General features: G+C 42.1%; 53 protein-coding genes (2 of these 53 running past the window's edge). 33 read left to right on the top strand and 20 right to left on the bottom strand.

The window, feature by feature from the left end:
- Both AC07NA_RS01315 and AC07NA_RS01320 read left to right on the top strand, forming a co-directional pair.
- On the top strand, positions 1 to 1,000 hold the end of the coding sequence (locus AC07NA_RS01315; protein WP_494894995.1) for an endonuclease MutS2. It extends 1,361 nt beyond the left edge of the window; only the last 1,000 of its 2,361 coding nucleotides appear in the window; the start codon falls outside the window, past its left edge; it ends in the stop codon at positions 998 to 1,000.
- Between the two features lie 17 nt (positions 1,001 to 1,017).
- The gene (locus AC07NA_RS01320) at positions 1,018 to 2,100 is read left to right on the top strand and encodes an SGNH/GDSL hydrolase family protein (RefSeq protein ID WP_494894997.1); all 1,083 of its coding nucleotides are present in this window, start codon (positions 1,018 to 1,020) and stop codon (positions 2,098 to 2,100) included.
- Between the two features lie 170 nt (positions 2,101 to 2,270).
- Here AC07NA_RS01320 and AC07NA_RS01325 read toward each other — a convergent pair whose 3' ends face one another.
- From AC07NA_RS01325 to AC07NA_RS01340, 4 genes are all read right to left on the bottom strand, one after another.
- Entirely contained in the window at positions 2,271 to 2,651 is a 381-nt protein-coding gene (locus tag AC07NA_RS01325) for a hypothetical protein (RefSeq protein ID WP_494894998.1), read from the bottom strand.
- 124 nt (positions 2,652 to 2,775) lie between these two features.
- Positions 2,776 to 3,408: a uridine kinase family protein gene (locus AC07NA_RS01330; RefSeq protein ID WP_345209007.1), complete on the bottom strand. Its 633-nt coding sequence runs from the start codon at positions 3,406 to 3,408 to the stop codon at positions 2,776 to 2,778.
- On the bottom strand, positions 3,401 to 4,402 hold the full coding sequence (locus AC07NA_RS01335; protein ID WP_494895000.1) for a LysM peptidoglycan-binding domain-containing protein: 1,002 nt from the start codon (positions 4,400 to 4,402) through the stop codon (positions 3,401 to 3,403). The genes AC07NA_RS01330 and AC07NA_RS01335 overlap by 8 nt, the downstream gene beginning before the upstream one ends.
- Before the next feature lie 21 nt (positions 4,403 to 4,423).
- Entirely contained in the window at positions 4,424 to 5,176 is a 753-nt protein-coding gene (locus AC07NA_RS01340; protein WP_494895002.1) for a DUF4905 domain-containing protein, read from the bottom strand.
- Positions 5,177 to 5,292: 116 nt separating this feature from the next.
- Between AC07NA_RS01340 and AC07NA_RS01345 the strand changes: the two genes are divergently transcribed.
- Positions 5,293 to 5,772, top strand: coding sequence for a Dps family protein (locus tag AC07NA_RS01345; protein ID WP_494895004.1), 480 nt, complete (start codon positions 5,293 to 5,295; stop codon positions 5,770 to 5,772).
- Between the two features lie 58 nt (positions 5,773 to 5,830).
- Here AC07NA_RS01345 and AC07NA_RS01350 read toward each other — a convergent pair whose 3' ends face one another.
- From AC07NA_RS01350 to AC07NA_RS01365, 4 genes are all read right to left on the bottom strand, one after another.
- Positions 5,831 to 6,556 (bottom strand): hypothetical protein, encoded by a 726-nt coding sequence (locus tag AC07NA_RS01350; protein ID WP_494895006.1) that lies wholly within the window; start codon positions 6,554 to 6,556, stop codon positions 5,831 to 5,833.
- Positions 6,528 to 7,676 carry a hypothetical protein gene (locus tag AC07NA_RS01355; protein WP_494895008.1) on the bottom strand — a complete coding sequence of 383 codons (1,149 nt, stop codon included), beginning with the start codon at positions 7,674 to 7,676 and terminating at the stop codon, positions 6,528 to 6,530. The genes AC07NA_RS01350 and AC07NA_RS01355 overlap by 29 nt, the downstream gene beginning before the upstream one ends.
- Positions 7,677 to 7,717: 41 nt before the next feature.
- Positions 7,718 to 9,010 carry an OmpA family protein gene (locus AC07NA_RS01360; RefSeq protein ID WP_494895010.1) on the bottom strand — a complete coding sequence of 431 codons (1,293 nt, stop codon included), beginning with the start codon at positions 9,008 to 9,010 and terminating at the stop codon, positions 7,718 to 7,720.
- A gap of 96 nt (positions 9,011 to 9,106) precedes the next feature.
- A complete protein-coding gene (locus AC07NA_RS01365; protein WP_494895012.1) occupies positions 9,107 to 9,514 on the bottom strand; it encodes a winged helix-turn-helix transcriptional regulator in 408 nt (135 codons plus the stop codon).
- Between the two features lie 93 nt (positions 9,515 to 9,607).
- Between AC07NA_RS01365 and AC07NA_RS01370 the strand changes: the two genes are divergently transcribed.
- The 3 genes from AC07NA_RS01370 to AC07NA_RS01380 all read left to right on the top strand — a co-directional run bounded on the left by AC07NA_RS01370 (position 9,608) and on the right by AC07NA_RS01380 (position 13,715).
- Positions 9,608 to 10,348 (top strand): SDR family NAD(P)-dependent oxidoreductase, encoded by a 741-nt coding sequence (locus AC07NA_RS01370; protein ID WP_494895014.1) that lies wholly within the window; start codon positions 9,608 to 9,610, stop codon positions 10,346 to 10,348.
- 109 nt (positions 10,349 to 10,457) lie between these two features.
- Positions 10,458 to 13,280, top strand: a complete 2,823-nt coding sequence (locus tag AC07NA_RS01375) for an FAD-binding and (Fe-S)-binding domain-containing protein (protein WP_494895016.1) — start codon at positions 10,458 to 10,460, stop codon at positions 13,278 to 13,280.
- Between the two features lie 51 nt (positions 13,281 to 13,331).
- The gene (locus tag AC07NA_RS01380; RefSeq protein WP_494895018.1) at positions 13,332 to 13,715 is read left to right on the top strand and encodes a DUF4890 domain-containing protein; all 384 of its coding nucleotides are present in this window, start codon (positions 13,332 to 13,334) and stop codon (positions 13,713 to 13,715) included.
- A gap of 209 nt (positions 13,716 to 13,924) precedes the next feature.
- Here AC07NA_RS01380 and AC07NA_RS01385 read toward each other — a convergent pair whose 3' ends face one another.
- Together AC07NA_RS01385 and AC07NA_RS01390 are read right to left on the bottom strand one after the other, a co-directional pair.
- Complete coding sequence (locus AC07NA_RS01385) at positions 13,925 to 14,728, bottom strand: SDR family oxidoreductase (protein ID WP_494895020.1); 804 nt, start codon at positions 14,726 to 14,728, stop codon at positions 13,925 to 13,927.
- Between the two features lie 69 nt (positions 14,729 to 14,797).
- Positions 14,798 to 15,163 carry a response regulator gene (locus AC07NA_RS01390; RefSeq protein ID WP_345209019.1) on the bottom strand — a complete coding sequence of 122 codons (366 nt, stop codon included), beginning with the start codon at positions 15,161 to 15,163 and terminating at the stop codon, positions 14,798 to 14,800.
- A 167-nt stretch (positions 15,164 to 15,330) separates the two neighbouring features.
- On the opposite strand from AC07NA_RS01390, the gene AC07NA_RS01395 reads away from it, so the two are divergent.
- The 3 genes from AC07NA_RS01395 to AC07NA_RS01405 all read left to right on the top strand — a co-directional run bounded on the left by AC07NA_RS01395 (position 15,331) and on the right by AC07NA_RS01405 (position 19,160).
- On the top strand, positions 15,331 to 16,587 hold the full coding sequence (locus tag AC07NA_RS01395; RefSeq protein WP_494895022.1) for a putative DNA modification/repair radical SAM protein: 1,257 nt from the start codon (positions 15,331 to 15,333) through the stop codon (positions 16,585 to 16,587).
- Between the two features lie 2 nt (positions 16,588 to 16,589).
- Positions 16,590 to 17,351 carry a TIGR03915 family putative DNA repair protein gene (locus AC07NA_RS01400; RefSeq protein WP_494895024.1) on the top strand — a complete coding sequence of 254 codons (762 nt, stop codon included), beginning with the start codon at positions 16,590 to 16,592 and terminating at the stop codon, positions 17,349 to 17,351.
- A gap of 729 nt (positions 17,352 to 18,080) precedes the next feature.
- Positions 18,081 to 19,160 (top strand): energy transducer TonB, encoded by a 1,080-nt coding sequence (locus tag AC07NA_RS01405; protein ID WP_494895026.1) that lies wholly within the window; start codon positions 18,081 to 18,083, stop codon positions 19,158 to 19,160.
- Positions 19,161 to 19,245: 85 nt separating this feature from the next.
- Here the strand turns inward: AC07NA_RS01405 and AC07NA_RS01410 are convergent, their stop codons facing one another.
- Positions 19,246 to 20,247 carry an exonuclease domain-containing protein gene (locus AC07NA_RS01410; protein ID WP_494895028.1) on the bottom strand — a complete coding sequence of 334 codons (1,002 nt, stop codon included), beginning with the start codon at positions 20,245 to 20,247 and terminating at the stop codon, positions 19,246 to 19,248.
- A 218-nt stretch (positions 20,248 to 20,465) separates the two neighbouring features.
- Here AC07NA_RS01410 and AC07NA_RS01415 point away from each other — a divergent pair, with 218 nt between their 5' ends.
- Together AC07NA_RS01415 and AC07NA_RS01420 are read left to right on the top strand one after the other, a co-directional pair.
- A complete protein-coding gene (locus tag AC07NA_RS01415) occupies positions 20,466 to 22,346 on the top strand; it encodes a DUF3858 domain-containing protein (RefSeq protein WP_494895029.1) in 1,881 nt (626 codons plus the stop codon).
- Positions 22,346 to 24,253, top strand: coding sequence for a DUF3857 domain-containing protein (locus AC07NA_RS01420; protein WP_494895030.1), 1,908 nt, complete (start codon positions 22,346 to 22,348; stop codon positions 24,251 to 24,253). The genes AC07NA_RS01415 and AC07NA_RS01420 overlap by 1 nt, the downstream gene beginning before the upstream one ends.
- Before the next feature lie 57 nt (positions 24,254 to 24,310).
- On the opposite strand, the gene AC07NA_RS01425 is transcribed toward AC07NA_RS01420, so the two are convergent.
- Positions 24,311 to 25,561 (bottom strand): DUF2130 domain-containing protein, encoded by a 1,251-nt coding sequence (locus AC07NA_RS01425; protein WP_494895031.1) that lies wholly within the window; start codon positions 25,559 to 25,561, stop codon positions 24,311 to 24,313.
- Between the two features lie 118 nt (positions 25,562 to 25,679).
- Between AC07NA_RS01425 and accC the strand changes: the two genes are divergently transcribed.
- The gene (gene accC, locus AC07NA_RS01430; RefSeq protein WP_494895033.1) at positions 25,680 to 27,167 is read left to right on the top strand and encodes an acetyl-CoA carboxylase biotin carboxylase subunit; all 1,488 of its coding nucleotides are present in this window, start codon (positions 25,680 to 25,682) and stop codon (positions 27,165 to 27,167) included.
- On the opposite strand, the gene AC07NA_RS01435 is transcribed toward accC, so the two are convergent.
- The gene (locus AC07NA_RS01435; RefSeq protein ID WP_494895034.1) at positions 27,162 to 27,632 is read right to left on the bottom strand and encodes an NUDIX hydrolase; all 471 of its coding nucleotides are present in this window, start codon (positions 27,630 to 27,632) and stop codon (positions 27,162 to 27,164) included. The two genes, accC and AC07NA_RS01435, sit on opposite strands and share 6 nt — an antisense overlap.
- Before the next feature lie 84 nt (positions 27,633 to 27,716).
- Here AC07NA_RS01435 and AC07NA_RS01440 point away from each other — a divergent pair, with 84 nt between their 5' ends.
- Positions 27,717 to 28,214: an SRPBCC family protein gene (locus tag AC07NA_RS01440; protein WP_494895035.1), complete on the top strand. Its 498-nt coding sequence runs from the start codon at positions 27,717 to 27,719 to the stop codon at positions 28,212 to 28,214.
- Between the two features lie 46 nt (positions 28,215 to 28,260).
- Positions 28,261 to 28,845 carry a riboflavin synthase gene (locus AC07NA_RS01445; RefSeq protein ID WP_345209029.1) on the top strand — a complete coding sequence of 195 codons (585 nt, stop codon included), beginning with the start codon at positions 28,261 to 28,263 and terminating at the stop codon, positions 28,843 to 28,845.
- Here AC07NA_RS01445 and AC07NA_RS01450 read toward each other — a convergent pair.
- Positions 28,842 to 29,990 (bottom strand): tetratricopeptide repeat protein, encoded by a 1,149-nt coding sequence (locus tag AC07NA_RS01450; protein WP_494895037.1) that lies wholly within the window; start codon positions 29,988 to 29,990, stop codon positions 28,842 to 28,844. The genes AC07NA_RS01445 and AC07NA_RS01450 overlap by 4 nt on opposite strands.
- An 85-nt stretch (positions 29,991 to 30,075) precedes the next feature.
- Between AC07NA_RS01450 and AC07NA_RS01455 the strand changes: the two genes are divergently transcribed.
- Together AC07NA_RS01455 and AC07NA_RS01460 are read left to right on the top strand one after the other, a co-directional pair.
- Entirely contained in the window at positions 30,076 to 30,366 is a 291-nt protein-coding gene (locus AC07NA_RS01455; RefSeq protein ID WP_345209031.1) for a hypothetical protein, read from the top strand.
- Between the two features lie 185 nt (positions 30,367 to 30,551).
- Positions 30,552 to 31,106 (top strand): hypothetical protein, encoded by a 555-nt coding sequence (locus AC07NA_RS01460; protein ID WP_494895039.1) that lies wholly within the window; start codon positions 30,552 to 30,554, stop codon positions 31,104 to 31,106.
- A gap of 71 nt (positions 31,107 to 31,177) precedes the next feature.
- Here the strand turns inward: AC07NA_RS01460 and AC07NA_RS01465 are convergent, their stop codons facing one another.
- Together AC07NA_RS01465 and hscA are read right to left on the bottom strand one after the other, a co-directional pair.
- Positions 31,178 to 31,603, bottom strand: a complete 426-nt coding sequence (locus AC07NA_RS01465) for a DUF1801 domain-containing protein (protein WP_494895041.1) — start codon at positions 31,601 to 31,603, stop codon at positions 31,178 to 31,180.
- Between the two features lie 53 nt (positions 31,604 to 31,656).
- Positions 31,657 to 33,513, bottom strand: coding sequence for a Fe-S protein assembly chaperone HscA (gene hscA, locus AC07NA_RS01470; RefSeq protein ID WP_494895043.1), 1,857 nt, complete (start codon positions 33,511 to 33,513; stop codon positions 31,657 to 31,659).
- Between the two features lie 128 nt (positions 33,514 to 33,641).
- Between hscA and AC07NA_RS01475 the strand changes: the two genes are divergently transcribed.
- From AC07NA_RS01475 to AC07NA_RS01500, 6 genes are all read left to right on the top strand, one after another.
- The gene (locus tag AC07NA_RS01475) at positions 33,642 to 36,482 is read left to right on the top strand and encodes a TolB family protein (RefSeq protein ID WP_494895045.1); all 2,841 of its coding nucleotides are present in this window, start codon (positions 33,642 to 33,644) and stop codon (positions 36,480 to 36,482) included.
- A gap of 152 nt (positions 36,483 to 36,634) precedes the next feature.
- A complete protein-coding gene (locus AC07NA_RS01480) occupies positions 36,635 to 37,003 on the top strand; it encodes a hypothetical protein (RefSeq protein WP_345209037.1) in 369 nt (122 codons plus the stop codon).
- Between the two features lie 122 nt (positions 37,004 to 37,125).
- Complete coding sequence (locus tag AC07NA_RS01485) at positions 37,126 to 37,902, top strand: MbnP family protein (RefSeq protein WP_494895047.1); 777 nt, start codon at positions 37,126 to 37,128, stop codon at positions 37,900 to 37,902.
- A 4-nt stretch (positions 37,903 to 37,906) separates the two neighbouring features.
- Positions 37,907 to 38,950, top strand: coding sequence for a cytochrome-c peroxidase (locus AC07NA_RS01490; protein WP_494895049.1), 1,044 nt, complete (start codon positions 37,907 to 37,909; stop codon positions 38,948 to 38,950).
- Complete coding sequence (locus AC07NA_RS01495) at positions 38,913 to 39,932, top strand: transporter family protein (protein WP_494895051.1); 1,020 nt, start codon at positions 38,913 to 38,915, stop codon at positions 39,930 to 39,932. The genes AC07NA_RS01490 and AC07NA_RS01495 overlap by 38 nt, the downstream gene beginning before the upstream one ends.
- A 164-nt stretch (positions 39,933 to 40,096) precedes the next feature.
- Positions 40,097 to 40,711, top strand: coding sequence for a TetR/AcrR family transcriptional regulator (locus AC07NA_RS01500; protein ID WP_494895053.1), 615 nt, complete (start codon positions 40,097 to 40,099; stop codon positions 40,709 to 40,711).
- Positions 40,712 to 40,924: 213 nt separating this feature from the next.
- On the opposite strand, the gene AC07NA_RS01505 is transcribed toward AC07NA_RS01500, so the two are convergent.
- Positions 40,925 to 41,332, bottom strand: coding sequence for an OsmC family protein (locus AC07NA_RS01505; RefSeq protein ID WP_494895055.1), 408 nt, complete (start codon positions 41,330 to 41,332; stop codon positions 40,925 to 40,927).
- Positions 41,333 to 41,404: 72 nt separating this feature from the next.
- Positions 41,405 to 42,643, bottom strand: coding sequence for a nucleoside recognition domain-containing protein (locus AC07NA_RS01510; protein ID WP_494895057.1), 1,239 nt, complete (start codon positions 42,641 to 42,643; stop codon positions 41,405 to 41,407).
- Positions 42,644 to 42,816: 173 nt separating this feature from the next.
- On the opposite strand from AC07NA_RS01510, the gene AC07NA_RS01515 reads away from it, so the two are divergent.
- The 11 genes from AC07NA_RS01515 (at position 42,817) to AC07NA_RS01565 (ending at position 55,098) form a co-directional block, all read left to right on the top strand.
- Positions 42,817 to 43,245 carry an OsmC family protein gene (locus tag AC07NA_RS01515; RefSeq protein ID WP_494895059.1) on the top strand — a complete coding sequence of 143 codons (429 nt, stop codon included), beginning with the start codon at positions 42,817 to 42,819 and terminating at the stop codon, positions 43,243 to 43,245.
- 30 nt (positions 43,246 to 43,275) lie between these two features.
- The gene (locus tag AC07NA_RS01520; RefSeq protein WP_494895061.1) at positions 43,276 to 44,109 is read left to right on the top strand and encodes a maleylpyruvate isomerase N-terminal domain-containing protein; all 834 of its coding nucleotides are present in this window, start codon (positions 43,276 to 43,278) and stop codon (positions 44,107 to 44,109) included.
- A 311-nt stretch (positions 44,110 to 44,420) separates the two neighbouring features.
- A complete protein-coding gene (locus AC07NA_RS01525) occupies positions 44,421 to 45,776 on the top strand; it encodes an OmpA family protein (RefSeq protein WP_494895063.1) in 1,356 nt (451 codons plus the stop codon).
- Between the two features lie 177 nt (positions 45,777 to 45,953).
- Complete coding sequence (locus tag AC07NA_RS01530) at positions 45,954 to 46,322, top strand: hypothetical protein (protein WP_494895065.1); 369 nt, start codon at positions 45,954 to 45,956, stop codon at positions 46,320 to 46,322.
- On the top strand, positions 46,304 to 46,891 hold the full coding sequence (locus tag AC07NA_RS01535) for a proline dehydrogenase family protein (protein WP_494895067.1): 588 nt from the start codon (positions 46,304 to 46,306) through the stop codon (positions 46,889 to 46,891). Before AC07NA_RS01530 ends, AC07NA_RS01535 begins: the two co-directional genes overlap by 19 nt.
- Before the next feature lie 273 nt (positions 46,892 to 47,164).
- Complete coding sequence (locus AC07NA_RS01540) at positions 47,165 to 47,539, top strand: hypothetical protein (RefSeq protein WP_494895069.1); 375 nt, start codon at positions 47,165 to 47,167, stop codon at positions 47,537 to 47,539.
- Between the two features lie 181 nt (positions 47,540 to 47,720).
- Positions 47,721 to 48,809 carry an efflux RND transporter periplasmic adaptor subunit gene (locus AC07NA_RS01545; protein WP_494895071.1) on the top strand — a complete coding sequence of 363 codons (1,089 nt, stop codon included), beginning with the start codon at positions 47,721 to 47,723 and terminating at the stop codon, positions 48,807 to 48,809.
- Between the two features lie 27 nt (positions 48,810 to 48,836).
- Complete coding sequence (locus AC07NA_RS01550; protein WP_494895073.1) at positions 48,837 to 52,007, top strand: efflux RND transporter permease subunit; 3,171 nt, start codon at positions 48,837 to 48,839, stop codon at positions 52,005 to 52,007.
- Positions 52,000 to 53,436, top strand: coding sequence for a TolC family protein (locus tag AC07NA_RS01555; protein WP_494895075.1), 1,437 nt, complete (start codon positions 52,000 to 52,002; stop codon positions 53,434 to 53,436). Before AC07NA_RS01550 ends, AC07NA_RS01555 begins: the two co-directional genes overlap by 8 nt.
- Positions 53,437 to 53,702: 266 nt before the next feature.
- A complete protein-coding gene (locus AC07NA_RS01560) occupies positions 53,703 to 54,545 on the top strand; it encodes a hypothetical protein (RefSeq protein WP_494895077.1) in 843 nt (280 codons plus the stop codon).
- Between the two features lie 28 nt (positions 54,546 to 54,573).
- Positions 54,574 to 55,098, top strand: a complete 525-nt coding sequence (locus AC07NA_RS01565) for a hypothetical protein (RefSeq protein ID WP_494895079.1) — start codon at positions 54,574 to 54,576, stop codon at positions 55,096 to 55,098.
- 119 nt (positions 55,099 to 55,217) lie between these two features.
- Here AC07NA_RS01565 and AC07NA_RS01570 read toward each other — a convergent pair whose 3' ends face one another.
- Entirely contained in the window at positions 55,218 to 56,318 is a 1,101-nt protein-coding gene (locus tag AC07NA_RS01570) for an acyltransferase family protein (RefSeq protein ID WP_494895081.1), read from the bottom strand.
- Between the two features lie 141 nt (positions 56,319 to 56,459).
- On the bottom strand, positions 56,460 to 57,671 hold the 3' portion of the coding sequence (locus tag AC07NA_RS01575) for an Hsp70 family protein (RefSeq protein ID WP_494895083.1). Its footprint extends 45 nt past the window's final position; the window shows 1,212 of its 1,257 coding nt (coding positions 46–1,257); the start codon falls outside the window, past its right edge — the gene reads right to left on this strand; the stop codon is at positions 56,460 to 56,462.

The raw sequence follows: 57,671 nt of genomic DNA on the forward strand, positions 1-57,671 counted from the left end.
GCACTACTCAAACCTTAAAATATTTGCCAGCAATACCGATGGGTTGGAAAACGCCTCCATGCTGTTTAACAACGTGGAGATGAAACCCCTGTATATGCTGGAGGTTGGCAAGCCGGGTAGTTCGTATGCGTTTGAAATAGCGCAAAAGATCGGTCTGCCGCAAAATGTGCTTAACTTGGCTAAAAATAAGATCAGCGTAGGGCAAAAGAAGGTTGACACGTTATTGGTTGACCTGGAACGGGAGAAGAAAGAAATTTACGATACCCGCATCAAGCTTGAAAAACAACAGCGCCAGGTCACCAACCTGCTTGCCGAAAACGAGACGTTGAAAAGCTATCTCGAAGAAAATAAAAAAGCCCTGATGCGCGATGCCAAGCAGCAAGCGCAAAGTATTATTCTGAACGCCAACAAACTGGTGGAAAACACCATTGCCGAAATAAAAAGCAGCAATGCCGATAAGGAAACCACCCGTAACCTGCGCGAGAACCTGAATGTAGAACTGAAAAAGAATACGGTAAAAACCGAACCGGTTAAAGGCGCCTTGGTGGATGAAGAGCTGAAACCGGGCGACTGGGTAAAACTGACCGATTCTGAAACTACGGGACAGGTTATTGAGTTGATAAAGGATAATGTGGTGATTGCCATTGGCGATCTGCGTACGGTGGCTAAAAAGAAACGAGTGCAAAAGGTATCCCGTTCATCGGTACCTAAGGATATCCGGAAGAGTTTGACATCAAACACCAACGACTATGCCAATTTTAGTCCGGAAATGGATGTGCGGGGTATGCGTACAGATGAGGCGCTGCAATCCATAGAGAAAGTGCTTGACCGTGCCCTGATGATGAGTGTTAACAGCATCAAAATAATACATGGCAAAGGCGACGGTATTTTACGTAAAATGATCCGCGATTATCTGAAAAAGTACGATCAGGTTGGCCGCATGGAAGATGAACATCCCGACAGGGGGGGAAACGGTATTACCTATGTGTATTTGAAATAGAATTTTTAAATAAGCCTATGATAAAGTTTCGGTTAAGTATTGTTTCGTTTGCTTTGGTGGTGTTTTTAAATGCCTGCCAGGCACAGCAGTTTAACCTGCTAAAGAGCAACGATAAGCGGATACATTATACCGGGCGGGTAGCGGTAACAGATACTGCCGCGATACTTTCATGGACAGGTAATTCGGCCACTATCACTTTTAACGGCACAAGCGCTAAAGCTATTTTAAAGGATGAAACCGGTGAAAATACCTTCAATGTAATCGTAGATAATAAAGTAACCGACGTAATACACCCCGATAAAGAGCAGAAGGAGTATACGCTTGCATCAAACCTTAAGCCCGGCAAACATACGCTTCAGTTATTTAAACGTACCGAGTGGGCCATGGGCAAAACATGGTTTTACGGTTTTAAACTTGATGGCAATAAGGTTTATACCACACCGCCTAAAAAACGTAAGATAGAGTTCTTCGGAAATTCAATTACCTGCGGTTATGCTGTTGAAGATTCAACCGGACAGGATAGGGGCACGGCACAATTTGAGAACGGCTATATCAGCTATGCGGCCATCACCGCACGATATTTTGATGCCGAATACTATTGCACCGCCAAAAGCGGGATAGGTATTACCATCAGCTGGTTCCCGCTGATTATGCCCGAAATGTACGACAGATTGGATGCCACAGACCCGAACAGCAAATGGGATTTCAGTAAGTATACACCCGATCTGATAGTGATCAACCTACTCCAAAACGACTCATGGCTTACGCTGAATACCCAGCATCCCGAATACAAAAAAAGGTTCGGCGACAAAGCGCCAACTCCCGAATTTATCATCAGTGCGTATCGCGATTTTGTAAAGTCGGTTAGAAGTAAGTATCCCAAAGCACAGATCATTTGCGCGTTGGGTAATATGGATGCTACTAAAACGGGCTCGCCATGGCCGGGATATATCGAAAAGGGCGTGGCAAGTTTAAATGATAAAGCGATATATACGCATTTCTTTCCCTACAAAAACACATCCGGTCACCCTAACCCTAAAGAACAGCAAGTAATGGCTGATGACTTGATCAAGTTTATTGATGATAAGGTGAAGTGGTAGGGGATTTACACCTGTCATTCTGAGGAACGAAGAATCTGCTTCGCTATGCTTATCTGCGATAGATGCTTCGTTCCTCAGCATGATAGTGGAGGGGGATGTGAGTCATCGTTATTTTAACTCCAAAGTCCAAAAGGATTAAGTTTCTCAGAATAACAGGAAGGTTCCCTCACCTATTTACCATTATTCCCAACAGTCCCTTCCTGATAATCATCTTTATCATCAGCCTTGAAGTTATTATTCTCCGGATGCTCATCAGATGGTTCGGTACGTGCGAAGTAGGCATTGGAATATCCCGCGTTTCTCGATGGATTGTTTTTATCGTCGCCGGATGGTGTGTTGTTTATTTCGCCAAATTTATGACCTCCTGCACCTTCAGCCTCCATACCCGGGGCATTGGCATCTTTCATTTCACCGCCTAATATGCCTTTGAGGTCTTTCTCTTCCGTTGAATTATCGTCTTCTACACGATAAGCGTTAGGCTTGGCTTCAGTATTGTCGTCGGCTGACTGATTTAAGTTATCGTTCAGCTCTTCATCTTTATATGCAGTCATGATTTCATTATAATTAGTGTATTACCTATAATGAAATTATCGTGCCAAGTATTTTTGAATTATTGACATGCATAAATGCATCCACAAAAGCAGACATATTTAAAACCAAGAAAAGAGAGAATAATTACAATACCTTTTCGCGCAGTTCCTTAGCGATAGCCTCTGTTACACAAATAATATCTTCGGCAACGTGCGAGTTGTTGGTGATCACTTTATGGCTCTCACCTTTATACGGTAACAGGTATTCTTTATACGCCGGTACTACATGGTTCACCCATTTGTAGTGTACGTCATCGTTAGAGTAACCACGTTCGGTAAGGTCGCGCTTTAAACGGCGTTGCAGGGCAATGTCTTCATCCGCATCAATAAACACCTTCATATCCAGCATGTCGGCAATTTTACGGAAGTGAAGGATAAACAAACCTTCCACTATAAGTATGGGAGCAGGTTTTATTTCCAGCGTTTTGGGTATCGCGTTGGGGTTATTAAAAGTGTATTCCTGTTTGTAAATAGGCTGATAGCTTACCAGCTTTTCAATGTCCTCCTCGAAATGAGTATGGTCAATAGTATCGGGCAGGTCAAAGTTATACAGCTTGTTTTCTTCGGCCGTCATGGTATGCGCTACCGGAAAATAGTAATCATCCTGCGATACCAAACACACTTCTTCGTGCGTGAAGTGCTGTAAAAAGCATTTTAAAAAAAAGGTCTTGCCAGATCCGCTGCCACCGGCAATACCAATAATATAGGGTTTATTCATTCGGGCTACCGTAGCTGATGTTCACATGAAAACGTTTGTCAATGGCGCCTAATGATTCGGCCACATTTTTAGTCATCACAATAATTACGTCTTTTGTACTCTCGTTATCAGTAAAGCGGCCAACTACCTTAGCAAAGGTAGTACGATTGGTCATGGGGTTAACAATTTTGATAACCGTACCAATAGGCGCTGTACGGTGCAAAACTAACTTTTTATTTGCATCTAAACCAGCTTCCTCCATCCAGGTGGCCACACCTTTTTCATTTTTTTCGTACAAACCAAAGCGGTTGCCATTAATTCCACGCGAAGCACTGTCAACAATATTAGGTGTGGTTGAGTCGCGCTGGGCTACAATACGTTCGTTATTGGTTGTATTAGCAGGCACTTGCGTTGTGGTTGCCGGAGGAGTAACAGGTGCAGCAGTAGCCGGTGTATTAGCTCTCACTTTAATAATTTGACCCGGAGTAAGGCTTGTAGATGTTAATTTATTAATTGTAGTAATATCTTCAACATTGGTATTAAAACGCCTTGCTATGGCATACAAAGTTTCCCCAGCCGATACCTTGTAATCCTGAAATACAGGTACGTTAGCATCGGTATTAGTGGTTGGTTGTTGTTGTACAGGTTGCTGAACAACGGCCGGTTTTTCGGTTACAACAGGTGTGGTAGTTGTTTTGGTAGGAGTATTAACCGGTGCGCTTGTTGTAGTAGGGGTGGTAGTAACGGCTTGTTCTTCAAAAGGAAGATCGGTTGGTACTTTAATAATTGAGCCTATACGTAAGGGCGCGTTGTTGTTAAATTTTATAATAACGCCGGGTTTAATGTTGTAACGGCGACCAATAGAGTAATAATTATCTTTCGGATCGAGTTTATGCAATACTACTTTTTTTCCGTTTTGGTTTTCAACGCCAACAGAATCTAACAGGGAGGTAGCAAGAACAGGTACTGAAAGGGCAAAGAACGATATAAACAATAATGTTAGTTTAAATTTCATAATAAATTATTATACAGTAACTTATAATTCCAAAACTTGTAACTCAGTTTTGTTTTTAAGGCAGATCAACCAATTTTTATGTAATACAAACGCCTCGGGCTGTAGTTTTTGTATACCGGCGTTTAATAAATCTTGATAAACGATACCCGTATCATCCACAATAAACAACCATTGCGACAAAACATCTCCCGAAAGAGTGTGCAAAGATATAATTCTGAAATTATTATATTCAAGATAATGTATGTTACCGTAAGGTTTAACAGGTAACAAATCTGTATTAATAAATTCAGCAGGTAATAGCTGCGGCGCTAATATATCGGTTTCAACACTTAAATCAATAATGGTATTAAATGCCCTCACTTGGCTACCTGTATGTATATCAGCTAATAGCAGTTTTTTAGGTAATATTTGGGTGTTATAAACTATAGGGCCATTGGTGGTTAAATGATCGAAAGCCAAAACATAGTTGCTCCACAGCGTTTCGCCGGTTTCGGCATTTACGGCAATCAACGCTTTATGCGCCGGGCCGCTTTCCGATTGATAATTATGCAGCAGCAAGACACCATCATGCACGGTTTCAATACCGGTAAGCCATCTTTCGTCGGTAGTTAAACCTTTAAAATTTACCTTGCCGCTTTGCAAGTTTATTGATGTAAAGCTTACCTGCTTTTCGCTGTCGTTCCTTATTTCAAGTACAATAGTTTCGGTAATTCCGTCTATTTCAAGCCGCCATATTACACCATTTAGTTTTTCGCTTATTTGTGGCTTTAGCATTACAATAGTTTAGTAAATGTTGACAAATATGGGCATTGTAAATTAAAAACAGATGTTAGCTTTGAAAACATTGACACGGCAACGGTGTTAAAGAATCACAAGAAAATTTAAACTTTATGGACGCAAAAGAAATAAGCCTTGAAGAAGGCAAAGTAAGACCTGTAGTTGATCATCTGAACGATCTGCTTGCCAATTATCACATCCACTATCAAAAATTAAGAGGCTGCCACTGGAATGTAAAAGGCAATAACTTTTTCACCCTGCACCTTAAATTCGAGGAATTATATACTGATGCCTTAACCACTATTGATGAACTGGCCGAGAGGGTATTAACACTTGGAAAACCACCATACAGCACTTTTGCCGACTATATAAAAACATCGAAATTAAAAGAAGTGAACACCATAGGTATGAAAGATACCGACATGGTACGCGCTATCATTGCCGATATGGCTACGCTGATTGAACTGGAGCGTGAGTTGCTTGACATAACTGCCGATGCGGGCGACGACGGTACCAACGACATGGTGAACAGGTTTATGCAATTCAAAGAAAAAACTACCTGGATGCTGCGTTCTTTCGTAAACGAAGATTAATCATCTATTAATAATAAAAAGGAAGCCCTGCTTAATTAGTTAAGCAGGGCTTCCTTTTTTATGCCGGTTTGTTCAGTTCGTTATACCGGTAAAGTGCAACGTCACTAAACGAATAAGTATCGCTTGCCCAATGATCAATATGGTAAAACTTTTTGCTGATGTACGAATTGATCACTTTAGTTGGTTTATTCCAGCCGCAATTATAGGCTGCCGCGATGAATTGCAGCTTTTCATCTGCGGATGTAGTATTTAACTGGTGATGTTTAAGTTGAATACATTTTAGCATAGCTACCAGGTATTTTATCTGCCATTCGGTATTATTCAACCTATCCACCCGGGCCATGCGGCTTTCGTAATCGTCCTTTACGGATAGTTTGTCAAACCCCATTTCCTTTACCCAGGGCAGGTTTTTATGCTTCAGCAGGTATTGTTCTATTGATAAGGCGAATGTGGGTTTCATTTGCAACAAACCGATTGAAAAATCGGAATACACGGATCCGAAACGGCTGTACAAACTATTCAATGAACCGGTTTCAATGGCATTGTATAGTTTGTTGTAGCGCATTACCTCGGGGAATATTACGGCTTCCATCAAAACAGCGTCTTCCTTATATTGGCCTGCATATTTTTGCAATATGGGGCGCAGCTTTTCGGTATTACGCTCGGCTTTTGTATAGGAGTAGCCGAAAAGTTCACGGTAATCTAAAGCGAAGCTTTGGCTACTGAAAAACAATAGCCAAAGCATGCAAATAGTACTACAACTCTTTTTTGCAGATGTATACATTTTTCTTTTCTAAGCTTACCCAATAAAGCATTTGTTTGCCGCCCTCTATCGCTATGGCCGGTTGCAGGGCGTTGTTCTTGATCCGGGTACCATCGGAAAAATAGAGGTCACCCTGATCAAACCATGCACCTGATGTAGCCTTGGCATTCAGGAATAACACACCCGAACCTGTATGATCATCGGGAGTGAAGGTGATCATCGGTTTGCCATTTACATAAACCGCATTTTTTGATGAGGATGCTTCCTGCACGTAATTGGCATTGTTATCCAAATAGGTACTGCTTGATTCGGCATACTTGAACGGACCAACCGTGTTACCGTTCGATAGTACGATATATACATCATCGTTCATTACAAAATTATAGGCATCGGCCTCTGTCTTGGCATTGTATTGCGTTGCCGGAATTACTACACCGCCCAATTCACCATTAGGTGATACCAATATGTTTGAGCCCGCGCTGGTTATTTTACGCGATGTTTTTTCGGTAACAAAATAGTATGCCATTTTATTTTGCTCCATTTTAACCAGTATGGCGTAAAACTTCTTAGTCTTTTTATTATGATACATGGAACCTACTGTTAATACTTTTCCGTAGCTTTTGCCATCTACCTCAAATACTCCGGCCGATACATACGATGTGGCATTGGTTTGTTCGTAATCCTGATTGGCGATGGGGTTATCGTAGCTGCGCTTATAATCGTCTAACAAATGCACAGGGGCTTTATCGAAAGGGCCGCTTTTGGTGTTGTTATCGTACAGGTAAAACTTGCCATTGTTACGGGTAACTACTTTAGCGTGCGAACCATCGGCTTTAATGCTCAGGCTGATCTCGCCGTAAACAATATATTCTGATTTTTCGAGGGTAAATAACGACTGCCCGTATTTTGACGCTGCCGCTGATACCGGGGCAGCACCTCCGCCATCGCCGTTTACGGCGCCGCCTTCACTGTTGTCGTTAGTTGAAGCATTGCTATCGCTGTTGTTTGATGATGAACCGCCGGTTACGGCTTTGCCTACAGCCGCTTCGGCTTTTTTTCGCAGTTTATTTAAAAATTGTGCTTCTGATGATTGTGCGCATACCAATAACGCGGCGGCACATAGTAAAGTAATGGGTTTCATTGTGATGATTCTTTTAAAATTTGGTTTGGTGATTGACTGGATTATATTTTGGTGAACTCAACCCTGCGGTTTTGAGCTTTACCGGTTTCTGTTTTATTGCTGGCTACGGGTACAGTGGCGCCTTTACCTGCTATTTTAAAGCGGGCTTCGTCGATACCATAGGTGCTGACAAAGGTGTTCTTTACGCTTTCGGCACGGCTCAGGCTTAGCTTTTGGTTAGCCGCCGCGTTGCCGTCACTATCGGTATGGCCGGTAATGGTAATGTTGATGGCAGGATTATCTTTTAATACCTGGGCTATCTCTTGCAGCGTACCGCTTGATTCGGGCTTGATGGTGGCCGCGTTTACATCAAACAAAATACCCGTAGTAGAGAAATGGCCCTCGTTGATCAGTTTATTACGAAGATCTGCCGCGCCCTGGGCTACCTTTATATTGCCCACGTAAATACCTAATTGCGAGTTGGTATAATTGCTGCTGCCCACTACAAAAAACAGCTGATTAAGTATATCGCCGGCCGGGATCGCCTTTGGTACATCGATGATCTTGTCGCCGTTTACCCAAAGTCTTAGGCGTTCTTTTTGACCCTGAACAGCCACATGGCTTACTTTGCCGTAAAAGCTCGAAAAGTTCTCTAATGATTTTACCGGGCTGCGAAAGTAGGAGGTACGCCCTTTATCACTCGTAAAACGTAATTGCGAAGTGCTGCTGTTGGTGCTCGGGCTGATCTCAACCTCAAAAGATTTAGCGCCTTTTTGATCGCTCAGCAACGAGTTATCACCTACCGGAACTTTTCCCGTTGATATCATGCCAAAACGAAACTCAGGGAAACCATATCCGTTTGATTTAAGATCGAGCACGAGGTCAAACTCCAGCGTAAAGTTATCGGTTGATGCCAGATCCTTGCCCGGCAGGTAAGCCGCCTGCTGATCCATTCGCATCCAGTTGCCCTCAAAGTTGTTGAGCCTGGTAATGGCCCCATTTCCGTTAGAGTTCCATCCGGCTGGTAATTCCCCGGCGGCATCCGTAGCAAAGTTGTCGCTATAAATAACAGTTTGGCCCGGTACAAAATCGTATTTGGTGTACGATGTGAGGGCAGGAGTGGCCGGTGTTGTTGCTTCGGTATTAGCTTGCGGCGCTGCCTGCTGTGTTTGTTGCGGAGTTGTATTTTGAGCAGGTTGTTTGGTGGCAACTTTAGGTGTGTTTACCGGTTTGCCGTCAATAGCGTCGTTTACTGCCGCCTCGGCTTTTTTCTTCAGTTTATTAAAAAACTGGGCGTTTGATGCCTGCGAAATAGTAAGCATCAGCGCTGTGCAAAGTATCAGGTTGTATTTCATATTAATTGTTTAAGGCTTCGCAGCTTTGTGATTAATATGATGACGGATAAATTTTTCCGAACGTTACACCACCCAATAAAAAAATGTAAGTGACTATTAAATAGCCTGTTCCGAAGCGATAGTTTCTTCGGTTACCACATTGGCTTCAGAAACGGCGTTGCGGTTACGATGCATATTGCCCCAGTCAGACATGGCTGTTAGCATCGGCTTCATGCTGCGACCAAGATCGGTAAGCTCGTATTCAACCCTCGGCGGTACTTCGGGGTAAACAATACGACGGATCACTTCGGCTTGCTCCAATTCGCGCAACTGGGCAACCAGCATCCGCTCGGAAATATTGGGGATAATGTTTTTAAGATGGCTGTAACGCATGGTACCGTGCGACAGGTTGCACAATATCGCGGGTTTCCAGCGACCGCCCAAAACAGATAAAGCGTACGACATGCCGCAGCTATCGATCATTTGCTTTTCGTTAAAAAAGTTGGTTGAAGCTTCTTTTCTCATTTCTTACTTTTTTGTTAGTACCTAACAATTTAATGTGTACTTACAAATATAAGTACTACCAGCTACTTTTGATCAAAATTTAATAAAACAAACATGGAACGTTTAAAAAATAAAGTAGCATTAATTACCGGCGGAGCACGTGGCATAGGCGCTGCAATTACTAAAAGACTGGCAGCCGAAGGCGCTAAAGTGGTGCTTACTTATTCAAAATCTGCCGAAAAAGCGGAGGCCATAGCAGCCGAAATTATCGCCAATGGCGGACAAGCATTGGCCATAGCCGCAGATAGTATAGACGCGCAGGCGGTAACCGACGCGGTTAACAAAACCGTGGCCGAATTTGGCGGCCTGGATATTTTGGTGAACAACGCTGGCATCTACATAGGCAAAGCATTTGAAGAACACACGCTGGAAGATTACGACCAGATAATGGGTGTTAATGTTCGGGCATTATTCGTAGCAGCATCGGCAGCTGTGAAGCACATTCCGGCAGGCGGGCGGATCATTAATATTGGCAGCAATATGGCCGAAAACGCGCTTGGTCCGCAAACTACCTTGTATACCATGAGCAAAGCGGCACTTAGCGGTTTTACCCGCGGACTGGCAAGAGATCTGGGTAAAAATAACATTACCGTCAACCTGGTACAACCCGGCCCTATCGATACTGATATGAACCCGGCACAAGGGGAACTGGCCGACTTTCTAAGGAGCCGCATGGCCTTGCCGGAGTATGGTAAAGGAGAAGATGTAGCTGGCTTGGTCGCATTTTTAGCAAGCGAAGAAGGTAAATATATTACAGGTACGGCACTTACTATTGATGGCGGTTTGAACGCTTAACCAAAAAACTTACAGCATTATTACGGCAGGGACGATGTTCTCTGCCGTTTTTGTTTATGGGTATTTATTACATTTGCTATCCAAGCTTACAGCAGCGGTTATTGTACCAATGGATATAGAACTACAGTTACAGCAAATATTACCCGTGGCCCGCATAAAAACCAGGCTGATCGATTTGTTATCGTACGCGGCAGATGCAGGTTTTTACAGTCTTACCCCCAAAGCCGTAGTTCAGCCTGTAACTGAAAGCGAAATTGTAGCTCTGTTTCAATTTTCTACGAAGCATAATATTCCCATTGTCTTCAGGGCCGGGGGAACGAGTCTTTCAGGGCAATCCATTACCGATGGTATTTTGGTTGATTTAAGCCAATATTGGGATGCTTTAAAAATTGAAGATGATGGCGCGCTTGTGCGTGTACAGCCCGGCATTACGGGAGGCATGGTAAATAACTACCTAAAAAAATATAAAAGAAAGATAGGCCCCGACCCGGCGAGCATCAATTCGGCAATGATGGGCGGTATATTATCAAACAATTCAAGCGGGATGTGCTGCGGGGTTAAACTCAACTCGTACCATACGGTAAAACACATCCGCTTTATACTGCCCAATGGCAAAACCTTTACTACTGAAAACCCATCCGATTATACCCGCTTTGAAACCGAATGTGATGGCTTATACCAGCTTTTAGCGCAAATGCGAGATGGCTTGCTGGCCAATGCTGAATTAAAAGATAAGATCCGCAATAAGTACCGGATAAAAAATACGGTAGGTTATTCTGTAAACGCGCTGATAGATTTTGAGCACCCGCTGGATATTTTGGCGCACCTGCTTGTAGGAGCCGAAGGAACACTTGCCTTTATCGCCGAAACAGTAATGAATACTGTGCCCGATTACAATTTCAAGTCGGCCTCCTTACTGTTCTTCCCTGATATTTACACCGCCTGCCAGGCATTGGTGCCGCTAAATGAAGCAGGAGCAAGGGCTGTAGAATTAATGGACAGGGCATCGTTACGTGCCATTGAAAATATGCCCAACCTGCCTGCTGCCGTGCGCGAAGTTGGCGAACATGCAGCCGCATTGTTGGTTGAATTTCAGGAAGATAATTACGCTGATTTAGAGCGTAATGTTAACCGTTTTTTACAGGCCGTACCGCAATTGGCCTTGTTATATGCCCCTGTATTTACCACCGATGCTAAAGAGCAGGAGTACTTTTGGAAGGTGCGTAAAGGCCTGTTTCCGTCAGTTGGCGCGGTGCGGGTGAGTGGCTCCACGGTGATACTGGAGGATGTGGCTTTCCCGGTTGAAAAGCTGGGCGACGCGATACTTGATCTGCATGCTTTATTTAAGCAATACGAATACAATAATGCCATCATCTTCGGTCATGCCCGTGATGGTAACATCCACTTTTTGATAACGCCGGAGTTTAATTCGCCTGAAGAAGTGCTTAGATACGACCGCTTTATGCAGGATGTGGTGGAACTGGTAGTAAAAAAATACGACGGCGCCTTAAAAGCCGAACATGGCACCGGCCGCAACATGGCACCCTTTGTTGAAACTGAATGGGGCGGCGACATCTATAACCTGATGAAGCAACTAAAGCAGGCTATCGACCCAAACAACCTGCTCAACCCGGGAGTAATTATTAATGAAGATAAAAACGTCCACATCAAAAATATAAAACCCCTGCCAACGGTAGAGCACGAGGTAGACAAATGTATTGAATGCGGCTATTGCGAACATAAATGCCCCAGCCGAAACCTAACCACTACGCCACGTCGGCGAATTGTGATTAGGCGTGAGTTGAAAAAGATGGAATTGAAGGGGGATAAGCTCAATCATAAGATCCTGCTCGATCAATTTCAGTATGATGGTATGGATACCTGCGCGGTAGATGGACTTTGCGCAACTGCTTGTCCGGTTGATATTAATACGGGTGAGCTGATCAAAAGATTGAGGCGTGAAAACCATTCGCCGTTTGCTAATAAAATAGCGTTACTGGTAGCCAAAAATTTTGGCGTAATGGTTTGGGGAGCGAGATTCGCTTTAAAATCGGGCTCTGTAATTAATAAACTATTTGGCAAAAAGGCAATGCAAGGTATCACAGGGGTTATAAAAAAACTGATTCCGGCTATGCCGTTGTGGACAGAGCAAATCATGCCCCCGCCTGACTTATCGGCCCTGAAAACTATCAATCAACCATCTACCGGCGAAAAAATATTATATTATCCCAGCTGTATTTCGCGTATGCTGGGCAGCAGTGCCGATGGTAAAAAGAACCTGATGGAAACCTTTATCAGCGTGTCTGCAAAAGCGGGTATTACGGTTGAGGTGCCCGGTAATGTTTTCGGAAGCTGTTGCAGCCAGATCTTCTCATCAAAGGGATATAATGATGCCAATAAGTACATGGCCAATGTGTTTATTGAACAAATGTGGCAAGCGAGCAATAACGGCGAGCTAACTATAGTGATCGACGTGAGTTCATGCGCGTATGCCATTAAAAATATGCGTGCCCAACTTACCGAAGATAATAAAGCACGTTACGATAAACTCATCATTTTAGACTGCGTTGATTACCTTCACGACGTAGTAATGCCGAAGCAACAGGTAGTAAATAAAAGACAATCGGTAGTGGTGCACCCGGTATGTTCTTTACACAAAATGCACACGCACGATAAATTTGTACAACTGGCCAATCATTACGCCGAAAAGGTAACTGTGCCGCTGCATGCAGGCTGCTGTGGCATGGCCGGAGACAGGGGCTTTTTAATCCCTGAATTAACAGAATCAGCCACTATGCCCGAAGCATTGGAGGTTAGCCGTAATAAATACGATGGCTATTATTCATCTACCAAAACCTGCGAAATGGCCATGTCGCATGCGGTAAATGAAAATTATGAGTCTATTTTATATTTGCTGGACGAATCAATTTAATACCAATTAAACCATCGGGATCTTAAACAGTCAATAAGTAAAATACAAACAATGAAAAAATTACTTTTAATTATAGCATTTGTAGGTGGTTTAGGCACCCTTGCCAATGCACAAACTAAAGCGGAAAAAACTCCGGGTCAGAAAGCACAACACTTAACCGCCAAGCTGCAAAAAGAGTTGAAGTTAAACGCCACACAAGTCAAACAGGTGAATGCCATTTTGCTTACCCAGGCCACTAAGGTCGACAGTGTAAAAGCCAACAAAACACAAGGCGATAAAAAGCAACATAAAGCTGCCCGCAAAGAAATTTTAGCCAATACCGATCAGCAAATCAGTGCTATACTTACCGCCGACCAAAAGAAAGCTTACGTAGCGCTAAAAGCTGCCCAAAAAGAAAAACATAAAGGCCATAAAGAAGCGGCCGAAAAAGAATAATACGAGTTGATTTGATAGTTTTTCAAAAATGAGAAAGCGGGTGATGCCCGCTTTTTTTGTGCTTAATTTAACCATGATTTGTAGGATTTTTGGGATTACCTTAATTATATATTAAAGCTAATGATTTGGAAAATCTGGTAATCAGGCTTGATCCCAAAATCAAATCAAGGTAATCCCGAAAATCCTACAAATCAAGGTTAAATCAATGGTCAAATCATGGTCGTATAATTATACCCCAGCACATCATCCACATAAATACTGCCTACAATTTTCCACTCCAGCAGTTCATCAATAAATTCCGGGATTTCTAATCCGGATGCTTTGGCGGCTCGGGTATAATAATCAGCTTTTTCGGGATGTGATGGTGAGCAGGCGTTGAACGTATAACCAAATGCCTGTTCGTCTATAATTGCGTGGCTGATACCTATGCAATCGTCCATGTGAATGAGGTTGACAGGTGCTTTGCCATTCGGAATATTCTTTTTCCCGGCAAAGAAACGCCCCGGATCGCGCCCCGGACCGATCAATCCCGCAAAGCGGATAATAGTACTCGTAAATTCAGCCTGGGCCCTTACCAGATCTTCAGCCCGTAATAACACCTTGCCCGATTCTGTAACAGGGTTAGGCGCTGTAATTTCATCTACCTCCTGGTTATGATCGCCATAAACACCGGAAGAACTAATAAGCACTACCTGCTGTACTTTATGCAACACGGCCAATTCTATAATACGTTCTATTTTATGCACATAACTATCACCTTCACCAGAGCGTGTTTTGGGCGGAATTGCTATCCATAATATATCGCATTTAAAAAAATCGGCATCATCGGTAGCTTCATCAGCATTAACTTTTATCACGTAGGGGAGAATGCCTTTTGCCTTAAGTTCTTTTTGCTTTTGAGGAGAAGTAGTAGAACCTTTAACTGTTATGCCTTTTGCCACTAACGATTCGGCAAAACTTAAACCATACCATCCACACCCCAAAATACTTACTGTTAACTTATCAGGCATCATATATTATAATAAGCCGCTAAAGTAATAACAATACTATTTGCAGGGGTAATTGTAATGTATAAATAGTGTTTAAGCGGCTAACTGGCGTTCTATGCTTTGCAGCAGATCGGCAATATCAAATGGTTTTAATACAAAATCGTTAGGTGCGCCGGGCTCATGTAATATATCGGGGTTAAGTCCGTAACCGGAAATAAGGATGATAGGAATATCCTGTATCCGGTTCACTGATTTAATAGCTTTACACAACATGCGGCCATCCATGCCTGACAGGCGAACGTCCATCAATATCAAGTCGGGTTCAAACTCGCCGATGGTTTCAAAAACCTTTTCACCACGCCATACGGTTTTTACATCGTAGCCATAATAATCGAGCATCGCACTTACCGCTTCCAATATCAGGCGGTCATCATCCACTAACAATATTTTCTTGCTCATAACCATTTGTGTATAAACTATTAATAGCAAATAGTGTTCCATATTTTCGCTACGATTAATATATTTTATAAATAATTTATCAGCAGTGATTTTATAAACATATAGGGAGTAAAACAAATATTGCTAAAAAATATTAAATACTAATATTATTAGTATTTTTGATTGATATGAATGCAGAACGGATAACGGAAAAACTAAACATTTTGGCGGATGCTGCTAAATATGATGTATCATGCGCATCGAGCGGCAGTAAACGTAAAAATGAGAACAAGGGGCTGGGTAATGCCAGTAACGGTATTTGCCATTCATATACTGAAGATGGGCGATGCGTGTCGTTACTGAAAATATTGCTCACCAACCACTGCATATTTGATTGTGCTTACTGTGTATCGCGCAAGAGTAATGATATTAAACGTGCAGCATTTACAGTACAGGAAGTGGTAGACCTGACCATTAATTTCTACCGCCGTAATTATATTGAGGGGTTATTTTTGAGTTCGGGCATTTTTAAAAATGCCGATTATACCATGGAGCGCCTGGTACAAATAGCCAAGAAGCTCCGTACCGAACATAAATTTAACGGCTATATCCATCTAAAATCAATCCCCGGCGCAAGCGATGAGCTGATGCATGAGGCTGGTTTATATGCCGACAGGTTAAGCGTAAACCTGGAAATGCCTACCGAAGAAGGTTTAAAGCTATTGGCACCGGATAAAAACCGGCAGGATATGATACAGCCTATGGATTTCCTGAAACGGGGCATTATTCAAAATACCGAAGAAAAAAAGCTATTTAAAAAAGCGCCCATGTTTGCACCCGCCGGGCAAAGTACCCAGGTAATTATAGGTGCTACGCCCGAAAATGATCAGCAAATTTTAGGCGCGGCAAATTACTTTTATAAAAACTTTAACCTGCGCAGGGTTTATTATTCGGGCTATGTGCCGGTATTGGCCGATAACCGTTTGCCCGCGTTAAATACTGCCGTGCCCATGGTGCGCGAAAACCGGCTTTACCAGGCCGATTGGCTGATGCGCTTTTACGGCTTTAAGGTGAACGAAATTGTAAGCAACACGCAACAGCATCTCGACTTAGACATCGACCCAAAACTGGGTTGGGCTATCCGTAATATGCAGGTGTTTCCGGTTGATATTAATAAGGCCGATTTGCTAATGATATTACGCGTGCCGGGCATAGGGGTACAGTCGGCGCAAAAAATAGTTAGCGCCCGCAAGTTTGGTAAACTTAATTGGGAGCAAATCAAAAAGATGGGCGTAGCCATTAACAGGGCCCGCTATTTTATTACCTGCAACAGCAACAGTTTCGAGCGGCGCGATCTTACCGGCAATAATATAAAGCAGTTCATCCTGGCCGAGTCGCATAGTAAATATCTCAAAAATAAACCCGATCAACTTAGCCTCTTTTAATTATGACAACCACGCTTTTATACGATGGCACTTTTGAAGGCCTACTGACTGCCATTTTTGAAATATATGAGCGCAAGCTGATCTATGTAAAACTACAGCAAGGCGAGTGGCATAATACCGCTTTGTTTAACGAGGTGCTGCCGGTAATAACGGATAGTACCCTGTCCAACAGGGTGTTAAAAGCGCTGCATCAAAAACTATCGTCGGATGGGTTGCAGCGTTTGTATATAGCGCACACCGCCGGTATAAAAAATGAGGATGATATATTGGTAGGTTATATACGCCATGTTTTCGATACATCGCAAAACATTGAAGAGGATTATGGGAATAAGTATGTGATGCGTGTTTCGGAAATAGTACGTATGATGCGTCGCGAAAAGCACAGAATGGAAGCATTCGTAAGGTTTCAGAAATTGCAGGATGGCACTTTTTACGCCGCTATTGAGCCCGATTTTAATGTACTACCATTATTACGCCGCCATTTTAAAAGTCGCTATGCCGATCAAAAATGGATGATATATGATACCAAGCGCAGCTATGGCCTGTATTATGATTTACACGATGCCGAATTTGTCTCTATCGATTTTACAGATAACACAAAGGCCGGCAATACGATAGCTGCCTACACCGAAGATGAAGAAGTTTATCAGCACTTATGGAAGAACTATTTTAAGAGTGTAAACATCGCTTCGCGCAAAAACACCAAGCTACATGTGCGCCATATCCCCAAAAGGTATTGGAAGCATTTAACAGAAAAAATATAAATATTACATAATCAGGAATTTATACGGCGGCATAAAATGACCATTTGAACTAAAATTGTTTAAAAGTGCATTGTTAATAAAGTGCTCTATTTATACTTATATAAGTTTAAAGCATTAATAATCAGCAATAAATATATGTGGATGAATTTGTGTATAACCTGTTAATAAAAAACACAAAATACCACTTGACAAATGTTACCATCCTCACTATCTTAGTATTATCAAGAACGACGTACTTTGACAGCCTTACAGAATAACAGAAATTGAATCGGGCGAGCCTTTGGGGGAGCTAAAGATCAAAGGAGTTATCTGAGTTACAATGAAAATGACAATAACGAAAGTATTTGGAAAAAGAAAAGTAGCTAACGGGGTGTTGCAGAAAGCGTGGAGCTCTACGGGGCGAAAACGTTAAGAAGCGATGATGAGGAAGCAGCCGGGTGCTCGTGAGAGTAAGAGGCGAGGTCAGCATCGGTCATGGATACACAAAACTTGATGCTTTATGGAAGGCCACGGCCCGAGATAGAGTTTAAAACGGAAGTCAAATCGAACAGAGGAGGCTTCCGTTTTGCTTTTTATAGCATTTTCTTTGTTTTTTTCATACGGAGTTCTGATAATCAGAAAATTGTAAACCACTCGCCATTATAAAGAATAACATAAAGTGACATCATTTAAAATTGCAGGTAATGTGGCAAATGTTTAACTTCACAGTACCTGAACAATTAACTATAAATGAAAAAAATCTTCTCGCTATATCTACTAATTATCATAAGCTCGTTTGCAAAAGCTCAAAATAAACAAATCGTTTCAGATACCACCATTTATACTACTGTTGATGTTTCGCCCGATTACCCCGGTGGTATAGAAAATTTTTATACAAGATTTGTAAAGGAATTTGTAAAACCGGGAAATATATCATTATCCAAAAAGAAGATCTATTTGCAATTTATTGTTGAAAAGGATGGACGGCTTTCAAACCTTAAAATATTAAGGGGTATCAGCCCCGATGTTGATGCTGAAGTACTAAGGGCAGCAAGCGCATCCGGAGAATGGATACCAGGTACATTAAAAGGTAATTTAGTACGTGTGCAATATGCTATTCCTGTGTTTTTTTCAGAAGATGCTCCTGCCGTTACTATTACCGGCACCGACACCATATATTCTCAAGTAGATATAAATGCAAACTTCGCCGGAGGTTTCGGAACGTTCTATAATAAAATTGCTTCAATGTTTGTTTACCCTAAATTATCTCGCGAGAAAAATATTATGGGTAAAGTTATACTTACTTTTATTGTTGAAAAAGATGGCACCACATCAAACCCGCGTATAGTTAGGGAGCCTTCATCAGAGATAGGGCAGGAAGTTTTAAGAGTGTTTAAACTAATAAATGATAAATGGGAACCTGCAACAATAAATGGAAAGCCTGTACGCCAGCAGTTCAATTTACCAGTAAATGTATCTTTTCAAGAGACATCAATTGATTCAAAAACAAACTCATCCTCAACAAACTCATCCTCGTATAATAAGCACCCCGAAAACAGACAACCTGAATTTCCGGGAGGGATGGAAAAGTTTAAAATTTTCATACAAAATAAAAAGCGCAGCAGCGTCAAAGATAAAGGCCGTGTAATAGTTGCATTTATTGTTGAAAAAAATGGAGCGTTAACCAATATTGAAATAAAGAAAAGCTTATCCAAAGAAGCCGACGAAGAAGCTTTGCGACTAATTAGTGAAAGTCCCAACTGGTTGCCCGGCATAGAGAAAGACAAGCTAATTCGGGTTCAGTTTAATTATCCTGTAGTTTTTGAATAATTATCTGCTCATATAATAACAATAACAGAAAGGACAATACGCGTAACGTATTGTCCTTTCTGTTATATAATATTTTCCAAGCTGTTTAGGCTTTTTTGAATTTATCAGCTAACAGTTTCAGCATATCTTCATTAACGGGCTTAGCAGGTTCTTCTTTCTTTTTATATGGTTGATGTTGTTGCCCTTGCTTGTCGTAAGGTTTCTTAAAGTCTTTTGAAGGGGCTTCTGAAGGTTGTTGTGGTTTTGGAGCAGCAGGTTTAGCCGCTTGCCTTTCAGCATTTTTCTTCGCGCTCCAGCGTTTGTGTATCTCTTCGAGTTTGCGTTTGGTATAAAGCGGAAAATCGCCTTGCATCATCCAGGCAAAATAACTTGGCTCGGTATTAAATACCTCTTCAACACGTTTGCCTTTGTGCTTGCCAAAATTGATCAGCTCTTCACCGGCCTCGTTATAAACCAAACGGCCTGCAAAATCAACAGGTTTGCTTAAGTTGGTAAATTTATGCAGCGCTTCTACATCACCAACAACCGGGATGCTTTTAACGCCTTTTTTATCCTCAAACTCGGCGTTTTCATAACGCTCTATCTGCGCAAGCAAAACCTCCATCGTAGCGCGGGTATCAGCTTCGGCACTATGCGCGTTAATGATATCTTTATTACAATAAAACTGGTAAGCGGCTTTCAATGTACGCTGCTCCATCTGGTGAAATATATTCTGTACGTCAACAAAATGGCGACTGTCCAAATCAAAATCTACACCGGCGCGTAAAAACTCTTCCATCAGCATGGGTATATCAAACTTGTTCGAGTTATAACCGGCCAGGTCGCTGTCGTGTATGAAATCGGCTACGTCTTGTGCTATGGCTTTAAAAACAGGTTCGTTAACAATGTGCTCGTCGTAAATACCATGTACCAGCGATGTTTCCAGCGGGATGGGCATTTCGGGGTTGGCGCGCCATGTTTTCACCTGTTCGCTACCATCAGGAAATAGCTTAATAACAGAAAGTTCTAATATGCGGTCGACACCAATATTGGTACCGGTTGATTCAATATCAAAAAATGCGAGCGGGCGTTTTAAAATGAGTTTCATAAGTAAATATTGCTGCAAAGGTCGCAAAAGTATGCCAACTTTATACTATATAAATTTATTTGTGCAGGTTTCAAATTTGTTATAATTTAATACACGCTAAACTTTATTACGGGCACATGAAAAAAGCTTTACTATTTTCTTATTTATTCTTTTCATTATTAAGTATTTGCACGGCACAAAACTTTAAATACGGAACTTTCTCTCACGATGATCTCAATATGAAATCATATAAAAACGACACTTCTGCACATGCCGTAGTGCTTAGTGAGTATGGAAATGCCTGGGTAAGCAGTAATGATGGTGTGAACCTTGAAATGGATTATCACGTCAAAATAAAAATATTTGATAGCAAAGGTTTTAATGAAGGACAAATTGAACTACCATTCTATATTTCGGATGATGGTGAAACCGAAAATTACACAGATATACAAGGCATAACCTTTTATAAGGACGAAAACGGAGATGTAAAACAGGCAGAACTAAATCCTAAACAAATTTATTCAGCCAATGATAATAAACACTGGGGTACAACGAAGTTCGCTATGCCTAACGTACGTGCCGGCAGCGTAATTGAATACAGTTATCATTTTAAATCATTTTCGCTTTTCAGATTTAGAACATGGATTTTTCAGACAGATATACCCAAAATAAGTTCAGAATACCAGGTAAGTATTCCGGCAATATATAATTATAACATTTCGTTACGGGGCGTTTTAAAGTTACTTGAAGGCGATAAATATAAAAGCAGCGTAGATAAAGATTGCTTTTCGCTGGCAGGTACCCAATGTGATTGCTCGAAACTCTTGTTTGCGATGAAAGATGTACCGGCATTGGTAGAAGAGGATTATATGACATCGCCTAAAAACTTTCGTTCAGCTATCTACTTTGAACTTTCAGATTACGTTAATCTGCGTACCGGATCAAAGGTTAAAATGAGCAAGGAGTGGCAGGATGTTGACCGGCAACTTAAACTGGAAGATTCTTTTGGCGGTCAAATGAAAAAAAAGGGCGTTTTTAAAGATGTTTTGCTACCTGTAGTAACAGGTAAAACAGATGAACTTGAAAAAGCGAAAACGGTATATTCGTTTATTCAAAAAAATATTAAGTGGAATAAATATATTGGTATATCAAGTGATGAGGGTGTACGTAAGGCATTTGAAAAACACAGCGGCAGCATAGCCGATATTAACTTGGCTTTGGTTGCAGCATTGAGCTCAGCCGGTATAAATAGCGAAGCGGTAATATTATCAACCCGTGAAAACGGTATAGTTAATCGCTTATACCCGGTAATCAGCGAGTTTAATTATGTAATAGCTAAAGCTAACATTGGTGATAAAAGCTACCTGCTTGATGCATCTGACCCACTGTTATCTTTTGGACTGCTACCATTAACATGCCTTAACGATCAGGGTAGGGTAATGAGTTTAGATAAGCCATCATATTGGATAGATCTTAATGCCAATCAAAATAAACGCAGCACCTACGCGCTCGACCTAACCTTGCAAGAAAACGGCAAACTGAAAGGCACTATTACTAATTATTCTTTTGGATACGATGCTTATGTAAAGCGCAGCGCTATAAAAAAATTCAATACCGTTGATGAGTATGTAGAAAATTTGGACGAAAAGCAATCGAAGATAAAAGTACACAGTTCAGAGATACTCAACCTTGATGATACCGATAAGCCCTTATCTGAAAAGTATGATGTTGAAATAGATGTATATGATAACCTTGATAATAATAAGTTTCTGTTTAACCCATTTATGATGCATAAAATAACGGTTAATCCATTCAAATTAAATGAACGCACTTACCCAGTCGACTGGGGAATGCCTTCATCGGAAAGGGTTATATTAACTGTTCATTTACCACAACAGTATACAATTGAAAGTACGCCGCAGGCTGTATCTGTATCATTACCTAATGATGGCGGCAAGTTTGTTACAAGTGTAGAATCGGGTAATAATCAGTTTACATTTTCGCACGTTGTACAGTTCAACAGGGGGCTTTACTCGTCGGCAGAATATCCGTATTTAAAAGAACTATACAATAAGATCATCGTTTCAGAAAAGGCTGATATCGTTTTTAAGAAGAATTAATGAAAATATTTTTAATTGCGGCATTAATGCTGTTTGGAGGATTAAAGGGGATTGCACAGCCTTACATTGCGAGCGACATACCAAAAACATTACTGCCTTATGCAAGCGCGGTGGTACGTAACAATGAGGTAAGCACCGAGGTGAAAGACCTTAGTAATACCATTTATCATATTAAAACGGCCGTTACCATACTTAATAAAAATGGTGATGATATGGCCCATATTATAGTATGGCATAATAAAAGCAACACCATAAGGTATATTAAGGGGATGGTATATGATGAGTACGGTAAACCTATCGGTAAAATATCTGAAAGCAGCTTTGAAGATGTAAATGCGGGTAACGATTTCTCGTTGTTTGAAGATTCAAGGGTGAAGCATTTCAAGCCGGCTGTAGTCAGTTATCCATATACTATTGAATATGAATATGAGATACGCTCAAAGCAATCGTTAAATTTCCGCGATTGGCAGCCAACCGGTGAGCCGGGCGTAGCCGTTGAGAAAAGTACTTTTAAATTTATTTGCAAGCCCGATTTTAAGATTCGTTATAAGGAAAGCAATTTGCCGTCGGCAGTAATTGTTAGCACCAATAAAGATGGGCTTAAAGTATATAGCTGGAGCGCGGATAATATAAAGGCATTTAAACCTGAACCTTACAGCCCTAATGAGGAGGATTATCTTGGCACTGTGCATATAGCTCCGGAAAAATTTAGCTATAGTGGCTTTTACGGCACATTTACCAATTGGAAAGAGCTTGGGAAATGGACTTATGATAATCTTTTGCTTAACAGGGATGCGCTATCAACTACTACCATTGAACAGGTAAAAAAAATAGTAGCAGACATAACCGACCCCAAAATAAAAGCTAAAAAAATATACGAGTACATGCAGCATAAAACGCGTTACATTAGCGTGCAAATAGGCATAGGCGGTTACCAACCTATGCTGGCTGCCGATGTTGACCGGCTTAATTATGGTGATTGCAAGGCGTTGGTAAATTACACCCAGGCCTTATATAAGGCTGCAGGTATAGAATCATATTACTGTGTGGTTGAAGCCGGCGACCGTAAAATAAGCCTGATGAACGATTTTCCGAGTATGGCACAGGGAAACCATATTATTTTGTGCCTTCCTTTTAAAAACGATACCACATTTGTAGAATGTACTAATCAAAAAATACCTTTCGGCTTTTTGGGCGATTTTACTGATGATCGTACTGTGTTGGCTTGTACACCAACCGGCGGCAAATTGATGCATAGCACCAGCTACTCGTCACAAATAAATCTGCAAACCCGAAAAGCAGCTTTTTCTATTGATAACCAGGGAGAACTAACCGGTAATATGGAGACTGTTTTTAAAGGTACTCAATTTGACAACCGCGAATGGATAATGGAAGAACAGCAGGCTGAACGAGTTAAAAACATGAAGAAGCTGTACGATATCAATAATTTTGAGATAGAAGACCTGAAGCTTGACCAAATTAAATCGATATTGCCGGTAACTACCGAAACTATTAAACTCAACGCCCGCGATTATGCCACAATAACAGGTAACCAGTTTTACTTTTTACCGAATATAGCCAACAGAATAACTTCTGTACCGAGAGAGGTGCGTAACCGCCAGAATAAAGTATACATCAATAGCGGTTATACTGATGATGACGAAATAACGTACACTGTTCCCACAGGCTATAAGTTATCGAGCAAGCCATTAAATGTAAATGTAGATAAGCCGTTTGGTAAATTCACATCGACAATCACCGTTAAGGATAATCAAATCACTTATAAACGCCATATACAGGTAATAAACGGCACTTATGAGAAAGAGCAATATACCGATCTGGTCAGTTTTTATCAGACTGTGGCCGATGCTGATAGCTACAATGCCATGTTGGTGAAAGATAAATAGCAGGAGCAAATCACGATAATAAAAGAGGCCATCATTTATTTGATGGCCTCTTTTGTATTACTCTAACAGATAGTCTTCCTCATCATCTGTTAAACTCAGGTGTATTACATCGTTGCCGGCAATACCCTCAATAGAACCTTTAATGTGCGAGGCGTTGAGCAATACTTTTTCCAGTTGTTTTTCACGTGCTTTCCAAAGTCGTTCCATGGCATCGCGTTCTTTTTGTATGCTGAGGCGCATACTCATAAACCCTTCGCGAATGGCTTTCCACTGTTCGCCAAACTCGTTGCTGGTAAGATAATCGTACAGCAGGTGCATTTTATCACCCTTATTATCCTGCGATTTTACGAGGTTGTATAGTTTCAATATTCCGTCGCGTAGTATGTATGATACCGCCTTTACCTCATCAAAAGAACAGATCCACACGCCATCTTTTTCGCCGAAGCAATCCATCCCTTTCGGATAGCATTGGGTTACAATTACGGCCACATCAACGCCTATACCGCGCATATCCTTTTTCAATTTCTCTATCCAATCCATCGAAAAATCTTTGGTGCGCTTGCTTTCATAAATAATACGTCCGCATTCCTGCCCAAACTGGTTACGTACTGTTTGCACACAATCTGCACCGCGCACGCCTTTGCCTACCTCTTCAATCACATCGAACGGAAAATTAACGCGCAACAGGTCTTCCAGTATCAACTCCTGTACCTCGCCCTGCAACTGCATCGACCCTTGTTCTGATTTACGCTTCATCTCGTCAACCAGCTTTTTCTGGTCTTCCAGTTGCTTTTCAAGCTCTTTTTGCTTTAACTGGTGCTCAACATCTTTCAGGTTAAAGCGTTCGGCCTCCTGCTTGCGGATCTGCTCGCTCAATTCGATTCGCTGTTCCTGTAACTTACGTTGCATGGCCAGTTCCATTTCATCTTCCTTTTGTTTAAGCTGCTGCTCGCGCTGTAAAAAATCCATTTCTTTCTGGCGCGATTGCTTGAGCTTTTCCTCTGTATCTTTTACATTATTTTGCAGCAGTACCACCCGGTTCTCAAAATCGGTAGCAATTGATTTGCGCAGGTCTTCTTCCAGCTTTTGCTGCAATTCCTGCTTTTCGGTATTTAAACGTGCCTCAAACTGCTGTTGTTGCTGGCGTTGTTTGGCATTAAATTCTTCGTCTTTTTTACGATATTCATCTTCTTTTTGCCGGGTGTATTCCTGCATCTTAATGCGCAGTTCCTTCTTATACTCCTCAGCCATAACCTCTTCAATAGGGAACGCGTAACCGCAGCTCGGACAATTTACCTCAGTAGACATATCATTTTAACTTTGATTAAAGATATTCACAAATTTGAAAATGTAAACACCTTAAAATAACTAAATCGCAGGGCGCGGCCCATACTACCATATTGTAAATCTCATACATTTGTTATATATGCAAAAGATACTGGTAGCCAACCGTGGCGAAATTGCTTTACGGGTAATACGTTCGGCCCGCGAAATGGGGATCAAAACTGTGGCGGTATATTCCGCTGCCGACCGCGATGCCCTGCATGTACGCTATGCCGACGAGGCCGTATTTATTGGTGAAGCGCCATCCAATCAGTCGTATCTGGTGGGTGATAAAATCATAGTCGCCTGTAAACAAACAGGAGCGGAGGCCATACATCCGGGTTATGGTTTCCTGTCGGAGAATGCCGCTTTTGCAAGGCAGGTGCGGGATGCAGGCTTGATCCTGATCGGCCCATCGCCCGAAGCGATGGAAGTGATGGGTAACAAGTTATCGGCCAAAGCTGCTGCATTAAAATATAACATCCCCATGGTACCCGGTACCGAAGAAGCCATTACCGATGTTGCCGAAGCTAAACTGCGAGCTATTGAAGTGGGTTTCCCGATATTAATAAAAGCCGCGGCGGGCGGTGGCGGCAAGGGGATGCGTATTGTTGATAGCGCCGCTGATTTTGAGGAGCAAATGCAATTGGCCGTATCCGAAGCGACATCGGCCTTTGGAGATGGTTCGGTATTTATTGAGCGCTATGTGTCATCGCCAAAGCATATTGAAATACAGGTTTTGGGCGATACGCATGGCAATATTATACACCTGTTTGAGCGGGATTGCTCGGTACAGCGCCGCCATCAAAAGGTGATAGAAGAAGCGCCATCATCCATACTTACAGCCGAAATACGCGCCCAAATGGGTAAATGCGCGGTAGATGTAGCCCGCTCGGTAAATTACACAGGGGCCGGTACCGTGGAGTTTATTATGGATGAGCAGCTAAACTTTTACTTTTTAGAGATGAATACCCGCTTACAGGTAGAGCATCCCGTAACGGAACTTATCACCGGTGTCGACCTGGTGAAAGAGCAAATACGAATTGCCAGGGGCGAAGCCATCAGTTTCAAACAGGAAGATCTGGAAATTAACGGCCATGCGGTTGAACTGCGCGTTTACGCTGAAGACCCAGCCAATAGCTTCTTACCCGACATCGGCACACTACAAACCTACATAACACCGAAAGGCCCCGGCGTGCGTGTTGATGATGGCTTTGAGCAAGGCATGGAAATTCCTATTTACTACGACCCGATGATAGCCAAACTGATTACCTACGGTAAAGACAGGGCAGAGGCCATTGAACGCATGGTGAGGGCCATTGAGGAGTACCAAATTACCGGCATTACAACAACCTTGGGTTTCGGCAGGTATGTAATGAAGCACGAAGCTTTCAGATCAGGGCATTTCGATACTCATTTTGTAAACAAGTATTTTAAGCCGGATGTATTACAGGATGATAACGAAGAGGAAGCTATAATAGCGACCTTGGTTATTGAAAAGTTATTGAACTCGAATAAAGCTGCGCAATCCCAGACTGCTGTTGTTACTGAAACATCAAACTGGGTAAAAAACCGTAGGGGATTTTTATAATAACCTTCCGGATAATATTTGAAGCAAATTATCAATCAAGGGTATTTGACCGGGATTGAGTTTTAATTTGGCGGTATCGGCATCAAACCAATCACCTTTATCTACCTCGGGTATCATAATGGTTTTGCCCGATCTTGGCGGCCATTCAAACGGAAAAGTATTGCTGATCAATTTACTTTCGTCTACCTCACCTTCAACTGCAAAGGCATAAATCTTTTTGCCGCTCTTTAGTTTTACAGGTTCAAGTGCTGTAAATTCACCATTGATGGCTTGGCCGGTTTCTTCCGCAAATTCGCGTTTGGCGGCTGCTAAAATATCTTCGCCGTTTTCAAATTCTCCTTTGGGGATTGACCATACACCCGCGTCCTTATTTTTAAAGAATGGCCCGCCTGGATGGACTATGAAGAACTGCGGTTGATCATCTTTAATACGATACAGTAAAATTCCGGCGCTTTGTTTGGGCATATATAAATATATAATGGTGATAGCAAAACCGAAATAATTATAATTAGTTTTAATGTATTATTCCTGTCACTTAACTATTACGCCATGACTGACCAAAGGTGGACCAAATTCAGTATTACAGCCGATTTTACAACCGACGTACGCACCATTTACAATGCCTGGACAACACAGGCCGGCCTCGAACACTGGTTTTTACGAAAGGCCGAATTTTATGCCATCGCCGGTCGCACCCGTGAAGCTGACGAACACATAAAAAAAGAAGATTCTTACTTTTGGCAATGGCATGGCTATACTGATGATGTTAACGAAAAAGGAGAGATACTGGAAGCTAACGACAGCGACCTTATCAAATTTACCTTTACCAAAGGCAGTGTTGTAACCATTGACCTGCAACGGCGCAACGGCTTAACCCTGCTCGAACTTACACACGAGAGCATCCCGATAGAAGAAGATCCGTTGAAGAACCTATATGTGCAATGCCAGGTAGGGTGGACGTTCTACCTCGCTAACCTCAAATCCATTATCGCTGGCGGGCCCGATCTGCGAAACCGGCGTTACGATATCCCCAGCATATTTAAATAGATTTTTGGCTGACAATAAACTCCCCGTAATGTGTTAATTTTGCCACATGTTTACAGGTATTATTGAAACTTTAGGCAGGGTGGTTGATCTGCAACGCGATCAAAGCAATCTGCATATTACGGTTGAATCAACTATAGCAGCCGAATTGAAGATCGACCAATCGGTGGCGCATAATGGCGTTTGCCTTACAGTGGTTGCCGTTGCAGATGGCATACACACCGTTACCGCCATTGAAGAAACCCTGAACAAGAGCAGCATCGGTCACCTTAAAATTGGCGACCCTGTAAACCTGGAACGCTGCATGCAAATGAACGCCCGTTTAGATGGTCATATTGTACAGGGCCATGTTGACCAAACCGCCGTTTGTACCCACTTTAAAACGCTCGACGGCAGTTGGGAGTACACTTTTGAATACGATGCTTCATTAGGTAATGTAACTGTTGAAAAAGGTTCCATTTGTGTAAATGGCATTAGCCTTACGGTTGTCAACTCACACGCTAACAGCTTTTCGGTAGCCATTATTCCTTACACTTACGAGCATACCAACCTGCATAATGTACAGGAGGGTTCTGTAGTTAACCTTGAATTTGACATCATCGGCAAATATGTAGCCCGTTTAATGCAACGTTAACGGGCCAGGCGTGTAACCCTGTCTTTAACAAATTCGGTATAGCTTTTTTGCTTTTCGGTGGGGTTGGCTTGCAGGTATAGCTTATAATATTTTAAGGCAGTTGCCCTGTCTTTCAACTTATCATCATATAATGAGGCAAGCGCGTAGTAGGTCATCGGTTTTTGATCAAACTGTAAAGCTTTCTTGTAGGCGTTAACCGCGCTTTTAAGCCTGCCCGATTTATCGAAACTATCGGCCATCTCGCTGTAATAAGTATCAACGTTGGCAGATATAGCTTGTTTTATAGATTCCTGTAAGCAGGCTATCGCTTTAGTTTGGTTTCCCAATGCCTTATAACTTACCGCTACGTAATACCACGAGGCCTCGCTTTGTGTGTGGGTAGCATCTAACGCGCTAAACGTTTCAATACACTCATTGTACTTTTTGGTATTGTAGTAAGAGATAGCCAGCATGCTTATTACATTGTAAGATACATCACCTGCTTCGCGCAGTTTCTTGCATAGTTCAATGGTTTCGGGATACTTGTTTAGCTGGTATACTATCTTAGCTTTTCCCTGCAATAGCTGCATATCTGCCGAATCTGCTTCGAGCGCGGTGCTGATCACCTTATCGGCCTGGGCAATTTGCTTTAGCCCGATATAGAATGTGGCGAGGTCAAAAGCCACGTCGGCCTCTGTCGGGTTGATGGTGTTAGCCTTTTGCAAATAATATATACATGAGCCAAAATCACCCGTATTTTGCGACAGAGTGGCCAGTTGCTTATACACTTTAAAATTGGTGCTATCCCTGCTAAGTATACTCTTATAATAGTTTAGCGCCTTAATATTATTGCCTCGGCGTATGTTAATATTCCCTAAGTTGAACAGCACCGGTATGTTGGTTGAATCGGTTGCTAAAATGCGCAGGTAATAACTTTCTGCATCTGATAATTTGCCTGCCATTTGAAAGGTATAAGCCAAACTTGCCAATGCCTTTAAATCGGTAACAGGTTCAGCATAAGTTGATTTCAAGTATTGTGCCGCTTCAGTAAAACGTTGGTTTTGATAATACTCCAGCAGCAGGGCATCATTTGGTTTGCCTGTTTGCTGCGCGTATAAACCGGCAGAAATAAATAATGATAAGATGGTGAATAGGGTTGCTTTCATATCAACTAAGTTATTAGTTGATATTGATAATTCCAAATCTTGGCAGCATTATTGTTTTACAGGGGTACATCATAATTAAAATACTATGGATAAGTTAAAGAAATTTGCACTGATGGAGAAGATAGTCCATGAGTTGGAAGATTTAAAAAATAGTCAGCAAGCCATTATACAAAAACTCGCCAAAATAGAAGTAGACAATATTGACCTTGGCGATAAACGACTTGAAAAAGACCTGCCCGATATGCACCAGCGTGTAGCTGATAACCTGGACACCATTGCGGCAATTCTCGAAGATTTTGCCAACCAAACCAGCGATTACAGCAGCAGCAACAATATTGAAGCCCTGAAAGAACAGGAAGCGATTAACAATTTATAATGAGAAGCCCCGCATACCGGGGCTTTTTTGTTATACAATTTATGGCACACTTTTATAGCGGAACTACGCTTACAGTAATCATTAACAATAGTTTATATCTTTTCACTTAATGTTTTTATAACATTATACTATTTGCATAAACTGTAGAAATAATTATTTTAGCCCAACATTTATTTAAAAACACTATGAAAAAAATTACCTTAATCGCATTAGCTGCGGCTTCGTTGTTGATCTATTCCTGCAAACCTAAAGCGGGCAGTACAGAATCAGATAAAAAAGATAGTTTAGCCGCTGCCGAACAAACATCGCCAACTACAGCTGCACCTGCTGAGCAGGCAACCAACACGCCAAAAACTTATACTGTTACATTTACACCGGATACAGCAACACTTGGTAAAAAGAAAGAAGCTGCCGTGAAAATTATACCGGTAAGTGCAACCGACCTGAGCGATCCGGATGGAAAATCGCAGGGCATTGAGCTGGTATTTAAGCTTAGCCTTACCAATAAAGAAAAAATAGGAGGCAACTCAATCGGCATCAGTCCGTCTGATTTCAGGTTGGTGTTGGATAACAACACTTCTATTTCGCAAACCGACGGCGGTTATTTTTCGGCCCAGCCGGAATCTACCAAAGAATCGGAAAGTAACATTACCTACCGCATTCCGGCAGGCGCAAAACCAAAAGCGTTAAACCTGTTTTACGATGAAACACGCGCGTCAGTACAAGTAGAACTGAAGTAATATCCGTTAGATAAAAACAAGAAAAGCTCCATAATTATGGAGCTTTTCTTGTTTTTATTGTGAGCAATGCTTTATGAATGATCCGGATATAATGCTTTAACCGCTTTAACGGAAGCGGATATGATCTCTTTAAACACTTCAATATCTACATCATCAAGTTTTTTGATATAGATGCACCCTTTGGCTGCTTTGTATTTACCAAACCGGGCAAGCAACTCGTCTTTACCTTCAAAACCAACCATCATATATAAGGATATAGAAGGTTTCCGCGGAGCGAAACCCGTTAAAGGAGCATCACCCTCGTGGCCACTGGCGTATTTGTAATGGTAACTGCCAAAACCGATAATACTCGGTCCCCACATTTTGGCCTTAAACCCGGTTTGCTGCTCAAATATTTCCACTAAACGGAAACTATCCTTACGTTTTTGTTCGTCGGCAACATTATTGATAAAATCAGTTACGCTGACTTCTGTTTCGGTGGTTTTTTGCTTTGCCATAGTGCTTGTTCTTTATTTAAAACACAAGCACTAATATACTTTACTATCAGCAATTATTCAATAGCCTTACCCTTCATCGCATGGCTGATCGCCTGGTCCATCAAGCGCTCGGCAAAGGGGCGGGTAAATTCGTTGATCTCATCTATTTTTTTGTGGATCAGGTCTTTATCGCCGCTGGTTAAAGCCGTTTTAAGCGCGGTAAGATATTCATGGGTTTTTGAGGCTTCTTCAATGGTAACTGCCTGGCCATGCTTTTGTATAAACCGCTCCACGGTGTAAATCATTTGCTCACCCTCGGTACGGGCTTCTATCAGCATCCGCTGGTTTACGTCGTCCTGCGCATGGGTAATGCTATCCATCAGCATTTGTTCAACCTGCTCATCTGTAATGCCATAGGTAGGCTTCACTTCAACTTCTTGTTTAACTCCCGAACGCAGTTCAATAGCCTGCACCGTAAGTATACCGTCGGCATTCAGCAAGAAGTTAATATCCACTTTAGGGAAACCTGCGGGCATAGCGGGGATGCCTTTCAGATCGAATTCGGCCAGTTTGCGGTTTTCTTTAATGAGGTCGCGTTCGCCCTGGTAAACGGCGATCTTCATGTTCACTTGTCCGTCGATAGAGGTAGTGTACTGGCGGCCTGCCTTGGTAGGTACTTTGGCATTCCGCGGGATGATCACATCCATCAGACCACCCATGGTTTCAATACCTAATGACAGCGGGGTAACATCCAGCAATAAAATATCGCGACGGTTACCCGCCAATATATCCGCCTGAATAGCTGCCCCCAGGGCAACCACTTCGTCAGGATTAATATCGTTATGTACATCGCGGCCAAAAAATTCAGAAACCATTTTCTTAACCAAACCTGTACGGGTTGATCCGCCAACCATAATTACTTCGTCAACTTGGCTTACATCCAGCTTGGCATCTTTTAACGCGTTTTGGCAGCAGGTAATGGTTTGTTGTACTTTGGTGAGTATCAGGTTTTCAAATTCTTGCTTGTCTAAAGTGCACCATATCTCGCCTATTTTTTCGTTAAACAAGCTTTGGTGGCTGAATGATTTCTTGGCTTCTTCGGCCTTTAAACGCAATTGCTGCGATAGCTCGGCGTTGGCAGCAAGTTCGGCCCTGTCGATGTTGTTCTTTTCAATCCAGTAATCAACAATGGCACGGTCGAAATCGTCACCACCCAAAAAGGTATCGCCATTGGTTGATAACACTTCGAAAATGCCGTTTTGAATTTGCAGGATAGATACATCAAATGTACCGCCGCCCAAATCGTAAACAGCTATGGTTTTAGTTTCTTCCGGATTTAAACCGATACCATAGGCCAAACTGGCGGCTGTAGGCTCGTTTACAATACGCAATACATCTAACCCGGCAAGTTTACCTGCATCACGTGTGGCCTGGCGCTGCGAATCGTTAAAGTAGGCCGGAACGGTGATCACTGCACGGTTAACCGGGGTTTTAAGCGCATGCTCAGCACGTTCTTTTAATTCCTTTAATATCAGGCCTGAAAGCTCAATAGGGGTGTAAAACTTATCTCCAACCTTTATTTTTACAAGGCTTTCGGTATTATCGTCGATCACCTTGTACGAGAAAAAATCTTTATAATTCGCTATATCATGGTACGAGCGGCCCAGCAAACGTTTTACAGAGAAAACGGTATTCTGCGGATCGGTGATTAAGTATTCTTTAGCTTCATTACCTACAGTGATATCGCCGGTTTCGCCAAAATGCACTACTGATGGCACCAGCACGCCTTTACCTGCATCATTAATTACATGCGGTTGTTTTTCGGGGTTAATAAATGCCACCAACGAGTTGGTAGTACCTAAATCAATCCCTACAATAATTTCTTCTTTTTGTATTGAGCCTGTTGCCAGGTTAATAGAAACTTTAGCCATGATATATGTATAACGAAACGGCAAAGTTAGCAAGTTTTGGCAGGCGATATGTCTTTTGAATATCGAATTTGAATTTTACCCAAACCGCTCAATAATTTTGAATTTGTTTATTTACTTTCACAGGTAAAATGTTAAAGCTATCATATACCTGTTTGTTCAGCAAAAATGCACTTGGGGCACTGCTGCTGACCTGCATTTTAATAGGCCTTTCGGCACAAAGCCGGGCACAGCAATTTGGCGGCAACCCGCCTTCAATAGAATGGAAACAGGTTGATAGCAAAGCTGCCCGCGTTATTTTTCCGGCGGGGATGGATAGCGTAGGTTTGAGGGTGGCCAACATCATCAACCAAATGGATAAGGTGATAGAACCAACCATTGGCAACAAACATAGGCAGGTAAGTATTTTATTGCAAAACCAAACCACTACCACAAACGGTTATGTAGGTTTAGCCCCGTTCCGAAGCGAATTTTATTTAACACCGCAACAAAATAGCTTTGAACTGGGCAGCATCCACTGGCCCGAACTGCTTTCGATACATGAGTTCAGGCATGTACAGCAGTATAATAACTTTAACGTTGGTTTGTCAAGAGCGCTGCGCATCTTTTTTGGCGATGGCGGGCAGGCGCTGGGTAACGAACTAAGTGTACCGAACTGGTTTTACGAGGGGGATGCCGTATTCAACGAAACCCATGTAAGCAGCCAGGGCAGGGGGCGGTTACCTTACTTTTTCAACAGCTACCGTGCTTTGTGGCAAGCCGACAGAAACTACAACTGGATGAAGCTGCGCAACGGATCGTACGTTGATTATATACCCGACCACTACCCGATGGGTTACATGCTGGTAGCCTACGGCCGCGAAAAGTACGGTGCCGATTTTTGGCGTAAGGTAACTCATGATGCAGCCGCTTATAAAGGTCTTTTTTACCCGTTTCAAAAAGCAATTAAAAGGTATTCGGGTGTGGGTTACGCGCAATTCCGAACGGATGCTTTAAATTATTTCAAGCAGCAATTTCCGGCGCAAACTATCGCGCCGTTAGATAAAGGGCATTTTGTGGCCAACCAGGAGTTCCCGGTTTATACGGATGATACTACATTGATCTACCTGAAAAGCAGTTACGACCACATCCCGGCCTTTGTTATTAAAAAAGGAGAGCAGGAGAAAAAGATCACTTCGCGCGGATTGGTAGCCGATGATTATTTTGATTACAGCAACGGCAAAATAGTTTATTCGGGCTACCGCCCGGATGCACGCTGGGGATACCGTAATTACAGCGAGATCAGGGTGCTTGATATTATCACCGGTAAAGAAAAGAACATTACATCGCGCAGCAAATACTTTTCGCCCTCGTTTAGTGCCGATGGCAGCAAAATAGTGGCGGTTGATGTGGCAACTTCGGGCAAAAGCGAACTGCATATTATTAATGTAGCTGATGGCAAGCGCATTGCAAACATCCCTAATAGTAAAAACCTGTTCTACACTTACCCTAAGTTTTATAAAGAGAGCGGCATTATTACAGCAGTGCGCACTCCCGAAGGTAAAATGACCATAGCGCAGGTGGATGTTAAAAACGGAGAAAGCAAATACCTGTTACCGCTTAGTTATCAGCCTGTAGGTTACCTCACTGTACGAGGCGATACCGCTTATTTTTCGGCTACAACGGGCAGCAATGATAACCTTTACGCGCTAAGCATCCCCGACCAAAAACTGTTTAGCGTTGCACTGCCGGGAGGCGATACTAATATTGGCCATTACCAGGCGGCTGTTTCAAACAGCAAAATTACCTGGGTTCACTTTACAGTGAATGGTTTCCGCTTAAATGAAACGGATAGGGGAAACGCTAAGCTTAGCGAACTTGCAGATAAAACCCTATCTGTTGGTTTATCAAATTTCAATATCAGCGCTTTGCAAAAGGATAGCGCTACCAATTTGCTGGCATCGGTGGCGGATAAGCCTTTGCCTGTTAAAAATTACAGCAAGGCTTATAACCTGTTTAATTTCCATAGTCTGATTCCCGACATTAGCGACCCCAACTACCGCATCGCTTTACGGGGCGAAAACGTGCTGAATACTTTTCAATCCGAGCTATCATTCAACTACAATAATAACGAAGGGTACAAGCAATTCGGTTTTGACGCGGTATACGGGGCTTTGTATCCGTACATATCTGCCGGTGCCGATTATATTATCGACCGTCGCCGTTATTACAGGGGCAACAATGTGTACTGGACGGAAACCGACCTGCATGGCGGCTTACAAATACCTTTCAACTTTAGCGGAGGCAAGCAAATCACCGGTTTAAGTATTGGGAGTGATATTTACTTTACCAATACCAGTTACCGCAATGGCTATGGCAATTTAGATCGCAGATACGCTTATTTGAATAATTACATTAACTTTTCTACCCACATTCAGCAGGCGAGGAAGAATTTGTTTCCAAGATTTGGCCAGAGCTTTTCTTTCATTTATAAATCGGCCATTAACCTTAACGCAAACCAGTTTTTAGCATTAGGCACATTCTATTTCCCGGGTTTGAGCGCCAATCATAACCTGATCGTTACCGCGGCACACCAGGAAAAAGGGCAGAATAACGTGATCGGTTTTTCTAACAACTTTGCTTTTTCGCGCGGTTACGAAGCCGAAAATCTCTATAAGATGAATAAGGTAGGGGTAAACTATCATTTCCCGATAGCCTATCCCGATGCCGGTGTAGCTAACACGGTGTACCTGTTGCGCTTAAGGGGCAACGTGTTTTATGAGTATACGCATGCGTCTGACTTTTATGTAGATGGCAGGAAGTTTAAGGCTAATTTCCGTTCGGTTGGCGGCGCGGTATTTTTTGATACCAAGTTCTTTAACCAGGAATCTATCTCCTTCGGTATTCGCTACAGCCATTTATTGGATAGGGATTTATTTGGCGGCAGCGGCAGCAACCGTATTGAGTTGGTATTGCCGGTAAGTATATTTTAAATAACATCTCTATTAAAACTTCAATTTATTTTATAGTCACACTTTAAATTGTGGCTATTTTAAAAGTACAGTAAGTTGCTTAAAAAGAAAACAGGTCAGGTTTATATTGGCTATTGTTTATTAAAGCTTCAGCAATTACCTTTGCCGCCAATATGTTTCGCAGCTTTATAGCCATAACTTTAATTACCGCATTGCTTATAAGCAACTTCACCAGGTTGTTTGTGTATGCGGGTTATGAGCTAAACAAAAAGTACATAGCTGCCACGCTGTGCGAAAACCGCGATAAACCTCAGATGCATTGTAATGGCCGCTGTTACCTGGCCAAAAAAATCAAACAAGCAGAAGAGAAAGAAAAAAGCCAGGAGCGCGAATCGCAAAAGAACCATTTTCAGGAAGCTTTTGTGAACACCGGCACCCGGTTCAATTTCACTGCAAAACTATTGCAGGAAATTAATTCGCCTTACCTATCCGTTGCACTTCCGCAGCATGCAGCTACTATCTTTCAGCCTCCGCGGGCATAATCAGTTTCTCCCCATTATTTTTTGTTGATGCCGCATTAATTGCAGGCATTACTATGTGTTGGAATTTACCATACTGTGGTAATTCTCTGCACGCGTCTATTATTATTTCTTATTAAAAAATCATGAAACTGAATAAATACATCTTATTGGTAATTACCGCTATTACATCTGTTATATACACCTCTTGCAGCAAAAGCAACGATGCCGAACCAACTGTAAGCGGTACGGGTAAAGTACAACTGGAATTTGAGAATCTGGTAGGCGAGGAGCCATTGGTATTAAATACCGAAACCTATAAAAATGCCCACGGCGATAGCTACAACATCACCACCTTTAAATATTACGTAAGCAATATTTCATTGGTAAAGGAAGATGGTTCATCCTACAAAGTACCTGAAAGTTACCTGTTAATGGACGCTTCAGAACCGCAAAGCCGTTTTCAAACTTTAGAGGGCATCCCTGCGGGCGATTATAAAGCCATTAACTTTACTATAGGCGTGGATAGCGCGCGCAACTTTGCAGGTGCCCAAACCAACGCTTTAGATCCCGCTCATGGCATGTTTTGGGCATGGAGCAGCGGTTATATTTTTGTAAAGCTTGAGGGTACATCGCCGCAGTCGACAGCCAAAGGTAATACGTTAACTTTCCATATTGGCGGTGCAAAATCACCTACTAATACTATACGTACCGCTACCCAAACATTCGGAGGTAACTTGTTGCGTGTACGCGATAACAGTAAGCCAGAAGTGCATTTCGCTGTTAACGCGGCTACCATGTTCACCGGTAAGGCCGATGTTGATTTTGCCGCTTTAAACTTCACCATGGGCGGGGCTAATTCGGTAATTGTGGCCGATAATTACGCGAGTAGTTTTATTACTGTAGAACATATTCATAATTAGGCAGATGAACAGTAAATCAACAGTTATCATTATACTGCTTGTTTTAATTGCTGTTATCGCCTGCCGAAAAGGAAGTAATGATGCACCACAGCCTGACGATGTCAGGTTTGTGGCGCCATCAAATTTTCCACAGCCGGTTTACTCATTCGAGAACAACACCGTAACAAAAAGCGGCTTTGAACTGGGGCGTAAACTCTTTTTCGACAGTGGTTTATCCATCGATGGTTCGGTATCATGCGGCAGCTGTCACCAGCCTTTCGCGGCGTTTGCCAACCTTGATCATTCGGTTAGTCACGGTGTAGATAATTGCCTGGGCACGCGCAATACGCCGCCGCTGTTTAACCTGGTTTGGCAACAAGAGTTTATGTGGGATGGCGGTGTACGCAACATCGAGGTATCGCCGCTTAACGCCCTTACTAACTCTTGCGAAATGGCCAATACGCTAATCAATGTGGTTGATGTATTGAATAAAAGCAAGCAATACCCGGCGCTGTTCAATAAGGCATTCGGTACATCCACAGTTACGTCGCAATTAATGTTCAGGGCATTAACACAATTTATGTCGATGCTGGTTTCGGCTAATTCAAAGTACGATAAGCATATCCGTAAGGAAACAGGCGGCGACTTCAGCACAGACGAGGAAGCGGGTTACCAGTTGTTCATTCAAAAATGTTCGGTTTGTCACAAGGAACCTTTGTTTACCGATCTGTCGTATAGGTCTAATGGTCTTGACCTGTACAGTGAAGATCGTGGCCGCGACAGCATTACACAAAACGAGGCGGACAGAGGCAAGTTCCGTGTACCAACGCTAAGGAATATTGAAGTAACTATGCCATACATGCACGACGGCCGCTTTAATACGCTTACAAGGGTGCTGGAACATTACAATTCGGGCGTTAAGAATAATCCAAACCTGGATGCCGAATTAAAGAAGAATGGCGTATCGGGCATCCCGCTTACCCAAACCGAACAAACACAGATCATCGCATTTTTAAAAACATTAACAGATAATGATTTCATACACGACAAAAGGTTTGCCGAGCAATAAGTTTCGCTTTGCATTAGTGCTTTGCGCAAGCTTATTTTTAAACAGCATAACCGCAAAGGCCTGTGATATATGCGGTTGCTTTATGGGGATTACCCCTTATGATAACCAAAGTAGTATATCACTGATACACCGTTACCGCTCATTCAACGGTTACCTGGGGCAAAAGCACGCGTTCTTTCCGGCGGGTGCAAGTTTCTTTCCGGCAGGTGCTAACCGTAACGGGGTGATTACTAACCACGCGGGTAACCCAAGCGACTACGAAGTATACCGTGCTACTGAAATACGTGCCCGTTATTTTGCAGCCCGCAGGTTAGAGATCAACGCTATTGTGCCTTATGTATCTAATACCGAAAAATATAACGGTAACACCAGTACCCTTGCAGGTTTGGGCGACATTAATATTTACGCAGGCTATCATTTACTAAGAAAGCTGGACAGGAAGGTAATTAACCAGCGATTGATAGTTGGCCTGGGTATTAAATTGCCTACGGGTAAATACAATGCCGAAAACTTTGAGGGTATTAAATATAACACGCTTAGCCAAACCGGCACCGGCAGCACCGATGGTTTTGTGTATTTTAACTACATGGCCGGATACAAAAAAGCGGGTGTAAGTTTAAGCGGTACCTATAAAGTAAACGGCGAAAACGCCGACCGGGTAAGTATAGCTAACAGCACCACAGGTTACCTTAACCTGTTTTATAATGTGGGTATTACCAATACGGTAAAAATGGTGCCATCAGCGCAGCTGGCTTATGAATATTCGGGGGGTGAAAAATACCGTGGCGTGCGTACCGGCGAACACGTAATGAATAACCTGATGAGCGGTATAGGGGTGGATCTATTTGTGAAGAATATCACTTTCAACCTTGCGGTGCAAACTAAAGCCTGGGCCGCGGCCGATGATCATCCGCAGCCATCGGGCAGAGTGGTGATTGGTGTTACCTATAATTTTAACCAGTTGTATTATTTGCTGAATTAATTTTTACAAAGCAGAGAACCTGCTTTCCATACATCATGAATAATACCCGGAGCCATGTACAAATAGTACATGGCTTCATTTTTAAACATTGATCTTTTTGACAAAAAAGTCAGCTTTTGACGGCTAAACATCTATATTTATATATCTTATCATATTAATTATAAATGAATACAGTTATAGATCAGCAGGATACGAAAAAAGAAAAGATACTTGAGGCCGCGCATAGCCGGTTTCTACACTACGGTTATTCGAAAACTACGATGAACGAAATAGCCGGCGACCTTGCCATGTCGAAGGCTTTGTTGTACTATTATTTCCCTGATAAAAGCCAGCTATACGTGGAGGTAATGCGCAAACTGGCTAATGATTATATCTATTTGCTCGAAAAACGTTCAGGTACTTTTGTCAACTTGCAAGAGGCCTTCTTCTACCAGATCAATACCAAACACAACTTTGTAGCCAGGAACTATAACTTCTTCGATTTTTTCAGGATCAACGAGCAGAACCTGCCTGATATGATCTGGGATATATTAGCGCTCATTCATAAAAAAGAAGTAGAAATGCTGATGCTCAGTTTACAACAGGAAACAGATAGCGGCTCTATAAAACTCACCAAACACCCCGAAAACCTGATAGAGCTATTACTTGATGCCCTGCACGGGGTACGCATGTGCTCGTCTTCGCATAAAAAAGTGGCCTTTCCTGATAAGGAGCACCTCGAGGATATTCATCAGAAAAGATTATTGCTTGCCGAAATATTTATTAAAGGCTTAAGATAATTTATCATCGCAATGTCAGTTATAGGTAATATAATTGTTGTTTAAACAACTAAAATATTTTTTTTGTATATTTGACCATCATATTTAAATAGTCAGTAATTATAATTCAACATATAATTACTTTAAAGATACTTCTTTTGGTTAGAGGTGATTGTTTTAGAGTGATTGGCTCAGGCCGGGGTGGTTCCCGGCCTGAATTTTTTTATACCCATCTCAAATAACCGAAGTATCAATCTTGATATTTCCTTCCAATATTTTATGAATAGGGCATTTATCGGCAATATCAACCAGGCGGTCAATCTGCTCCTGTTTTAGTTCACCCCTAAACTGTAGTTTACGTTCTATCAGTGTACCATTGCCGGTTTTAAACATTTCCAGGTCAACGGTTATTTCATCAACCACCCACATTTTGCGTTCAATATACATGCGCAGCGTAATAGCAGTGCAACTGCCCAGGCTGGCCAGCAGTAAAGAAAATGGATCCATGCCGGTATCGGTACCGCCTTTGTCAGCAGGCTCATCAACTAATATGGTATGGTTGAGGCCGCTAACTGTAGTTTGGTATTGCGTACGGCCTATAACGGCTTTTGAGGTAAGTATTGATTCTTTGAATTCGTCCATTTTGTAAACTGTTAATTACGCTCAACACATAGTAATTGCTTTTGTGTGATGAGCCCGGTTTTTGATCTATAACTATCCGAAGAATAAATAAGCTACAAAAATGGCGGTAATTACACCGGCCAAATCGGCCAGCAAACCGGCGGGTATGGCATAGCGTGATTTTTTGATGCCCACAGAACCAAAATAAAGCGCTACAATATAAAAGGTAGTATCGGCCGAACCGTTGAATATACTTCCCAATCTGCCTGCAAAGCTGTCTACACCAAATGTCTTCATGGTATCAATCATCATGGCTTTTGAACCCGAGCCGCTTAACGGTTTCATGTAGGCGACAGGCATGGCGTCCACAAAACGGGTATCTGTTTTAAACTGAACAAATACCCACCTAACGCCATCGTTAATATAATCAAGCGCCCCGGAAGTGCGAAAAACGCTGATTGCAACAAGCATGGCCACCAGATAAGGAATAATCTTTAATGATGTCTCGATACCCCCTTTAGCACCTTCAATAAAAACATCAAATACATTTACCTTTTTACGGAGCGCACCTAAAATGAATATTACAGGAATAATGTATAACATTAGGTTACTGGCCACTTTTGATACCAGGCTGATATGCTCTTTATCCAAATAAGCAGTAAAATACCAAACCAACAGGCCAACAAATGAGGTAAGTCCGCCGAGCCATAAAAGGATAACCCTGTCAAACAAATTAATTCGCTGTTTAATAGCCACAGCAAGCATACCTACTAAGGTTGCTACATACGTAGCTATAATACAGGGTATAAATACATCAGTAGGATCGGCAGCGCCTAAAATAGCCCGCTGGGCAATAATGGTAACCGGCAATATTTGCAAGCCGGAAGTATGCAGCACCAAAAACATGATCTGCGCATTGGAGGCTGTTTCTTTGTCTTCATTAAGCTCCTGTAAACTGCCCATAGCCTTTAACCCAAGTGGTGTAGCGGCATTATCAAGCCCTAAAAGGTTAGCCGAAAAATTCATCATCATTTGCCCGGTGGCAGGGTGATTTTTAGGTACTCCCGGAAACAAACGCTGAAAAAAAGGCCCGACTATGCGTGAAAGAAAATTAATAGCACCTGCTTTTTCGCCGATGTTCATAATACCTAACCACAAAACCATAGTACCTAATAAAGGCAATGCTATATCCATCACCGATGATTTGGAAGAGTTAAACATTCCCTCAACCATCTGTTGAAATATCTCTGTATCGCCTAAAAAAATGAGTTTAATAAGCCCCACTACAAAGGCTATAACAAAAAACGCGATCCAGATGTAATTGAGGGCCATATTTGAGAGTTGTTCAGGATTTGAAGATAATTGTTTTTTACTGATAAATCATAATCATAACTTCAAAGTGCCTAAAGCACACACCTATTAATTCAGCGTAACATCATTTTTAATACCTACCTGCACGGCAATGCAAGGCAAATTCATAACTTAGCTTTATATATAATACTACTATGCCTAAAATAGAACTTTCACGTGTACATGGCGATTTCGGTTTTGAAGCACGTGACGAATACGGACACTCCGTAAACATGGATAGCAGCCCCGAAAGCGGTGGCGAAAATTTTGGTGTACGCCCTATGCAAATGCTTTTAATGGGTATTGGCGGCTGCTCGGCCATTGATGTGATCAGCATATTGAAGAAACAACGCCAGGATATTAAAGATTATAAAATGGTTATCAACGGCAACCGCGAAGCGGGCAAAGAGCCTTCGTTATGGCAAAACGTTGATATCGAGTTTCATTTATATGGCGATATCGACGAAGACAAAGCCAAACGTGCCGCCGAATTATCTATCAATAAATACTGTTCGGTAGCTGCGACTTTAGAAAAAGCCGGTGCCGAAATTAAATGGCAGGTATTCATCCACCCGGCCGAATAATTCTTTACTACCGAAAAAAGAATTTCATCGATGAGCAATCATGTCCCTATACCTACGCTGCATTTGTTCCCGGTATTGGATGGATTGCTCATTGATCTTTTAAAATCGTTAACCGACGAAGAATGGCGCAAACCTACCATTGCCAAATTATGGACGGTAAAAGATATCGCCGCCCACTTGCTCGACGGTAACCTGCGTGTAATATCATCTGCACATCAATACAGCGGCAAACCTCCGCAAAATATCAATTCGTACCGCGACCTCGTAAATTACCTCAACCACCTGAACGCTGTTTTTGTAGAAGCGATGGATAGGGTAAGTCCGCAACAGTTGATAAGCATGCTGGCTGATACCGGCGAACAATACACATCTTACTTTGCATCGCTTGATCCATTTGCGTCTGCGCAATACGCGGTGAGCTGGGCAGGAGAGGAGCAATCAACTAACTGGTTTCATACAGCACGCGAGTATACCGAAAAGTGGCACCATCAGCAACAGATCCGTCATTCGGTAAATAAACCCGGCATTATTACTCCGGAGCTATTTTACCCTTGTATGGATACCTTTATGCGCGGCATCCCGTACAATTACCGCGAGGTTGAGGCCGATGCGGGAACCACTATAGCCATCACCATAAGTACCGAAGCAGGCGGGACATGGTACCTGCAAAAGGCAATCGACAATTGGCAACTCATCAAACAAACTGCAACCACACCCGATGCATCTGTTACTATTGATCCGGATACTGCCTGGCAGTTCTTCACCAAAGGTATCACACCAGCAGTAGCAGAGGGGAAAGCGATTATTACGGGCGATTCTTCGCTTACAAAAAACATCTTTAGTACTCTTTCGGTAATGGCTTAACTTCACGGTTTTGTGAAAAAGTGTAACCAAATCTCGCATAAATGATACAAACTGTATATTATTAAGTGCATAATTATGTATGTGTTTGACTATTGAGATTGATTGTTCAAATTAATATTACCAATCTTGCAATTGCCATACTTACACACTGCAATACAGTACATTAATGTTAAATTATGTTAAACTATTGGAGCTGTACTTAACTATAAACTCATCTGCGGCGAAATTCAATAAGGGTTACGTGGCATTAATGTTGCCTTTGGCTGTATAGCTTTCACTATATACGAAAGCATATATCAAACATTAATAATATGAAACCAAATTTTAAAAAAGCCTCACTAATACTCACCGGTATTTTGATGGGTGGTAAACTTTTCGCGCAAACAGCCGATACAACAAATAATTCTTCAAACTATGTTCAGCCATTCTCGGGCGGCGGTTCTTTTCGTACATGGTCGATAGGTGTACATGGTGGTATGTTGTCACCTTATACCATTTTCGGTAACATGAACAACCAGGATTTTAAAAGTCCGCACGAGCAAATTGGCTATGGTGCTTATGTAAAAAAACAAATACTTCATTCATTCGGTATACAGGCCGATTTCTTCAGGGGTAAATTAGAAGGTGCCGTTGGTCAAACCAATCCATTAGGCAATACCCCTACAAGCTTTAAAACAGATCTTAACTGGTCGGCGGCTTTAAGTGGTAACTTTACGTTAGCAAATATCAACTGGAGACACAAACAGGGCTTTATACAACCTTACCTGAGTTTAGGTGGTGGTGTGTTAGCATACAGACCATCAGTAACACTTGCCGATGGTACTTCAGAAAGAGCAGGATCAGATCTTCGTGAGTTCTTTATCCCGGTAGGTGCCGGTTTCAAAATCAACCTGGGTTCGGCAGTTAACCTTGATTTAGGTTACCAGGTAAATTTTGTTAACGCCAACAATGTTGACGGTTACAAATACGGCCTTACTAACGATAAATTCTCTTACGCTCACGTAGGTTTGGAATTTGCCCTGGGTAAATCATCAAAGCCACAATTGGCAACACATAACCCGGTAAACTCAATGCGTACCGAATACCTGTGGGAAGCACAAAGGTTACAATCACAAGTTGACGCGCAGAAAGCAGAAAATCAAAAATTACGTTCTGATTTAGATGCTACCAACGCCAACCTGTCAAAACTGACTACCGATAGCGATGGCGATGGTGTGGTTGACGTAAACGATAAATGCCCTAACACACCGGCCGGTACTAAGGTTGATGGTTCAGGTTGCCCGTTAGCTAAGCCAGAAGTGAAGGTTTATGTAACTGAAGAAGACAAACGTGTAGTAAAAGAGGCTATCAAAAATCTTGAATTTGATTTAGGTAAAGCAACTATACGCCCTACATCTTTCCCAAGTTTAGATAAAGTAGCTCAATTATTGGTTGACAAAAACTTTAGTCTGAAACTTGCCGGTCACACAGATAACACCGGTTCAGCAGATTTGAACTTAAGGTTATCGAAAGACCGTGCCGAATCAATTAAATCTTACTTAGTAAGCAAAGGTGCAAACGCATCACGTATAGAAGCTACAGGTTATGGTAAAACCCAACCGATAGCCACTAATAAAACAGCTGCCGGTCGTCAGCAAAACCGCCGTGTAGAGTTTACTCTATATTAATAGCCGAAACAGTTTAGATAAACAATCAGGAAACGATCTGCTCCATGCCGGGAGCGGATCGTTTCTGTTTTATGTGTAGGAAGGGCGACCTATATATTTAATTTATTGTATCACCATTAACCAATTCAACGTCTTGTTATATTAGGATCGCAAAATTTGATCTTTCAACTTAACAACATGAACAATTTATTGAATATAGGTGCCGAAGCATTACGAAAAGCCGCATTGAACCAGGAGGCAAAAGATTTTTTATTGGGTAACGAATTACTTTTCAAAACAGTTAAAAAAGCTGCCAACCGTTATATAGGCGGCGAAACCTTAGACGAAACCATTGCAAAAGTAATTGCGGAGAATAAAAATGGTTTTAAATGCTCCATGGAATACATGGGTGAAAATATAAAAACTGAAGTTGAAGCTAATGAAGCAACAACCGAATTTATTACGATATGCCACCAAATTATCAATCAAAACCTGTACAGCACCGTATCGCTCGATCTGTCGCATATAGGTTTAGGCATCTCACGCGATTGTGCTTACATAATTTAAATCAAATATGCGAGGCAGCTGCGGCCGGAAATATTGAAGTAATTATTAGTGCCGAAGGTACCAACCAAACAGATAACATCATAAGCGTATATCAGCAAGCCGCAAAACAACACACCAATTTATCAATAACCTTACAAGCCTACTTGTACCGGTCGGTTGATGATTTAGAAGAGTTGCTAAACATTCCCGGAAGAATAAGAATAGTTAAGGGTGCTTTTGAAACTGAAAAAGGCCTTTCAATACTAAGAGGAGCGGAGTTAGACAGCGTTTATTTAGGATATGTTGACAGGTTACTGGCTGCCAAGCATAAATGCTCGATAGCTACGCATCATCATGAAATTCAACAGGAAGCAAAAAAATTGATCAGCAACCATCAGGCAGATAAAAACCTGTACGAATTTGAAAGCCTTTACGGTATACAAACACCACAGTTAACCGCATTAAAAAATGCAGGCCATCCCGCCAAAATGTATTTTGTTTATGGGAAAGAATGGTACCTATATCTATGCAACCGGATTGCAGAATATCCTATGAATTTATTTCAGGCATTGGCAGATATTGTTGAATGATGTACTAACGGCTTTCTCATCATTGTGATTATTGAGATGCATGCATATATTAAATAAGTAAGCCGCTTATGCCCGGTTTTACTTATCAATGAAAGAAGTTATCTCGCAATTTGAGATAGCTTCTTTTAATTTATATATCCATGAGTTCACTCTGCTTATTCGGCATAATTCAGGTTAATTGTTTTAGCAGCCATAAATATTGACAATATTATGACCAATTGTGCGTTTTAGCACATGTAAACTCGTTTACCCATTGTTATTTTTGCGCAACGCATGAGACTTATCATCATATTCTTACTATCACTGTGCCAGCTATCGCTAAACGCGCATGATATTCACCATAAGGTTGCCAGCAGCCAAAGGGTAAGTCGCGTTCAGGCAAATAGCAAAAATAATAATGCTACCTACAACAGTGTTGGCAATTTAAGTGAGCAAAACGAATACGTTATCGATATTGAAGATGATGATAATAACGATAACGCCTCGCTCAGAAAATACCTGGTACCGGTTAAATCTCCTTTTGTATTTTTTCAATCGCTGCTCTTTTTAAGTGAAGATCAGTTTGTATATAACAACCCGTTATATCATAGCAAGTCATCAACCCCCACCTCATACAGGTATATTACCCTACGGTCTTTAAGAATCTGAGCATAACAATGCATCAGTTTTCACATGTTGTACGGTCATCGTACTGCTTTCGTGTGTACACGCAATATCTTTTACAATTAGCAATCCGGGTTATCTGGTGCTGCAACTGATGCTTTTTTAACAATCCCCACTGGCCCTTGGCGGCCCGCTATCTAATCAAATTAATATTTTTTATAATACAATGAAGAGGAATGTAATGTTCGTTGCCTTGTGTGTTTTGTTATACAACATCACAGGCTGTGCGTCAAACCAAGAAGAAAAAACCGAAGAAACCAGTACGTACACTGCAACAAGTCCGTTAAAAATTGATACCTCTTTTACTAAAGAGTACGTGTCGCAGATAAAATCGGTACGCAATATTGAAGTGCGTGCACAGGAGAAAGGTTATCTGCAAAAAATTTACGTAGATGAAGGCCAGGTTGTAAAAGCCGGTCAGCCGCTTTTCAGGATCATGCCGCAGGCTTTCGAGGCCGAACTGCAAAAGGCCGAAGCCGAAACCCGTTCGGCACAAATAGAAGTGCAGAATACCAAAACCCTGCTCGATAAAAATATCGTATCAAAAAACGAATACCTGCTGGCCGAGGCTAAACTTGACCAGGCAAAAGCCGAAACCAAACTGGCTAAAATGCACCTGGCATTCACCGAGATAAAAGCGCCGTTTGATGGTATGATTGACCGCATTCCTTTAAAATTAGGAAGCCTGATAGATGAAGGCGAACTGCTTACCAGCCTTTCAGATAACAGCCAGATGTTCGCGTACTTCAACGTATCTGAACCTGAATATTTGAACTACGAAACCAATGTTAAAGACCGTGGCGACAAAAAAGTAGGCCTGCTTTTAGCCAACGGCGAACCGTTTAAATATAAAGGCGATGTAGAAACTGTTGAAAGCGAATTTGATAACGAAACAGGAAATATCGCTTTCAGAGCAAGGTTCAATAACCCTGATAAATTGCTAAGAAACGGCGAAACCGGTAAGGTATTAATGACAGTTCCGCTTAAAAACGCGCTGATCATTCCGCAAAAAGCCACTTATGAGGTGCAGGATAAAATGTACGTATTTGTAGTTGATCATAACAATGTAGTGAGATCGACCATGATTGAGATTGCCGCACGCATGCCAGATTTGTTCGTGGTTAGATCCGGTATTTCGGCAAATGACAAGATTTTGCTTGAAGGGGTACAAAAGGTACGTGATAATGATAAGATCAAGTATGAATTTAAGAAACCGCAGGAGGTTATCTCTCAGTTAAAGTTAAAAGCGGAATAATCATTCATTCTAATAAACACTAATTCAATGTTTAATAAATTTATTCAAAGGCCGGTCCTGTCGATTGTAATATCGCTCATGATCGTCTTTTTGGGTGTGCTGGCAATAACAACATTGCCTGTAACCCAGTTTCCATCCATTTCGCCGCCAAAGGTGAACGTAACAGCCGATTATCCGGGCGCGAATGGCGAGTTGATGATCAAAGCCGTAGTTATTCCGCTGGAAAGGGCCTTAAACGGTGTTCCGGGGATGAAGTACATGACATCAGATGCCGGTAACGATGGTGAAGCTTCTATACAGGTTATTTTTAACCTTGGTACCGATCCTAACCAGGCGGCCCTCAACGTGCAAAACCGTGTGGCCTCCGTAGTAAACAAACTGCCGCCTTTGGTAGTGCGTGAGGGGGTAAAGATCACCCGTGAAGAATCGAACATGTTGATGTACGTGAACTTGTACAGTAAAGACCCGAATATGGATCAGAAATTCCTTTACAACTTTGCGGATATCAATATCCTTTCGGAATTAAAAAGGGTGAACGGTGTAGGTTTCGCGGATATTTTAGGTAACCGTGATTACGCCATGCGGATCTGGTTAAAACCCGATCGTATGCTGGCCTACAAGATCTCTGCCGATGAGGTGATGGAGGCATTAGCTTCGCAAAGTTTGGAGGCGTCTCCGGGTAAAACAGGTGAAAGTTCGGGTAAAAGATCACAGGCTTTTGAGTATGTGTTAAAATATTCGGGCAGGTTTACTACCAAAGAGCAATATGAGAATGTGGCTTTAAGAGCCAATGCCAATGGCGAAATACTGCGATTGAAAGATGTAGCCGATGTAGAGTTTGGCAGCTCGATGTACGATATCTATTCAAACCTGAATGGTAAGGCATCTGCGGCTATCGTACTAAAACAATCGTACGGTAGTAACGCGAGCCAGGTTATTAAGGATGTGAAGGCGAAGATGGAAGAGATCAAGAAGAATTCTTTTCCAAAGGGGATTGACTATGAGATCAGCTACGACGTTTCTAAATTCCTGGATGCCTCTATAGAAAAGGTAATTCACACCCTGGTAGAAGCCTTTATATTGGTGGGCCTGGTGGTATTCCTTTTCCTGGGCGACTGGCGTTCTACCATAATACCGGCAATGGCCGTGCCTGTATCGCTGATAGGTACATTCGTGTTCATGCAGTTCTTCGGTATTACGTTGAACCTCATTACGCTCTTCGCATTAGTACTTGCGATAGGTGTGGTAGTGGATGATGCCATTGTGGTAATTGAGGCGGTGCATGCTAAAATGGAAGAAGAACATCTATCTCCGTTAAAGGCAACGCAAAAAGCCATGCATGAAATTGCAGGTGCTATTATCGCTATTACCTTCTTAATGGCGGCTGTATTTGTTCCGGTGGCGTTCATGTCGGGGCCGGTGGGTATTTTCTACAGGCAGTTCTCTATCACTATGGCAACGGCCATTGTGCTTTCGGGTATAGTAGCGTTAACGCTTACGCCTGCATTGTGCGCCATGATATTGAAAAACACGCATGGTAAACCGAAGAAGAAAACCCCTGTAAACCGCTTTTTGGATGGTTTTAATAATAAGTTCAACAAAACGCAAGGTAAATACCAAAGTGTGCTTGGGCGTATTGTAAGCCGCAGGGCGGTAACGTTTATTACGCTCATCGCTTTCTGTGCCGGGATCTATGTGCTCAATAACTCCGTTCCGTCGGGCTTTATCCCGAATGAAGATCAGGGTATGTTTTACGCTATTATTCAAACGCCTCCGGGTTCATCTTTAGAGCGCACCAATGATATTGCCGAGAAACTGCAAAAAATAGCCGAAAAGGTTGACGGTGTACAATCAGTATCAGCTTTGGCCGGTTACGAAATTCTTACTGAAGGTACGGGTTCAAACTCCGGAACTTGTTTGATCAACCTAAAAGACTGGAGCGACCGTAAACATTCGGTTCAGGAAATTATTACCGAGCTTGAAGAGAAATCAAAGGACATTCCGGGAGCTAATATTGAATTCTTCCAGCCGCCGGCAGTACCGGGTTACGGTGCCGCGGGTGGTTTTGAGCTGCGTTTACTGGATAAATCGGGCTCGGGAGATTACAAGAAAATGGAAGCTGTGAATAACGATTTTGTGAAGGAGCTGAGCAAACGCAAAGAGCTTTCATCGGTATTCAGTTTCTACAGTGCCAGTTTCCCGCAGTTTATGCTTAAGGTAGATAACGATTTGGCGCAACAGAAAGGTATCACTATTGATAATGCCATGAACACGCTATCCACGTTAGTGGGTAGTAACTACGAGATCAGCTTTATCAAGTTCGGTATCAACTACAAGGTAATTGTACAGGCGGGGCCGCAATACCGCGCGCAGCCGGATGATATTTTGAAGCTGTACGTGAAGAATAACCGAGACGAAATGGTGCCGTATTCCGATTTTATGAAACTGGAAAAAGTATACGGTTTGTCCGAAATTACGCGGCATAACATGTACAACTCATCCGAGATCAGCGGATCATCCGCGCCGGGTTACAGCAGCGGTACAGCCATTAAGGTAATACAGGAAGTGGCCGATAAAACCCTGCCGAGAGGATTTGGTATTGGCTGGGCAGGTATCTCTGCCGATGAGGTTGCGCAGGGTAACCAGGCCGTTTATATCTTCCTGATCTGTTTAGGGTTCGTTTACCTCATTCTTGCCGCGCAATACGAAAGCTTTATCCTGCCGCTATCGGTGATCCTATCTTTGCCCGCGGGTATTTTCGGTGCCTTTTTATTGCTAAAAATAACAGGTTTGGAAAACAACATTTACGCGCAGGTGGCCATGGTAATGCTCATTGGTTTGCTGGGTAAAAACGCGGTACTGATAGTAGAGTTTGCCGTGCAAAGGCATGCCGCCGGTAAATCGGTATTGGAGGCCGCCATGGAAGGTTCAAAAGCAAGGTTCAGACCTATTTTGATGACATCGTTCGCATTCATTGCCGGTTTGATACCGCTGGTATTCGCATCCGGACCGGGTAAGGTAGGTAACCGAACTATTGGTACAGCCGCCGCCGGTGGTATGCTTTTAGGTACCATTTGCGGTGTATTTGTTATACCGGGCTTATACTACATATTCGGTCGTATTGCAGAACGACGCAAACTTGTGAAAGATGAAGATGAGAATCCTTTAACCGAAGAAATTGATAACAACAATGTATAAGTTAAATAGATATAAAGGTATTGCTGTGGCCGGTGTTTGCCTGGCCATAGCAAGCTGTAAGGTTCCGGCTATTACGCAACTGCCCGAAAGCAAGTCGTTGCCGGGAGCATACAACGCCAATAGTACCGATACCACCAATACAGGAGCAGTACAATGGCGCAGTTTTTTTACTGATAATAACCTGATCAGCCTGATAGATACCGCGCTGAAAAACAACCAGGAGTTGCTCACCACCTTGCAGGAGATACAAATTGCCAGGAACGATATTGGTTTAAGGCAGGGACAGTTATTACCAAAAGTTGGCTTAAGGGCAGGAGCAGGGCTTGAAAAAGCAGGTCGCTACACCAGCCAGGGTGCAGGTGATGCTTCTACAGATATCACGCCCGGAAGGGAAGTACCTGATCCGCTGCCGGATTATACCCTGGGCGCTTATGCCGATTGGGAGGTAGATATCTGGAAGAAATTGCGTAACGCTAAAAAAGCGGCGGTTACCCGGTATTTATCAAGTGTAGAGGGCAAAAACTTTGTGCTCACCAACCTGATAGCCGAAATTGCCAATGCCTATTATGAGCTGCAATCGTTAGATAGTCAGCTGGCTATCGTAAGGCAAAGTATCGCAGTACAAAAGAACGCGCTGGAGATTGTAAAGGTACAAAAGGATGCAGCACGTGTAACCGAATTGGCGGTTCAAAAATTCCAGGCAGAAGTACTAAGTTCCGAAGGATTGGAATTTGAAACATTGCAAAAGATCAGGGAAACAGAAAACGACTTAAACCTGCTTTTGGGCCGTTATCCGCAGGAGATAGTACGCACTAAGGATGCTTTTCTGAACTTGACACCGGCGGCTGTGCATTCGGGTATCCCATCGCAGCTGTTGGCTAACCGCCCGGACGTTAAACAGGCCGAGCTTGATTTGGTAGCTGCTAAGCTGGATGTAAAGGTTGCCCGTGCAGAGTTTTATCCATCGATCAGTATATCTGCGGCATTGGGTTTTCAGGCTTTTAAACCGAGTTACTTGTTCAGGTATCCTGAATCACTGATCTATTCGCTGGCAGGTGATATTGCCGGTCCGCTGATTAACAAAGCGGCCATTAAAGCCGAATTTAATAGCGCCAATGCAAGACAGTTACAGGCTATGTATAACTACCAAAGGGTGATATTGAACGCCTATATTGAAGTAAATACACAGCTCTATGCAATTGACAACCTGGAGAAACGCTACAGCCTGAAATCGCAGGAAGCCGATGCGCTTACGAGGTCGGTAGATATTTCGAACGCGCTATTTAAATCGGCACGGGCCGATTATTTTGAGGTATTGATGACCCAAAGAGACGCGTTGGCTACCAGGCTGGAATTGGTAGAAACCAAAAAAGCGCAGCTTACAGCGGTAACCAATGTGTACCGCAATTTAGGCGGTGGCTGGAGATAAATAGTAATAAATACCCCTATTAATAATAAGAGGCTGCCCCTGAAAAGGTAGCCTTTTTTTGTTTTTATATAAATGATGAAATTTGTATATAGTTCACTGTAGCAGGTGCTTATGCGCTCAATTTTTATTTACTATGTTTAACTACCACGTAAATGCGCGCTCTTAAATCAGGATTGATTTAACTAAAATGATATTAAATATTTTTTTCATAGGGTTTATATAGTAATTACATAACTTATAAAACTTTACTGTATCACACCGTAATCATGACCAATAAAAAACCTTCTGTATCAGTTATTTGCAAGGCAGTTTATTGCACTGCTGGAAGTGGTTTTACGCTATTGGTTATTGGAATAACAACATGCATTTTACTGCTGGGTGTTACTACTGTTAAAGCCCAAACCGATGCCGATTTTAATTTTAAACCGGCAGCCCCAACAAACATTGCTGCTTATAAGGCAGATGAAGCATTGCGCTTAAAGAGCGAGTATGAAGCCCTGCTTGGCGAAAATGAATCACTCAATCAGCAAATAGAGAAACTTAACGACCTAATTAAAGAGCAGGGATTAGAAATTAAACTGATGTACATCAGGGAGCAAATTGAGTTGAAGCGTTTCGGTTTTTTTCAAGATGGAAAAGTACTTGAACCTTATCAGGATTTGGCCGAGGTAAAAACTGATGGCGCCGGAAAGATCAACAAGATCATCATAACTGTTAGCTATAACAGAAGTTCAGATGAAAAAATCAAGGTTTTTTTGGCCGATACAACATTCATAAAAAACCATCCCGTTACCTACAGCTTTTTGGAAAGTGGCTTTTTAGAGTATCATGATGAATCTTCCAGTATTACGGCACTCTCCATAAAACCGGTTAAATTCCCTTTCCTTATAACTGCTAAAGGCACACTTGAACAACGTAAGCGATACAATGAAAGCCTGTTCTATTTTTTGTTAGCCGCTGATAAAGAAATAAAACCGGGTATGCTCTCCAGCTACATGACGGTAGAAAAGCAACGTGTGCCCTCGGGTAACCTGGAGGAAATTATTGCATTAAGAGAAAAATTTATAATTCAATTTAAGGCCTGGTATGATAAGCAAAAGAAAGATTAGATACACACTTTTCGCATGGATAGCAGCTATGTTATTCACCTTGATGAACGTGCCGCAAGCCGTGGCGCAAAAGGCTGATAGCGCTAAGGCTTTGGTTGACGATATAATGGGCAAAATAGATCAGGAAAAAGACAGCAGTCTGGTATCAATGCCCGAACTAACGCACAATGCCCATAGCGATTCCCTTTTACTTGATCAATATGTGAAGGTGCGCGTTTACCATATGAAACACGAGATGAGTGCGTATCATTTACAGTATATTACCAGTATCGTTATTTTCATAATGGTGATCGTTATTGTGGTGTTAGGGTTGATCCTGTCGTACAAGCAGTTTACGCTCACCGAGCGAATGATGACCAAATCGATAAAGATCCATAAGCAAACTGTTGGTGAAACCGCCCAGCAACCCGGCTTTTCCGATTCTACTTTTGAAGTAAGCAAGGATGGGCTTAAGATAAATACCGCTGTAATTGGCCTTATGATCTTGGTATTGTCGCTGGTGTTCTTTTTCCTGTACCTAAAATTTGTGTACCCCATAGATATACATCAGTGATAATTATGAAATGGCTGATTGAAGCTTACAAAAGCTAATATTTTCGTATAAAATACTAAGCCGCCTTACAAATAATTATAAGGCGGCTTATTATTTATTATGGACGATCAACCCCGAAACTATTTCGTGATAGCCGCTGATCTGTCCATCTTGATTTTTAAATATTTGCGTATCGGGATATCCAAAAATATCATCACCACATAAGCTAAACCGATCAGTAATATTGTACCGATAGCCATAACGTATATCATTTCGTTTAGGGTAGGTTTTAGCTTTTCTACATAACTCATAAACAGCCATATGAACGGGTAATGCACCATATAAAGCGGGTAGGAGATATCTCCGGAAAACTTACAAAGTTTTACCAATTTGGGTGCTAAATATGCCCCTGCGCCAAGCGCGATCAGGAAAGGGAAATAAAATATGATAACAGCAGAATCAACTATAAAATTAAACTTATCATTAAACGGAATAATAAATGCAGCCAGCAACATAATGCTTATGGTTATAAACCCAATACGCGATTTAATGATCCAGTTTGAACGGTACACCAGTATACCCGCAATAAAAGAATAGAGTACCCGTATGGCTCCGCCCGAGATATTATCACCGCCCCAGCCTACGCTCAGGTTTTTTGATACAACGGCCTCGTAACACAAGGCTATCGCGGCAATGAACAGTACAACCCAGGTGATCTTATTACGCATCCGCACCAATACTAACGCGTATACCACATTGGCTATATATTCCCAAAATAACGACCATGTAGGCGGATTTAGGTGAAACAGGTTAAAATAACGCTCATGCACAAGCGGATAAGGCACCATTAAACACGAAGCAACAAACATTAAAAAAGTCTTGTCGGAATAGGTACTGTAAAGGTTACTAAGCGGATCAAAAACAAAGGCAATTAAGCCAATTATCGACCCAATAATTACCAATGGATGTAAACGGATCAATCGTAATTTCAGAAAGGTAGCTAACCCGATGCTTTTCAGTTTTTGATCGTAAGCGTAGGCAATTACAAAACCCGACAGGCAAAAGAAAAAGTCGACAGCAAGGTAAGCATGAGCGATAAAGCTTTTGGTATAATCGGGTACGGCTATTTCCATAAAGTGGAAGATCACCACGGCTATGGCCGCTACTCCTCTCAGGCCATCTAAAATTTCGAAATGTTGTTTTGTTTTAAGAAGGGGAGATTGAATTGTTGTTTCGTGCATTTTTATATAATTGGTTTTAAATAGCTTTACAGCAAGGCATGTCACATACAGCGCTCCAAAGATGCTTTTTAAAATTTAGTTTAATCAATCATAACGTATCATTATTTCGAGCATTTCTCTCAAATAGTTAAATGCAGCTGCTTAATCTTCAAATAAATAACCACTGTAGGCTAAGCCTGTGGCTACACTTTTAAAGTTATCACCCGAATTAAGGTTAACATGCGGAAACCTGTTTTTGAAAAGTTTTTGAATGCTGCCTACCATTGAAGTACCGCCCGTTAAAAACAGGCTATCAATGTTTTGTGGTTCAATATTGTTTTGCACCATAAACTCTTCGAGGCAATTCGCAATCCGGTCCACATCTTTTGCAATTACCTGCCCGTAATCAGCCAAAGATATTTCCTCATCAATAGCTATATCCATTTTATGATAACTGAATTGGGCCGCCTCCGCGCTTGTGAGGGTGATCTTTGTTTTTTCGATGGATTGGAATACCGAATAACCCAGGTTGTTTTCAATGAGCGTGATCAGGTTCTTAAACAGCCTGTCTTTGCCCGAAAAATAATAGTAATCTTCAATGTCCTTTTGGATACGCAAGCCGTTGAAGAAGTTCATCCGTTCCCACGAACAAATATTTGCAAACAGCGATTTCGGCACGGTCAATACCTTACCGGGTGTAGCTTCATATTGGGTGTACTTACCAAAGTAGGGCGTTCCTTTCTCCCACATAAACGCGGAATCAAAACTATCGCCGCCTACGTAAATCCCGCTATTGGCCATCATATCGTTCTTCCGGTCTTTACTGCCAACCTTTTCTGGATCGAGCACTAAATAAGTAAAATCGGTAGTACCTCCGCCCAAATCGGCAACCAATACATTCTCTTTTTTCACCAGGCTCTTTTCATAAGCGAAGGCCGCGCCGATAGGTTCAAACTGAAAACGAACATTTGCAAAACCGGCAAGCTCGGCCGCTTTGCGTAAACGGGTTTGGGCCAGTGTGTCTTTTTGCACATCATCGTCGTCGAAAAAAACGGGACGACCGATGATCGCTTTTTGGCAATCCTGACCAATCAATTTATCTGCACGGGTTTTCAGCTCCTTTAAAATGATAGCCACGAGGTCTGACGCGTTGTAGCGTTTATTGTGGATACGGGTTTCTGTAAAGCTGCTTCTTGACAGTACTTGTTTAACCGATTTAATGAAGCGACCTTTCATATCGTCGTTTAGATAAGCCGATATCGCTTCTTCGCCTACAACATAACCCGCGCCTTGTTGATGATAAAAATAAATAAGCGACGGTATAATAATGGTGCTATGGATCTCTTTTGTGTCTTCATTATAAATAGCCAGGGC

Source organism: Mucilaginibacter sp. GW821-FHT07G05, assembly GCF_059418565.1.

Excerpts from the sequence above, each read along its gene's own strand:
- AC07NA_RS01320 (WP_494894997.1), top strand. The coding sequence starts at position 1,018 with ATGATAAAGTTTCGGTTAAGTATTGTTTCGTTTGCTTTGGTGGTGTTT.
- AC07NA_RS01325 (WP_494894998.1), bottom strand. The coding sequence starts at position 2,651 with ATGACTGCATATAAAGATGAAGAGCTGAACGATAACTTAAATCAGTCA.
- AC07NA_RS01330 (WP_345209007.1), bottom strand. The coding sequence starts at position 3,408 with ATGAATAAACCCTATATTATTGGTATTGCCGGTGGCAGCGGATCTGGC.
- AC07NA_RS01335 (WP_494895000.1), bottom strand. The coding sequence starts at position 4,402 with ATGAAATTTAAACTAACATTATTGTTTATATCGTTCTTTGCCCTTTCA.
- AC07NA_RS01340 (WP_494895002.1), bottom strand. The coding sequence starts at position 5,176 with ATGCTAAAGCCACAAATAAGCGAAAAACTAAATGGTGTAATATGGCGG.
- AC07NA_RS01345 (WP_494895004.1), top strand. The coding sequence starts at position 5,293 with ATGGACGCAAAAGAAATAAGCCTTGAAGAAGGCAAAGTAAGACCTGTA.
- AC07NA_RS01350 (WP_494895006.1), bottom strand. The coding sequence starts at position 6,556 with ATGTATACATCTGCAAAAAAGAGTTGTAGTACTATTTGCATGCTTTGG.
- AC07NA_RS01355 (WP_494895008.1), bottom strand. The coding sequence starts at position 7,676 with ATGAAACCCATTACTTTACTATGTGCCGCCGCGTTATTGGTATGCGCA.
- AC07NA_RS01360 (WP_494895010.1), bottom strand. The coding sequence starts at position 9,010 with ATGAAATACAACCTGATACTTTGCACAGCGCTGATGCTTACTATTTCG.
- AC07NA_RS01365 (WP_494895012.1), bottom strand. The coding sequence starts at position 9,514 with ATGAGAAAAGAAGCTTCAACCAACTTTTTTAACGAAAAGCAAATGATC.
- AC07NA_RS01370 (WP_494895014.1), top strand. The coding sequence starts at position 9,608 with ATGGAACGTTTAAAAAATAAAGTAGCATTAATTACCGGCGGAGCACGT.
- AC07NA_RS01375 (WP_494895016.1), top strand. The coding sequence starts at position 10,458 with ATGGATATAGAACTACAGTTACAGCAAATATTACCCGTGGCCCGCATA.
- AC07NA_RS01380 (WP_494895018.1), top strand. The coding sequence starts at position 13,332 with ATGAAAAAATTACTTTTAATTATAGCATTTGTAGGTGGTTTAGGCACC.
- AC07NA_RS01385 (WP_494895020.1), bottom strand. The coding sequence starts at position 14,728 with ATGATGCCTGATAAGTTAACAGTAAGTATTTTGGGGTGTGGATGGTAT.
- AC07NA_RS01390 (WP_345209019.1), bottom strand. The coding sequence starts at position 15,163 with ATGAGCAAGAAAATATTGTTAGTGGATGATGACCGCCTGATATTGGAA.
- AC07NA_RS01395 (WP_494895022.1), top strand. The coding sequence starts at position 15,331 with ATGAATGCAGAACGGATAACGGAAAAACTAAACATTTTGGCGGATGCT.
- AC07NA_RS01400 (WP_494895024.1), top strand. The coding sequence starts at position 16,590 with ATGACAACCACGCTTTTATACGATGGCACTTTTGAAGGCCTACTGACT.
- AC07NA_RS01405 (WP_494895026.1), top strand. The coding sequence starts at position 18,081 with ATGAAAAAAATCTTCTCGCTATATCTACTAATTATCATAAGCTCGTTT.
- AC07NA_RS01410 (WP_494895028.1), bottom strand. The coding sequence starts at position 20,247 with ATGAAACTCATTTTAAAACGCCCGCTCGCATTTTTTGATATTGAATCA.
- AC07NA_RS01415 (WP_494895029.1), top strand. The coding sequence starts at position 20,466 with ATGAAATCATATAAAAACGACACTTCTGCACATGCCGTAGTGCTTAGT.
- AC07NA_RS01420 (WP_494895030.1), top strand. The coding sequence starts at position 22,346 with ATGAAAATATTTTTAATTGCGGCATTAATGCTGTTTGGAGGATTAAAG.
- AC07NA_RS01425 (WP_494895031.1), bottom strand. The coding sequence starts at position 25,561 with ATGTCTACTGAGGTAAATTGTCCGAGCTGCGGTTACGCGTTCCCTATT.
- accC (WP_494895033.1), top strand. The coding sequence starts at position 25,680 with ATGCAAAAGATACTGGTAGCCAACCGTGGCGAAATTGCTTTACGGGTA.
- AC07NA_RS01435 (WP_494895034.1), bottom strand. The coding sequence starts at position 27,632 with ATGCCCAAACAAAGCGCCGGAATTTTACTGTATCGTATTAAAGATGAT.
- AC07NA_RS01440 (WP_494895035.1), top strand. The coding sequence starts at position 27,717 with ATGACTGACCAAAGGTGGACCAAATTCAGTATTACAGCCGATTTTACA.
- AC07NA_RS01445 (WP_345209029.1), top strand. The coding sequence starts at position 28,261 with ATGTTTACAGGTATTATTGAAACTTTAGGCAGGGTGGTTGATCTGCAA.
- AC07NA_RS01450 (WP_494895037.1), bottom strand. The coding sequence starts at position 29,990 with ATGAAAGCAACCCTATTCACCATCTTATCATTATTTATTTCTGCCGGT.
- AC07NA_RS01455 (WP_345209031.1), top strand. The coding sequence starts at position 30,076 with ATGGATAAGTTAAAGAAATTTGCACTGATGGAGAAGATAGTCCATGAG.
- AC07NA_RS01460 (WP_494895039.1), top strand. The coding sequence starts at position 30,552 with ATGAAAAAAATTACCTTAATCGCATTAGCTGCGGCTTCGTTGTTGATC.
- AC07NA_RS01465 (WP_494895041.1), bottom strand. The coding sequence starts at position 31,603 with ATGGCAAAGCAAAAAACCACCGAAACAGAAGTCAGCGTAACTGATTTT.
- hscA (WP_494895043.1), bottom strand. The coding sequence starts at position 33,513 with ATGGCTAAAGTTTCTATTAACCTGGCAACAGGCTCAATACAAAAAGAA.
- AC07NA_RS01475 (WP_494895045.1), top strand. The coding sequence starts at position 33,642 with ATGTTAAAGCTATCATATACCTGTTTGTTCAGCAAAAATGCACTTGGG.
- AC07NA_RS01480 (WP_345209037.1), top strand. The coding sequence starts at position 36,635 with ATGTTTCGCAGCTTTATAGCCATAACTTTAATTACCGCATTGCTTATA.
- AC07NA_RS01485 (WP_494895047.1), top strand. The coding sequence starts at position 37,126 with ATGAAACTGAATAAATACATCTTATTGGTAATTACCGCTATTACATCT.
- AC07NA_RS01490 (WP_494895049.1), top strand. The coding sequence starts at position 37,907 with ATGAACAGTAAATCAACAGTTATCATTATACTGCTTGTTTTAATTGCT.
- AC07NA_RS01495 (WP_494895051.1), top strand. The coding sequence starts at position 38,913 with ATGATTTCATACACGACAAAAGGTTTGCCGAGCAATAAGTTTCGCTTT.
- AC07NA_RS01500 (WP_494895053.1), top strand. The coding sequence starts at position 40,097 with ATGAATACAGTTATAGATCAGCAGGATACGAAAAAAGAAAAGATACTT.
- AC07NA_RS01505 (WP_494895055.1), bottom strand. The coding sequence starts at position 41,332 with ATGGACGAATTCAAAGAATCAATACTTACCTCAAAAGCCGTTATAGGC.
- AC07NA_RS01510 (WP_494895057.1), bottom strand. The coding sequence starts at position 42,643 with ATGGCCCTCAATTACATCTGGATCGCGTTTTTTGTTATAGCCTTTGTA.
- AC07NA_RS01515 (WP_494895059.1), top strand. The coding sequence starts at position 42,817 with ATGCCTAAAATAGAACTTTCACGTGTACATGGCGATTTCGGTTTTGAA.
- AC07NA_RS01520 (WP_494895061.1), top strand. The coding sequence starts at position 43,276 with ATGAGCAATCATGTCCCTATACCTACGCTGCATTTGTTCCCGGTATTG.
- AC07NA_RS01525 (WP_494895063.1), top strand. The coding sequence starts at position 44,421 with ATGAAACCAAATTTTAAAAAAGCCTCACTAATACTCACCGGTATTTTG.
- AC07NA_RS01530 (WP_494895065.1), top strand. The coding sequence starts at position 45,954 with ATGAACAATTTATTGAATATAGGTGCCGAAGCATTACGAAAAGCCGCA.
- AC07NA_RS01540 (WP_494895069.1), top strand. The coding sequence starts at position 47,165 with ATGAGACTTATCATCATATTCTTACTATCACTGTGCCAGCTATCGCTA.
- AC07NA_RS01545 (WP_494895071.1), top strand. The coding sequence starts at position 47,721 with ATGAAGAGGAATGTAATGTTCGTTGCCTTGTGTGTTTTGTTATACAAC.
- AC07NA_RS01550 (WP_494895073.1), top strand. The coding sequence starts at position 48,837 with ATGTTTAATAAATTTATTCAAAGGCCGGTCCTGTCGATTGTAATATCG.
- AC07NA_RS01555 (WP_494895075.1), top strand. The coding sequence starts at position 52,000 with ATGTATAAGTTAAATAGATATAAAGGTATTGCTGTGGCCGGTGTTTGC.
- AC07NA_RS01560 (WP_494895077.1), top strand. The coding sequence starts at position 53,703 with ATGACCAATAAAAAACCTTCTGTATCAGTTATTTGCAAGGCAGTTTAT.
- AC07NA_RS01565 (WP_494895079.1), top strand. The coding sequence starts at position 54,574 with ATGTTATTCACCTTGATGAACGTGCCGCAAGCCGTGGCGCAAAAGGCT.
- AC07NA_RS01570 (WP_494895081.1), bottom strand. The coding sequence starts at position 56,318 with ATGCACGAAACAACAATTCAATCTCCCCTTCTTAAAACAAAACAACAT.